Here is a 57,671-nt window from a genome sequence, read left to right as displayed (position 1 = left end):
CCGTTTCATGATCTCGTTGGAAGAGGGCGTTGAGCTGGTATGGCACGCCTTTGAAGACATGGTAGGCGGGGAAATTTACGTAAAGAAAATTCCTTCCATGAAAATGACCGACCTGGCCCGGGTAGTCGCTCCGGAAGCCAGACAAGAAGTGATCGGGATTCGTCCCGGTGAAAAATTGCACGAACAAATGATCGGTGCAGAAGACTCCTACTTTACTTACGAATACCCTGAGCACTTTAAAATACTCCCAAACATCAATGACTGGGGGAAATGCCCCAGCCGTATTAAAGACGGTAAAAAGGTGGAGGAGGGCTTCGTGTACGCCAGCGACAACAACGCTGAGTGGATGGTAGACACAGAGTTACAAAGCTGGATTGAGCGCAACTACAGCGACATTGGAAAGATTTAATCATGATTCCCTACGGCAAACAGGACATCAGCCAGGCGGATATTGATGCCGTCGTTAGTGTGCTCCAGTCCAATTATTTGACCCAGGGGCCGATGGTTCCCAAGTTTGAAAAGACGGTGGCCACCCATGTGGGTGCAAAGCATGCCCTGGCGGTGAACAGCGCCACCTCGGCGCTGCACATTGCTTGCCTGGCCTTGGGGTTGGGTGAGGGCGACTTGCTGTGGACCACACCGGTTACTTTCGTAGCCTCTGCAAACTGCGGACTGTACTGCGGGGCCAAAGTGGATTTTGTGGACATTGATCCACATACCTACAACCTGTGTCCAAAGGCTTTAGCGGCCAAGCTGGAGCGAGCCCAACAGAAAGGCACGTTGCCAAAGGTGCTGGTAGCTGTTCATCTGTGTGGCCAGCCCTGTGACATGGAAGCTATCCATGAGCTTGGCCGGAGCTATGGTTTTCGCATCATCGAGGACGCCGCCCACGCCATAGGGGGTAAGTACAAGGGTGAGTTTATCGGTAACGGACGTTACAGCGATATTACGGTGTTCAGCTTCCACCCGGTCAAAATCGTAACCACGGCAGAGGGTGGCATGGCGCTGACCAACGATGCCGACTTGGCTGCCCGCATGGATCTGCTGCGCAGTCACGGGGTCACTCGCGACCAGAGTCTGATGACCCATGAGCCGGATGGTCCCTGGTATTACCAGCAGGTGGATTTAGGGTACAACTACCGAATGACTGAGCTACAAGCCGCTCTTGGCGTGAGCCAGATGGAACGGTTGGATGCCTTTGTCGCTCGCCGCCATGAACTAGCTCAGCGTTATGATCAGTTGCTGGCGAATCTGCCGGTTATAACGCCCTTGCAGAACTCTGACAGCTACTCCGGCTTGCATCTGTATGTGATTCGCCTACAACTCGATAAAATTAGCAAGTCACACCGCCAAGTGTTCGAGTCCCTTCGTGAGCAGGGTATTGGTGTCAATCTGCACTACATCCCCGTGCATACTCAGCCGTATTATCAGGCGATGGGTTTTGTGGCGGACGATTTTCCGGAAGCCATGGCCTATTATCGTGAGGCGTTCAGTTTGCCGATGTTTCAGGGGTTGACGAATGAACAGCAGGTTGAGGTGGTACGGGCACTGGAGACAGCTCTGGCATGAAGGCCGCTGTATTACTCCAAGCAAGAACCAACTCCTCCCGACTTCCAGGTAAAGTGTTGTTGCCTATAGCGGGCGTCCCCATGGTGGTTCTGGCCGCACTTCGCGCAGGAAATACCGGCCACCAGGTTGTCGTAGTGACCTCTCGCGAGTCTTCAGATGATCTGTTGTGCAATGAGTTGGAGCGTTGGAGGGTAGGTTGTTATCGCGGAGACCTGGAGAACACACTTAAGCGTTGTGTGGATGCTCTAGAGGGAGAAGCTGACCAACAGGTTGTTGTGCGATTAACAGGGGATAACGTTTTTCCCGATGGTGGTTTCATTGATTCGATGATAAAGGACTTTGAAACTCGCAATGTGGCATACCTTTGCTGCGGCGGAGAGACTTCTGGCCTGCCATACGGTGTCAGCGCTGAAGTTACTCGAGTGGGTTACCTTCGAGAGGCTCATCGTGAGACGAAATCATTTTTTGATCGCGAGCATGTAACGCCTTGGATTATAGCCAAATACGGACGTAATTATTTCGAAAAGTACCGGAACATAGGTATGGCGCACTATCGCTGTACTGTCGATACACTGGATGATTATTTATTGGTCGCCGGGTTATTTGTTGGCTCGAAGAGCCCGAAAGATCTTCCGCTCATGTCGCTTATAGCGCAACTGGAAGAAATATCAAAAGGGAATGTGGTGACGAATGTGCCAGCAACGCGGCTGGTGCTGGGTACAGCTCAGCTCGGGCTGCCCTATGGGATTGCCAATACAGCGGGGCGCCCTGAACAGGCACTGGCTAATCATCTGGTTCGCATGGCCATTACAAACGGTGTCCAGTATCTCGACACAGCGCGAGCGTACGGTGATAGTGAGCAGGTTCTGGGCAAAGCACTGGCCGGAGGGTGGTCTTCCAGAGCTACCGTGATCACAAAACTTTCGCCGTTGGATGACTGTCCCGCTGATGCTAGCCCGGACGTAGCAAGAGTGTTTGCAGAACGCAGTGTTTTTCAGTCCTGCCATGCCCTGAATGTATCCAAGCTGGATGTGTTAATGCTTCATCGCGCTGATCATCTGACAGCGTGGAGAGGAGTTGTTTGGGATTCGCTAGGTAAACTCAAACAGCGTGGCGTGATTTGCAAACTTGGTGTTTCTGTGCAGTCGCCAGAGGAGGTGTTAGAGGCTCTTGATTTCGAGGGTGTGTCGTTCATCCAATTGCCCTTCAATATTCTTGATTATCGCTGGGATGCCGTAATCGATAAAGTTGCTTTGGTGCGTAAGGAGCGGCCTGTAGTCATTCATGCCCGTAGTGCATTATTGCAGGGGTTATTAACCACCGATCAGGAAGGATTGTGGCGGAGGGCAAAGTGTTCAAACGCGCTCCAAGTGATCGGCTGGCTTAGAGAGCTTGCTAGACAGTATACGAATGGTGACTTGGCCGCTTTGTGTCTGCAGTTTGCACTTTCGCAGCAATGGATAGACGGGGTTGTGATTGGAGTGGATACAGTGGAGCAACTGAATGCCAATCTCCTGAATGTTGTTGCCGATTGTTGGACTGAAAGTCAGTTAAATAGTGTGATTGAAGACCGGCCTCGAGTTTCGGAAGAGACACTTAACCCCGCAACGTGGAGTCAGGCCGATGACTAAGCTGCCGCAGCAATTTTCGCTTGTGAACAAACATGTACTGGTCACAGGTGCGACGGGGTATTTAGGGCGTACCATGGTTCTTGGCCTGGCGCAGCTAGGTGCCACCGTTCTGGTTAATGGCCGGAATGCTGAGAGAGTGGAACAACTAGTAGAAGAGTTAAAAAGTGCAGGGCTTGCTGCTATGCCTGCCGTTTTTGACCTCAACGATAGTGCGGCCGTCCGTAAGTGGTTTGCGGGATATGGTGAATCACCTTTACACGGCTTGGTTAACAATGCCTACGCAGGCGGGGCTGGCTCTATTGAGACAGCGACCGAAAACGATTATCGGGACAGCTACGAAATCTCGTTGGTGTCTGCCCATCGGTTACTTCAAGAATCGCTCTCAGGCTTGCGGGCAGCGGTTCAATCGTGCGGCCATGCATCAGTGGTAAATGTTGGGTCTATGTATGGCATCGTGAGTCCAGATCAGAGAGTTTACGCGAATAAAAGCGTATCTAACCCTCCGTTCTATGGTGCCGCTAAGGCGGCGTTATTGCAGTGGACGCGCTATGCCGCCTGTGAGTTTGGTTGCGAAGGTATCCGGGTCAACGCCATTTCTCCCGGCCCGTTTCCCTCGAAGGATGTACAGGCGTCAAGTCCGGAGTTTGTGCGGACTCTGGCTGCCAAGGTGCCCATGAGTAGAGTTGGGCAGGCTGAAGAGCTTCAAGGCCCTTTGTCTTTTTTGATTTCGGATGCATCTAGCTTCATGAACGGAGCAAATCTCGTCGTGGATGGAGGCTGGACGTGCTGGTAGCCTTCCGCGCCGATGCCTCCGTCCAGATTGGCACCGGCCACCTTATGCGATGCCTGACACTGGCGGATGAACTGACTAGGCAAGGGCACGAATGCCAGTTTATTTGCCGTGAGCATCGAGGTCACTTAGGTGAGTTGATTGCAAGCAAAGGGTACGAGCTCACCCTGCTGCCAGTTGCTAGCAGCGCTGTGCGGGAATTATCAGTAAAGGATACCAATACCTACGCCGACTGGCTGGGCGCACCTTGGCAGGAGGATGCGGCACAGACCGTTGAAGCTCTAGCGCCCTTGAAAGCCGACTGGTTGGTGGTCGATCACTACGCTCTGAATGCCCGCTGGGAGCAGCAGCTGGCCAAGGTGGTTGGCCAAATTATGGTGATTGATGATCTAGCGGATCGGAACCATGAATGTGCAGTGCTGTTGGATCAGAACCTGGGGCGCAAACCATCGGATTACGACGGGCGGGTGCCTGAAGACTGTCAACGATTGATTGGGTCGGAATACGCTCTGTTACGCCCAGAATTCGCCGCACAACGGGAGTGCAGCCTGAAGCGCCGGGCGCAGCCTGAACTGAAACGCATCCTGATCTCCTTGGGAGGCGTGGATCGAACGAACGTGACCGGACAAGTTCTGGAGGCTCTAGCGGCCACGGAACTGCCAAAGGATACTCACTTGGATATCGTCATGGGTGCAGCTGCCCCCTATCTGGAAGAAGTTAGACAACAGGCTGCTCGGCTACCTTTCAAGACAACGGTGAGCGTGAACGTAAGTGATATGGCAGAGCGAATGTCTCTAGCAGATCTGTCCATTGGAGCAGCTGGAGGCACTTCCTGGGAGCGTTGTTGTCTGGGGCTCCCTGCAGTGCTGGTGGTTCAGGCGGAAAACCAGTTCGCAGGGGCCAGGGCTCTGGAAGCATCCGGTGCTGCGTTAACGATCACCGACCCCAAAACGGTTCAGGCGGCTTTGCCTTCGGAGTTGGCCAAGGCTGGTGAATTGGACTGCCTACAGCGCATGAGCAATGCCGCGGCAGGGATAACGGATGGGAAGGGGGCCGCGGGCGTTGTGCAATCCATGGTGTCATTCACCGGGAGAGCGCAATGACAGCCGACAGGCTTCGGCCCATGAACGAAGCGGATCTTGAGCGGGTTTTGCACTGGCGCAATCACCCGGAGGTTCGCCGCTATATGTACACCACTCACGAGATCAAGCTCGGTGAGCACCGTAAGTGGTTTGCAGGAGCCAGCACCAACCCAGCGATAGATCTTCTGATTTATGAGCGCGAGGACCAAGGGATGGGGTTTGTGAATATCACCCGCACGCGATGCCCGGAAGTGGCAGACTGGGGATTCTACCTGGCTCCAGATGCCCCGAAAGGTACGGGTCGATTACTGGGCAATCAGGCCTTGGCATATGCCTTTGGGAAACTAGGTCTACACAAGGTGTGCGGACAGGCACTTGGCTTCAACGAACGCTCGATAGCTTTTCATAAGGCGCTTGGGTTTTTGAAAGAAGGGCACCTGCGAGACCAGCACTTTGACGGAAACGAATTTCATGATGTTGTGTGTTTTGGTCTGCTGATACATGAGTGGCAAACAAAGGTTAAAGGATTGAGTAATGAATGAACCGAAAATTGTAATCGCCGGCCGGGAAATTTCCCGCAATCAGTCGCCTTATATCATTGCCGAACTCTCCGCGAACCATAACGGCCAACTGGAAACGGCATTGAAAATAATTGAAAAGGCCGCCAGGGCTGGGGCGGATGCAGTAAAACTTCAGACCTATCTTCCCGACACTATTACCCTAGATTCAGACAAAGAAGACTTCAAAATCAAGGGTGGTCTATGGGATGGCCGCACACTCTATGAGCTGTATGAAGAAGCTCACATGCCGTGGGAATGGCATAAGCCCCTATTCGATCACGCCAGAAAATTGGGGATCCCGATTTTTAGTTCCCCCTTTGATAGAACTGCAGTTGATCTATTGGAAAACCTAAATGCACCAGCCTATAAGATAGCCTCTTTCGAGGCAGTTGATTTACCCCTAATAAAATATGTCGCCAGTACCGGCAAACCTATGATTATTTCAACAGGCATGGCTGATGCAGAGGAGATTCAAGACGCTATAGAAGCTGCAAGAGATGGTGGCTGTAATGAACTTGCTATTCTGCATTGTGTAAGTGGTTATCCAGCACCAGCCGAGGACTATAATCTGCGAACTATCCCAGACATGATAAATCGATATGGGCTGGTGACAGGTTTGTCTGATCACACCTTGGATAATACGACAGCTATTGCCAGCGTGGTTCTTGGTGCATCGATCATTGAAAAGCACTTTACCTTAGATCGTAATGGTGGTGGTCCGGATGATAGTTTTTCGCTCGAGCCCGCAGAGTTAACGGCTTTATGTCGTGACAGCAAAACAGCTTGGTCAGCGGTGGGTGAAATTAATTATGGTCGAAAGTCGAGTGAGCAAGGAAATGTCAAGTTTCGGCGTTCATTATATTTTGTAGAGAATTTATGTGCTGGCGATGTTGTTACGCCTAGTTCAATTCGCAGCGTTCGACCAGGCTTTGGGTTAGCTCCAAAATTTTTTGACGAGGTGGTAAACCGAGTCGTGAAAAAAAACGTGAGTTTTGGGACAGCCGTAACGTGGGACCTACTGGAATGATTATCCGCACTACTCCTCAAGGAGGTTGATAGATGAATGTCTCAGCATCGCAGCGCATGAAGCGGGTTTTTTCTAGTTTGTCGTCTAAGCCTAGCTATACGCTAATGAGATTTTTCGCACGCTTTACCTTGTTGAGGTACTTGGTTCCAAAAGTGCGGAATTTCGTGCTCAGGTACGGGGTAGGAAGTAAAGTAAACATCGAGGGTGCTGACTACGAGCCAACACTTTTTCCTGATATCGACGCCGCTAGTATGGTTGCTGATCTAAAACAGCACGGAGTGGCATTCGGGTTAAAACTCCCGAATGAGATTGTAGCCTCATTAAGATCTTTCGCAGATAACAATATGTGTTTTGCAGATAGAGATCCTGCTTCAGGGTTTAGTTTGAACGACAGAGAGCGAGCAGAGAAACTCTTAGGTAAGAAAATTCTTGTTGCACAGTATTTCAATACGGTATCTGAGTGTTCTGAGGTTGTTCGTTTAATTCGTGATCCGGTATTAAACCAAGTAGCCCGAGGCTATCTTGGCTCAACCCCCAAATTTGTAGGAGCAAACCTTTGGTGGACCTTCCCGGTTGATGCGACGCAAGAGGATAGGAACAGACATGCTCATCTGTTCCATAGAGACGTAGACGATTTTAGGTTTTTTAAATTTTTCTTCTATTTAACAGATGTAGAGGCAGGCGATGGTGCACACGTTTGTGTCTTGGGGTCGCAAGGTAAACCGCCAACGAAGCACCTACTCGATCGCTGGAATATCCGTCGCTATTCTGATGATGAGGTTAATCAACAATATGACTCTGGGAAAGTTACAGATATATGTGGTAAAGCCGGTGATGGGTTTGCAGAAGATACATGGTGCATTCACAAGGGGAAGACTCCTGTAAACAGGCCTCGGCTCCTACTTCAGCTGCAATTTGCGCTGTTCGATTATGGAGCGATGCATGACCAGCGTGACGAAAAATCACTTAAAGAACTGATGTGATACACCGCTTGAAGGGACCGTATCGGTTGTCGATATCCAAAAAATGGCGTGCTGATGCATGGTATATTCCAATTTTAGCGCTTGCCATGGGTCTTATGATGCTCAGGCCGCTAATGATGGCTCGCATATTCGACACCGCCGGCTTTGCGATATACGGCGCAGGCTTATTGGTTTCCAGTACTTTCTGCATGTTCGGCTGCTTAGGGTTGCAGCCAATGTTGCAGCGAAAGATGCCTGCAGACTTTTTCAATGGCAAGGAAATCGCGAGCTTAGTTCTTTTACTTCAAGGCATCATCGTTGCGGTTTTTTGTGCTTTTGTGGTTAGCAGTGTTGGGCTTATGGATTTCCAAATTGCGGGTTTGACTCCAAAAAGCTTCTTAATTAGTTTGCTGCATGGCCTGTCTCAGCAAGTTTTTATATTGGCAACGGTAGAAAGCCGAAGTCGGGGCGAGCCGCTGCGCTTCAGTTTCCAAAACTTGATAAGAGCCGTTGTAGTGGTCTTCTTCGCAGGTGTCGTAGGCCTTTATACCCGCTCACCTGCAGCTGCATTGTTCGTCGAGGCGAGTTTATCGCTACTGGTCAGTTGGCGGATTTTGGCAATAGTGCTTTCTGGGCGCCAGGTGATCCCCACAAAACTATTTCAGTTGGCGTTTCGGAGGTTGCCAAGAATCCGCTGGCGAGATGCTCTTGCGTTGATGGCGGTTATGTTGATCGGGTTTGGATTAACGAGTATCGACCGGTGGTTTGCTGCGAGTTGGCTGACCGTAGACGAGTTCGCGCAATACGTATTTGCGTGGATTCTATTGACTGCTTCTCAGTCGTTCCAGTCAATTGTCAACTCTTCTGTATACCCATCATTGGCGAGGCGCCTCGCAAGTGATAGTCGGCGATCGAGCTTCCGTTTGGCCGCAAAGGTAAGTTTTTTATTTTTGAGTATTGGTTTTATATTGATGTGGCCTGCCTGCTATATTTTTAGTTACATTATTTCAGTGTGGTTCGCAGAGTATAGCTCCGCATTGTTGTTAATACCGATATTTCTTGTTATTGCAGTTGTGCGACTATCTGACTTTTGGACTAGTTACTTGATTATTGTCGGAAAAGAGCGTTTGTTGTTAGTAGTGAATGTTGCTGCCGGAGTAATTGTTTTTATTGTTTGGCTCAACGCTTTCTGGCTAGATCTAGGAGGTAATGGTTCTGCGTTAAAGCTAGCATGGCTGGCGCTAGCTCTGACTATTTCAAATTATATTTGCGTTAGTTGTACGGCAATTCGATTCAGGAACTAGAGATGATCAAAGTCTACCATTTGCGCGCTTTATTACTGTGGCGCTGGTCAACGGTTCTACGGTTTATGCTCAAGGGAGTTAGAGTGCATCCCTCGTCAATAATGAACGGACACTTTAAGCAGTTTCAATTTAGCCGAAGCGTCAAAATTGGCGGTAGGGTTCGCATGTTTGTTTCTGGGCAAGGACGCATTGTGTTGGGAGAGAGAGTCTGGTTGTCTCATGACATAGAAATGGAGACGTCAAAACTGGTTTCTATTGGTCCGGGCTCAACTGTTCAGCGGCGAACTACAATCAACGGCAGTGTGACCATAGGTGAAGGGTGCATTATTGCTCCGAATGTTTTTATCTCTTCGGGTACACATCCCTTCAGAGTGTATCCCGATAAACCGATACGGGAACAAGAGCGAATCATTATTGAAACGAAAGGCAGCTTGTCCTCCCTGGATCGCCCTATTACCATTGGTGATGACTGCTGGCTCGGTGTGAATGTTGTTGTTTGCCCTGGAGTGAGTATTGGCGAGGGAAGCGTTATCGGTGCGAACTCCGTTGTAGTTAAAGATGTTGCTGCCAATAGCATAGTTGCTGGTGTGCCCGCTAAAGTGGTAGGTGATCGCATTCGATAGTGTATAGTTGATTGTTGTGTTGACCGTTCGGCGGGACTAATGCAGTCTGCAGTGATTCGGTTAGGTTATTTTCGTTTGGTAAAGATTTTTATAGAGCAATAAGCTGTTATTTGTATCGGTGTGATGTTATAAGATTATATTCAGCTGTTTGGGTGTTGCATCGAATTAATATGGTCCTTTCGTTTAATTTAATGCTTAGTTTTCATGTTTAGGTTGCGCGCTCTGTCGCATGGGTCGCCGATAGTTTTTTATTAAGTAAGTGCTAATAATTATTCGGGGTTTTTGTGCGCATTTTATAAGATAGATCTGTCCTTAGTAGAGTTGTGTTGATTAAATCACAGTTTTCTGTTGCTCAGGCTCTAAAGGCACGCGCTCAATAACAAAGTGCAACACCCTCGAATCGAGTACCGTATTGCCATGGAAAAGCATTATCATCACCTTAGTACCGCCGACCGCGTTACGCTCATGTTCCTGAAGCGCCAGGGCCTAAGTCTTGGTGCCATTGCCGGTGAGCTGAACCGTTCACCCAGTACCCTGAGCCGGGAATTACAGCCGCGTACGGTTGAAGGCTGATCCTATGATGACGAAGCAGCTGGGCTCGCAGCGCCTTCAGCACGTTTGCTATGCCGGCCCCGGCGCAAGTTGGTTGAAGACACAGACGTCCATGAGGTGGCCGTCGACATGCTTCGAAACAAGTGGTCTCCTCAGCAAATCAGCGGCACACTGAAGTCCGTGTTTCCTCATCATCCTGAGTTTCAAGTCTCACATGAGAGCGTGTACAAAGCCATTTATGCCCAGCCTCACGGTGAGCTGCGCAAGGAGCTTATTACCTGCCTGCGTCAGGGTCACACCAAGCGCCGTCCGCCGTCTGGCGGGGTTGATCGTTGCCAACAAATCCCGGTTCTGGTCAGCATCCATCTGCGACCGCCGGAAGTCGAAGAGCGACTTCTGCCTGGGCATTGGGAAGGCGACTTGATCAAGAGAGCATTCAATCGCTCAGCCGTTGACACCCTAGTGGAGCAAGTCAGTGGTCTGGTGTTCCTGGCCAAGATGGATGGTGCCACCGCCACAGCGGCCGTTCAGGGCTTTAGTTCTGCTCTGAATCGAGTGCCGCTTGAGATGCGCCAGGCCTTCACTTACGACCAGGGCCGCGGGCTGGTGCGCCATGCTGAAATCACCCAAAAGACCGGCACGGCGATCTACTTCGCTGACCCGCACAGCCCCTGGCAACGAGCCATTAACAAGAACACAAATGGCTTGTTGCGACAGTAAATGCCGAAGGGAACAGACCTGTCAGTGTTCAGCCAGGATGAATTGGACGCTTTTGCCTTCCAGCTCAACACTCGACCTAGAAAACGGTTAGGCTTCAAACCACCCTTGGAAGTGTTTATGGATCTGATCAACCGTATCCAGGAGGTGCAATCAGGCGTTCATTAAACCGAGTGTCGCACTTGGAGTTGGAGGCCGCCAAGTGTTGTCGCTTATATTTGTCGGCTAGTTATACTTCCTTGTTTCCTGGTGAAGGGTTATAGATTTTGGAGTTGGCAGCATATATATTAGTTCTTTTGGTGTCTTTTGTCTTTTCGTTAAAGAGAAGGTTGGTTGATGATAGTTTAGTATTTTTTTTAATTTTTATGATTGTCTATCTTTCTTTGTCAGTTGTCGTGAGGCTTTCTGGTTATGATTCAGATATTCAAACCTATATGGGTGCGATGGATTTTGATAGCTATTCTTTTTATTATTTAAAAGAGCCTGTTGTCTGGATAGGGCAGCGTTTTCTGTATGACATGCTTGGTTCCAAGTTTGTTGTTTTTTTAGTATTTGATGCGGTAGGTGGTTTTTTTGTTTTTGCGGCGTTGACAAGGATAAACGTACCACAGTATTTGTATTTTTCTATTTTGTTATTTTTTCCTTTTGTGATGGGGTTTCAAAATGTGTATAGGCAGTGGTTGTCTATGTGTATTTTTCTTTTCGCATTTGGGACGGTTTACCAAAAACATTATAGGTTGGCGCCAGTTATTTTTATATACTTTCCTATTGCTGTTGCTTCACACAATGTCTCAGCAGTATTTTTTTCGCTAATTGTTTTGTTAAAGCGAAGTCAAATGTTTAAGGTTTTGTCACTTGTTATTTTGCTTGCGCTACCGGTAGCATTAGTTTTTTTTGAGGGTACTAAGTCCTCAGCTAATACTGGATTGGATCTGTCCTTGCTTTATGTTTTTAGTATTCTTGTTTTTTCTATTTTTATGTTTCTTATAAATAGAAGGTGCGTCAATGCGTCTAAAGGAATTAACTTCGTCGTATGTGTTTATATACTTGTTGTTGCTCTTTTCTCTTGGTTTTTTCTGAGTTCCACTTCTTCAGAGCGTGTTTCAATGTTTGGCTTGATGGTTGTATATGTTCTATTGGCAAAAGATATAGATTTAAGAGTTAAGCAGAAATTTATTTCTAGGGTTTGCGTTTCATCTTGCGGTTTTTTTCCTTTGTTTGTTTTTGGTACAAGAAGTTTTATAATTTAAATATTTATCTTTTTAGTTGGAGAGTTTTGTGCGCATAGGGTTTGTTAATGTTTTTTCTTTTCGGCCTCACGTTGAACATTTGTACTACCTATCGAAGGTCTTATCAGAATCAGGGCATGCAGTGTTTTTCTTGACCTGTGATGCTTCGGTCTCTAACTGCTACGCACGAGCGATTAAAGGCACAGGTAAAGTTAAGGAGTGCAGTAAATGTATTCTTGGGGGAGTGCGCTCTTATACCAGTCAGAATGTCACACCTATTACTAACCAAAAAAGTGGTTTAACCGAAAGCGAGTTGGAACGCCTTACCTTATCTAGCTCATGTACGTTGTTACGCACGGAGTCGGATAAGGAATGGGATGATCCCGAGGTTGTCAGCACCAGGAAAAGCTTGCATGCGCCTGTCGGTTCAGTTTATGAGAGCACCAAGCAGTGGATAAAGGACAATAAGCTGGATGCGGTAATCTGCTTTAACGGTCGCATGGATTTAACAAGGGCAGTTACACATGCTTGCGAATCGTTGGGCTTACCCTTTATTTGTCATGAGCGCACATGGTTTGGCGATGGTATTCGCTTGGTACCGAATGGAAATTGTTTGGGGCTCAAAGCGTTGGGGGAGTTGGTTTCGGAATTTGATGATAGGCCTTTAACTGAAGCCCAGGCACGGTTTGCGGGTAAACTCGTCGGTGAAAGGTTCTTGCAGCGTAATTCACTCGAATGGCGCCTTTACAATAGAAACCCAGAACCCGCTCCCTGGCCGACCTCCTCGTTGCGTAAGCGTGTGCTCATAGTTCCCAGTAGCAAAAACGAATTTGCAGGTCATGAGGATTGGGAAACGGGTTGGGAAGATAATACTCAAGCTCTGGATGATTTTCTTGAAATAAACGGCATTCTCCCGGAGCAGGTAGTCGTAAGATGTCATCCGAATTGGTCTGAAAATATAGGTAGGGTCACGGGGGAGAGATCCCTTAATCTATACCGGAACTGGGCGGAACAGCGCGGTATTTATCTGGTAAGTAGCGAGGAAAAAGCCAGCACTTACGATTTGATCCAGCAATCGGATATCGTTGTTCTGAATGGAGGTAGTTCTGCAGTTGAAGCAGGAGCCTGCGGTAAACAGGTAGTTTGCCTTGGTCCAGCTCCTTATGAAAACGCTGGATTCGTTCAGGTTTTCCGTTCGCGGGCAGAGATGGAGAAGCGAGTGCTTGTTGATATTGATACAGCGACTATTCAGCGGAAAACTTTACGCTTCCTCTATGTGAGTTCTCATCGGTTCCCGCAATTTGTCGATTATGTAAAGGCGGTTGAGACCACTAAATACGAATATTTCATTGGTGGGTCGGCAGATAGAATTATTGATATTTTGAAAACGGGGAGAATTCAACCAGACGATCCAAGCTATGGTGCAGATGAGCAGTTTGAAAACGATGTGCTCGTAGCACTTAACGATGCGAATTGGGCGGGGTTGGCGGATTATGAGATTTTTGAACCGAGAGGGGTACCATACGATGTTTCTCGAAGGAGAGGGCTTAGATGGATCGATAGCGCCAGGTCCAAGTTCAAAAGGGGGGACAGATGATGACTGACACCCGCAGCCCTAAAGTTTCAGTGATCACTCCTGCTTATAACGCGGAAGCGCTTATAAGCAGAACTATCGAGTCGGTGATAGATCAAACCTTCTCAGACTGGGAAATGATTATCGTAGACGACTGCTCCAGTGATGGCACGCGCTTGATCCTGGAGGCTTGGGCTAAAAAAGATGAACGAATAAAGGTGACAGTACTTGGCAAAAACTTCGGTGGACCTGCAGGCCCGCGTAATGTGGGTGTGGGAATTGCCAGTGGTGATTACATTGCCTTTTTGGATGCGGACGATATTTGGCACCCCCAGAAACTCGAATTACAGCTGAAAATCCTTGAGAATGGCTCAGCCAATTTTGTTTGTTCTCAAATGAGAGATTTTATTTCTGCAGATCATATCGATTTTAAACGTTTTGGGGATTATCAAAAAGAGCTTGTCTCCTTTCGACAGCAAAGTATACGCGCCCGTATTCCAACATCGAGTGTGGTTGTTCGTCGAGAACTACTCATAAACAACCCTTTTGAAGAAGACATTGCCTACAAGGCCGTTGAGGACTACCACTGTTGGTTGCGAGTGCTCGAGACAACACCAAACTGCGTTAAAGTTCTCTTGCCGCTGGTTTACTATCGGATAATAGAAGGTCAGATTTCAGGATCCAAGCTCTACATGATGCGAAAAGTTTTTATGGTACACCGAAAGTACCCGAATCGTTCTTTTGTAGACGCGATTTTTCTCACGCTATGTCATGTGTCAGGTGGATTTTATTCTAGGTTTTTAAAAAAGGAAATGTGATATGAGAGTATTGGTAACAGGTGGCGCGGGATTCTTGGGTTCTCATCTATGTGAGCGGCTGTTAAGTGAAGGCCACGACGTGCTCTGTGTTGACAATTTCTTCACGGGTAGGAAGAGAAACATTGCGCACCTCATGAATAATCCTTATTTTGAGGTTCTAAGGCACGATGTAACCTTTCCACTGTATGTCGAAGTAGACCAGATTTATAACCTAGCCTGTCCAGCCTCGCCTGTTCACTATCAGCATGATCCTGTTCAAACAACCAAGACTAGCGTACACGGTGCGATCAATATGCTGGGTCTTGCGAAACGTCTGAACGCGAGAATTTTCCAGGCATCAACCAGCGAAGTTTATGGTGATCCTGAGGTTCATCCTCAGCCTGAAAGCTATTGGGGGAAGGTGAATCCTATTGGTATTCGCTCTTGTTACGACGAAGGTAAAAGGTGCGCTGAGACCTTGTTTTTTGATTACCATCGGCAGCACAACCTGTCTATCAAAGTTGCGCGTATCTTCAATACTTACGGGCCGAGGATGCACCCCAATGATGGTCGAGTTGTAAGCAACTTCGTAGTTCAGGCTTTGAAAGGGGAAAACATAACTATTTATGGTGAAGGGCAGCAGACCCGTAGCTTTTGTTATGTTGATGACCTTATTGAAGGCTTCGTACGTTTGATGAATTCTCCAGAGGAAGTTACCGGTCCGATAAACCTCGGTAATCCGGGCGAGTTCACGATCAAGGAGCTTGCGGAACGTGTAATCGACCTGACCGGGTCGCCTTCTAAGCTGATTTATCAGCCCCTTCCTCAGGATGATCCGAAACAGCGCCAGCCGGACATTAAACTGGCAAAAGCGGAACTTGGCTGGGAGCCAACCATAAAACTCGATGATGGCTTGAAGAAAACCATTACCTATTTTGATGAACTGCTCGCAACGAAAGATCAGGGCTGATTGATCAAATGGGCAACAAGGTACTGGTGACCGGTGCGACGGGATTCGTTGGTCGTAAGTTATGTGCAGAACTCGTTTCACGGGGTAAGGGTGTGATCGGAGTGGGGCGGCGTTCAGGCGGGAACATAGTCCCATCGGGAGTGACCTACCATCGCCTGGATCTGGAAGCCGCTGAGCTGAATGAATTCGATACTTCGGATGTCGGCTGCATTATACATCTGGCAGGCCAAGCTCATGGTAAAGGAGGGAGGGATGGGCAAGGGTTAGACAGCTTTCGGCGGATGAACGTGGACGTCTCGTTAAAGCTGGCGAGCTTAGCTATTGAAGCGGGTGTTCGTCGATTTGTATTTGTGAGTTCTATAGGAGTTCACGGTACAGTCACCAACGGAAAAGCAATCACCGAGAATGCACCTTTTGAACCGAGTTCCCCCTACACCCTTTCGAAGATGGAAGCGGAACTTGAACTAATCAAGCTGTTTAAGTCAGCACCGGATTCGGAGCTTACAATTGTACGTCCGCCGCTCGTTTATGGTGTGGATGCGCCCGGTAACTTTGGAAGCCTGATTAAGTTGGCGGACTCCTCTTTTCCGTTGCCTTTTGGTGTGTGTGATAATCGCCGGAGTTTGGTCTCCATAACGCGATTGGTTGATTTTCTGATTGCTTGTGCATGTCATCCGGCTGCAGGTGGCCAATGTTTTGTTGTTGCCGATTCCTCGGTTGTTTCGACCAGAGAAATCGTGGCGTCGTTACGGGCCGGAATGGGGCGAGCAGGACGGCTAGTAGCTGTTCCGCGAGTATTGATGGCGAGTGTGTTGGGAGGGTTGGGTAAGCGCGATATGTTCACTCAGCTATTTTGTGACTTAGAGATCGATAACCGGAAAGCCCGTACGGTACTTGACTGGGTGCCTTGCGAAGACACTGCAGGCGAGCTCGAGATAATCGGTAAGCTCTATGCTGATTCACACATTTGAGTTAGTTCTTTGTGAGTTTGGCGCTCAAGGCTGCCGGGTAGCGGGACTGATAATCGTATTAAATCAGGGTTGTAAGTGATTATGAAAATAGCTGTTGTGGGCACAGGGTATGTGGGATTATCAAACGCTGTTCTACTTTCTCAGCGCAATAAAGTTTGTGCACTAGATGTAGACGAAAGTCGGGTGAACTTGGTGAATGCTCGTCGCTCACCGATTGAAGATATAGAAATAGAGGGCTTTTTAGCAACCAGACAACTAGGTCTTGAGGCTACTACTAATAAATATAAGGCTTACAAGGACGCAGAGTTTGTCATTATCGCGACGCCAACGGATTATGATCCGGAAACCAATTATTTCAATACGACAACTGTTGAGTCTGTAATTGCGGATGTAGCTACTATTAACCCGAGTGCAGTGATGGTAATTAAGTCGACAATTCCTGTGGGATTCACACGCCTGGCCAGGCAAAAATTCGGAACGGAAAATATTATATTTTCGCCAGAATTCTTGCGTGAGGGACGGGCGCTACATGACAATCTTTACCCATCCCGGATCGTAGTTGGCGAGCAGTCCGAGCGGGCCAGAGTATTCGCGAAGCTGCTGGGTGATGGCGCTTTAAAGAAAGACATTGAGACTTTGTTTACAGGCTCAACAGAAGCAGAAGCGATCAAGCTGTTCGCAAATACGTATCTAGCGATGCGTGTAGCATTCTTTAACGAGCTGGATACTTACGCAGCCACACATGAACTGGACACTCGCCAGATTATTGATGGCGTAGGTTTGGACCCGCGTATAGGTCGACAATATAACAACCCGTCGTTTGGCTATGGGGGGTATTGTCTCCCTAAAGATACAAAGCAGTTGCTGGCCAATTACGATAACGTTCCAAATAATTTGATCAAGGCAATTGTAGATGCCAACCGAACTAGGAAGGATTTTATTGCGGATGATATTCTCAAGAGAAGCCCGCAGGTTGTCGGTATCTATCGGTTGGTGATGAAGACTGGGTCAGATAATTTCCGCGCCTCCGCAATTCAGGGAATAATGAAAAGGATAAAGGCCAAAGGTATTGAGGTTGTTGTTTTCGAACCCGAACTCCATGAGAGTGAGTTTTTTCACTCAAGGGTTATTCGCGACCTCGAGGAGTTCAAGTCAATGTCCGATGTTGTACTTGCAAACCGGCGCAGTGATGATCTGCTGGATGTTGAGTGTAAGGTGTATACCCGAGACCTGTTTGGCAACGACTGAGTATGGACTTCAAATCGAATCACTATAGGCGTGTAGCGGTGTTCCCCAAGCGATCAGGAATAGAGTTGTGATTCGTACATTGGATTTTTTGTTCTCATTGTTTGGTTTGTTGTTTGGCTTCCCGGTTCTGCTTGTGCTCTACGTAATTGGTTTGTTCGACACAGGCTCTCCGGTGTTCAAGCAACAACGAGTTGGGCGGAATAAAAAGCCATTCACGCTGGTTAAGTTCCGTACCATGTCCGTAGACACTGCTTCTGTAGCCAGTCACCTGGCTAGCAGTTCGTCCATTACTAAATTTGGTCATTTTCTACGCAAAACCAAGTTGGATGAACTGCCCCAGCTATGGAATGTGCTAAAAGGTGAAATGAGCTTAGTAGGCCCGCGCCCCTGTCTGTTTAGTCAGGAAGAGTTAATTTCAGAGCGTGAAGAGCGCGGAGTGCTGAACGCTCGCCCGGGTATTACCGGTTTGGCGCAGGTAAACGATATTGATATGTCTACGCCAAAACTGTTGGCAGAAACGGATGCCAAAATGCTGGCTAATTTGAATTTGGCTGCCTACTTTAAATACATCCTCATGACCGTTTCAGGCAAAGGATCAGGCGACCGGGTGCCAGGCAAGGATTGAGCCGCCAATCATGTACAAAATCTTCAACACCACCCAAGAAGCATCCCACTACACTGCCCAGCGCCTCCTAACCCGGATTCAAGCCAACCCCCATGCCAACTTGGGCTTGGCAACCGGCAGCACCATGGAGCCCGTTTATCACCGGTTGTTAGAGTGTTTGCAGCGCGAGCCTGTAGATTTGTCCCAGCTCACCACCTTTAATCTGGACGAGTATATTGGTCTGGATGCGGAGCATGCTCAGAGCTACCGCTATTACATGCATCAGCATTTATTTAACAAGCTAAGCATCCCGGAAGATAAAATAAATCTTCCAGACGGCATGGCGATGGATGTTGAGGGGGCTTGCCAAGCCTATTCTGAGGCAATCCGGGGAGCAGGCGGATTGGATTTGCAACTGTTGGGCATTGGCTCCAATGGCCATATTGGTTTCAATGAACCCCATACCTGTTTCTCCAGCCGAACCCATGTAATAGAGTTGTCCGAGCAAACTCGACTGGACAACGGCCGGTTTTTTGTCAATAAGAAGGAAGTGCCTACCCGCGCAATCACTATGGGTATTCAGGATATTCTGGAGGCCAAGGAGATTGTTTTGTTAGCGACGGGCATGAAAAAAGCAGCCATTATGGCGGATTTGTTCCACAGTACTGTGGACGAGGCTTTGCCGGCATCGGCGTTGAAGCAACACTCTAATGTGACGATAGTATTGGATTGCGAAGCTGCCTCTTTACTTCCTCAGCAGGTGTTTAATGAGGCTGTAGGGATTATGGAAGGAGTTCGATAGATGAGGGATTACACCTAATATGTTTACGCAGTTCCTGGGATTGCCCCGTTTACAAAAGCGTCTTGTTTCCCTTTCGGTAGATACCTTGGCGCTCTCGTTTGCCCTTTGGGCATCCTTTGCATTGCGGCTGGAAGAGACGCTTTGGTTGCCCACCAAGGGGCAGCTTCTGATCACTGCGCTTACGGTGGTCTTTACCTTGGGCGTATTCGTTCGCCTCGGCCTGTACCGCGCCGTTGTCCGTTATATGAGTGATCGAGCTTTCCTCACCATCATTACCGGTGTCGGGATTTCGGCGCTTTTGTTGATTATCCTTGGTTACAGCCTGCAAGTTCCGATCCCTCGCTCCGTTCCCGTGATTTACGCGGCCCTGGCCTTTATCTTTGTAGGTGGCAGCCGCATGAGTGTGCGCATGCTGGTGCATCACACCACCAACCGTGGCAAGGAGTGTGTAGCCATTGTGGGCGCAGGGGAAACCGGCGCTCAGCTTGCTAAAGCACTCCAACAGGGCACCGAGTATCACCCGGTGGCGTTCATAGGCTTGATACCAGCCAATCACAAGGCTCTGATTGCAGGATTACCCGTGTTTGCTCTAAGCCATCTGGAACAGGCGGTGCGAGGGCATGGCGTAAAACGTCTGCTACTGGCACTGGATGCGGATGAGAAAATTGACCGCCGCAAGCTCCTTAATCAGCTGGAGACGTTGAAGCTTCCGGTTCAAACCGTGCCCTCCATGAGTGAGCTGGTAGCCGGCCAGGCTCGAATTAACGATATCCGCGATCTTGAACTCGAAGACCTGCTAGGCCGAGACCCCGTGCGCCCGGACAATGCCCAGGTGGCAGCAAGTTTGTATGGTAAAGCGGTGATGGTAACCGGGGCTGGCGGTTCCATTGGTTCCGAGCTGTGCCGTCAGATTATTCATCATCGGCCCCGGGTTCTGGTGTTGTTCGAGCAATCCGAGTTCTCCTTATACGCCATTGAGCGGGAACTGCAGGCCATCAACCGGATTGATGGGTTGAATGTGGAGATTCATCCTCTGTTGGGCAGTGTCGTCCACCGCCGCCGTTGTGAAACGGTGATGCGCAGTTTTGGTATTCAAACCGTTTACCACGCAGCCGCCTACAAGCATGTGCCCTTGGTTGAGCATAATGTGATTGAAGGTGTGCAGAACAACGTGTTCGGCACATTGCACGCTGCAGAAGCCGCCATTACTGCAGGGGTTGAGCGGTTTGTTCTGATTTCCACCGACAAGGCCGTTCGCCCGACGAATGTAATGGGCGCAAGCAAGCGCATGGCGGAGTTGGTGTTGCAAGGTTTGGCGCAGCGCCAGAGCAAAACGATTTTCTCCATGGTTCGGTTTGGCAATGTGTTGGGGTCATCTGGCTCTGTGGTGCCCCTGTTCCGCGACCAGATTCGCGACGGCGGGCCGATTACGGTTACCCACAAGGATATTATCCGCTATTTCATGACCATCCCGGAGGCCAGCCAGTTGGTGCTACAGGCGGGCAGTATGGGCCGTGGCGGTGAGGTGTTTGTTCTGGATATGGGCGAGCCGGTGAAGATTGCCGACTTGGCTCGCAAGATGATTAACCTGATGGGGCTGGTGGAGAAAACGCCGGAGCAGCCTGAGGGTGATATTGAGGTTGTGTTTACGGGGCTGCGGCCTGGTGAAAAGCTGTTCGAGGAACTCCTTATTGGCGACGACCCTCAGGGCACCTCCCACCCGCGCATTATGATGGCCCGTGAGGTGTCTATGCTCTGGGAGGAGCTGGATGGGGTACTCAAACAGTTGGCCCGTGCCAGCCAGGATTTCGATTGCTGCTTGATAGTTGAGACGCTCAAGAATGCGCCCACGGGTTATACGCCTAATGGGGATGTAGCGGACCTGGTTTGGTGTAATGGCAGCGAGCATGCAAAGTTTGATGAGGATACCGAAAGAAAGATTCACCGCCTCCCGGTTTAATTAGGGAGGGGAGATACAACAAGGACTGTTGACCATGATTAAAATATCCCACCACGGCGCCACCTCTGGCGTCACTGGCTCCTGCCACGAACTTACACTGCACTCTGAACAACCCCCTCCCGCCGGTATTTTGATCGACTGCGGCCTGTTTCAGGGTGCTGAGAAGGGCGACGGCGCTTCAGCCTCCAATCTCTCCGTTGATTTCCCCATTGATCACATCCGCGCGTTGGTTGTCACCCATGTGCACATAGACCACGTAGGCCGCATTCCGTATTTACTGGTGGCGGGGTTTGAGGGGCCGATTATTTGTTCCGAGCCGTCGGCCATCATGCTTCCGGAAATTCTGGAAGATGCGTTAAAGATTGGTTTCACCCGAGACAAGCAGCTAATTGAGCGAGTGCTCAGTTTGATTCGTTCCCGGTTGGTGCCTGTGCCCTATGGGCAATGGCATGAAGTGTTTGCAGAACCGGGGAGGTCGTTATCGATAAGGTTGCAACGTGCGGGGCATATTCTGGGCTCGGCTTATGTTGAATGCGATGCAGTGTCTGGTGACAAGCATGAGCGGATAGTGTTCAGTGGCGACTTGGGTGCGCCCCATGCGCCTTTGCTGCAGGAGCCTGCCTCGCCGGAACGCGCTGATCGTTTGGTGATTGAAAGCACCTACGGTGATAAGGATCACGAGAGTCGCGAATCCCGACGATATCGCTTGAAAGCTATTCTGGAGCGGGCGCTGGCAGATGGCGGCACGGTATTGATTCCGGCGTTCAGTATTGGCCGCACCCAAGAATTGCTGTACGAGATTGAAGGCCTGATTCACGAATTTGGAAACGACTGTGTAACCGATGGCTTGGCCTGGGATGATTTGGAGATTGTGGTGGATTCGCCATTGGCGGCAGAGTTCACAAGTATCTACCGCCAGTTAAAGCCCTTCTGGAATGGGGAGGCGGCTGATTTGGTTCGGCAGGGGCGGCATCCGCTCTCTTTTGAGCAATTAACGGTGATTAACTCCCATGAGAATCATCTGAACGCGGTGGATTACCTGGCCCGTTCCCATCGCCCCTGTGTGGTGCTGGCCGGTTCCGGCATGTGTGCCGGGGGCAGGGTGGTTAATTATCTCAAAGCCATGCTTGGGGAAGCCAGAAACGATGTGTTGTTTGTGGGCTATCAGGCAGCGGGTACGCCGGGGCGGGATATTCTTGCTTATGGGCTCCGTGGTGGGTGGGTAGAGTTCGATGGGGAGCGATTTGATATACGGGCAAGTGTGCATCAAGTGGGCGGCTACTCTGCACACGCTGGCCAATCGGATTTAATTCGCTTTATTAACGGCATTCCCGAAAAGCCGGCCGAGATTCGAATTGTGCACGGAGATGCTTCTGCTAAGCAGGCATTCAAACAGCACCTTGAGAGCTTGGGTTATTCAGGTATTTTGATACCGGATTAATTGCGAATTAAACCTGTATTATGAATAATTAAAAGCTTTTAAATGATTAGTCTTTGCCATATATAACCTTATGAATTATTATTCTTGTGTCTTTTGGCAAGCCGCTCGCATTGTGTTTGCTTTAGCGAGGTGTGATTTCGAGAGTCCACAGAAACTATAAGGTTTTATTTCCATGGCAAAGATTAACGATTATTACCAGAAAAAGCAGCTAATGGAACAGCTCGCAAACGAGATTAACCAGCTGGAACAGGATCAGTCCCTGAAGCGCGAACTGGCCTTTGAAAGCAGCATTCGGGAATTGATGGAAGAGTATGACAAGTCGCCGAAGCACGTGCTTCGTATATTGGCCGCCATCGATCCTTCTATCGCGACAGAAAAAGCACAAGGCACCACTGGCACTCGCGCCAAGCGCCCCATGAAAACCTATACCAACCCGCACACGGGTGAAGTGGTAAAGACTCGCGGTGGCAATCACAAAACGCTGAACGAGTGGCGCAAAGCCCACGGCAAAGAAACGGTACAGAGCTGGCAGCAAGACTGATTAGCCAGAGATGTGCAAAAAGGGCCGGATGATCTATTCATCCGGCCCTTTTTTTGTACCAATGTTTGTTTTACGGTTTGTTCTAATCGGGCAAGTCAGGGCTTTGGTGAACAATAACGCGGTTCCTGCCCGCCTTCTTTGCTGCATATAGAGCTTCATCGGCCTGCTGCATCCAGGACATATGGTTTTCAGGCTTGCCACTTAATTGTGAAATCCCCACGCTTACTGTGTATCGAATGGGGGCTACACTGGTTTGCACAATGCTTTTTTCGATGCTATCCCGTATTCGCTCACATATAACACGGGCCCCTTCGGCATCGGTTTCCGGTAATATAATTCCGAATTCTTCGCCACCATAGCGGCCAATGCTGTCGGATGATCGCAAGCTGTCTTTAGCCGTTGTTGCGGTGTGTTTGATTACTTCATCTCCGGCCAAGTGGCCATGGGCATCGTTTACTTTTTTAAAGAAGTCGATATCAAACATCACAAGGCTGGTTGTGTGGCCATAGCGGCGGAAGCGTTCAAACTCTGCATCTACCAGGTTCTCCCAGGTTCCCCGGTTCAACAGGCCGGTCAGGCGGTCGGTCATGCTGAGTTTTGCGAGCAGTTCATTGGCTTGTTCCAGAGCCCGTTTGGCGGTGGCTATATCGGTTACGTCGTACACCATAATGCATATTTTCTCCACCTGCCCGGTACTGCCTGAGAGCGGGCTGATGGTGAGGTTCTGGAACATATAGTCATCCGTTCCAGTAATGGGGCGCGTATTGCGGAACTGGAACAGGTAGGGCCGTTGCTCCCAAGACGTGAACGCTCGCGTATTAAGCAATGTGACGGCATCCACTTTGCGCCTCAGCCAGGCTTCCGGAATGTTGGGGAACAGCTCAAAAATCACCTGGTTACGGGTTTTACTGGCGGTAATACCACTGTGGTTTTCCATGAAACCGTTCCAGGCTTGCACCCGGAAGTCCAAATCCAGCACCACCAGGCCAACCTCAACGGATTCGAGCATATCCACCAGCCAGTGGAAGGATTGGGCTTCAAGTTCGTTTATGGCCATGGTTTAGTCCGTCAGGTATTGGAGGCGTTGCTCAAGGAAGGGCACTGAGTCTTCCGTGAGCAGCACCAGCATGTCGCACTGAATATTTCTGTCTTCCAGGGTGTAGCTGATCTCGATGCACAGGAGCTGCTCCTCCCGGGAGTTCTGGTGTTCAAGCAAATCTGTGATTTGCCGGTGTTGGCCGAGCACGCTGGGGTGGCTAAGGCCGAGTTCGAGATCCAGTTGGTCGCCCATGCCTTTGAGAAAAGCGCCGAACAGAATGCTCGACATATCCATCAGCACTTCCACGTTTACGGATGCACCCTCAAAGTTTTCGTAGTGAAGCAGTTCAGCCATTTCCCGAAAGCTGGCATCCGCAAATAGCAGCAAAGCCTCGCCCGCAATCCCCGCCCCGGTGAAACCTTGGCATACCGCGGAATAGGTGTCGCTGTCGTGGGCCGCAGAAATGGCCATGTGGAGTTCGGAGTTGGCAATAAAGGCCACTTTGGGAATGGGTTGTTTCACAAACACTCGCAACAGCCGGGCGAGTAAGTCCGACGAGCGCCCCATGGCGACGTTGGCGATTTCCTGCAGGTAATCGCTGAGCGAGACTGAAATTTCCGGGGTGTGGGAAGCATCGTCGGGGCTGAGTGCGCCATCGCTCAGTGCAGTGCTTTCAAGCTCCCCAGGGCGGTAAAAGCCGTATTCGGCAAGCAGGCTAAGGACAACCCCCATATCTGTGGGCTTCTTTATGAAATCGATCGCACCAAGCTTGCGTACCCGCTCCCGCGCTTCGGGCTGGATGTCGCCAGACACTACGATGGTCATGATGGGGAGGTCTTCGGCCAGAGCATGCTCCAGAACCTGGTAGCCATCCATCTCCGGCATGTTCAGATCGAGAAACATAAGGTCGGCTTCCCCAGCGCGTAGTTTATCTAGCGCTTCCAGGCCGTTATTGGCAAAAAGGATGGTGTCGGCTAGCCCGGCTGGGAGGGCGCGGGCCATCTGTTTTCTGGCGAGTGCAGAATCATCGCAGATAAGAATGCGGGTAGTCATGATTGTGCCCGGGGGCTATTGAATGGCTGTTCGCTGATCATAGCATTACGCCAGGGTATGTACACGAAAACGACACCTTCTGCCTGCTGCAAATTGATGAAATGTAATGAATTGTTATTCAGGTTTGTGACTGAGCACACCTCATTGGCCTTGGGGCCTCCGATATAGTGGCATTTCGGCAACTTAATAAAGATGCAGAGTGCAAGTATAGGCTGTCTGCTTGCAACTGAAAAATCAAGACTGACAGCGAACAACCAGATTAAGAGAGGCATTTTTATGGATTATCACGCGTATGGATGCGCCGCCCTCCTTAGTTTAAGCCTAGGTATTGTGCCTGTTGCCCAAGCTGAACTGGACCCCATTTCTGAATCCGCGATGGGCGATATAACAGGGCAGGCGTTTATGAAGGTTGAGAATATAACTGGCACAAGCCATGAATATACCCGCATGAGCCTGAATATGGATGTGGAAACGCGGGTGAATATTGATGACGTGCAGATTGGGGAGATTAACGGCGGTACGGATTTTTCTGCACAGCATGTAGCTTTGGGCCATATCGCCCGTGCCGATGGCGAGCAATTTAACGGCGTTACCTACAACGAAGGTGATGCTATTCCCTTCGAGGCCCAAAAACCTTATATAGAATTAGCCGAAGATGGCGCTGGCCTGGCTGGCTTTCGCATGGGTTTTGAACAAGCTCGCGGATCGGTTTCATCCCATACCACCAGCTTTAGTGGTGATATAGGTATGAAAATTAGCGATTCCGGCCAAGTGTACGATGCAATGTTGTTTGGCGGCGTAGGTGGTGCGGCAACGAACAATCGCGCCACCCATATAGGCCTTGCACCCAACAGCCCGGGCCAGGTAGCGGGCTGTAATGTTGATGGCGCCTTGGCCAACTGCGCGCCGTTAACCAATCTGCGATCCATAATTGTTGGTGAAGATACAGGTGCGACTGACGGCACAGTTGGGTTTACCGATGGCTTTTTCATCGGTTTTCAGCGGGATGACAACATGGAATGGCAAAGCCTTGATGGTGCGAACACGATTAGTGTTGGCAAAGGTGTGTTCATCAACCTGCCTACCAATATGACCATCGATTTGCAAAAGCTTACCGGGCCGGGCGTTGACCGCTTGCGCACTCATCAGGTAGACATGGGGACTAACCTGTTTTGATTTTGTTAGACTCCTGACCTTAATGATTCACAAGGCAGGAGTCTTCCCTTGATCCGCTCTTTTTACTGGCACGATTACGAAACCTTTGGTGTAGACCCGGTGCACGACCGGCCCTCTCAGTTTGCCGGTGTGCGAACCGATGCGGATCTTAATATTATTGAAGACCCGTTGGTTATTTACTGCAAACCCACCGACGACTACCTGCCATCACCCCAAGCCTGCCTGATTACAGGCATTACGCCTCAAAAGGCGATGGAAGAAGGCTTCCCGGAAACGGAGTTTATCAGCCAGATAAATGAAGCCTTCAGCCAGCCAGGCACCTGCGTAGTGGGCTATAACAGCCTGCGGTTTGATGATGAAGTCACCCGCCACACCCTGTACCGCAACCTGCAAGACCCCTATGCCCGTGAATGGCAGAACGGCAATTCCCGTTGGGACATTATCGATATGGTGCGGCTAACCTACGCACTCCGCCCGGACGGCATCAACTGGCCCCGCAAGGAAGACGGCAGCCCCAGCTTCAAACTGGAAGAGCTCACCGTCGCCAACGGCATAGCCCACGAAGCCGCCCACGATGCCATGTCGGATGTGGAAGCAACCTTGGCTGTAGCCAGATTGATTCGGGAAAAGCAGCCGAAGCTGTTTGATTATGTTCTGAACAACAAAGACAAACACTCCGCCCGCGCCATGCTGGATACGGCAACCATGAAGCCTGTGCTCCACATCTCCGCCAAATACCCGGCCACCCGGGGTTGCTGTGCCATGGTAGCGCCGGTTGCGGATCACCCCAGTAATAAAAACCTGGTGATTGTGTACGATCTGCGGGAAGACCCAAACGAGTTAATCAACGCCACGCCTGAGCAGATACGTGAGCGGGTGTTTACTTCCCAAGCAGAATTGGGGGAGCAAAAACGCTTCCCTTTAAAGGGTGTGCAACTGAACAAATGCCCGGTTTTGGCGCCTGCGAATATGCTTACCACGCTTTCCCAGGAACGCCTGCAAGAACTCGAACTGGACGGAGACACCCTTCGAGCGAATCTTGCCTTGCTGAGAAAAGCCCCAGGGTTGGCGCAGCGGGTTGCGGAAGCCTTCGACCAGCCACATCAAAGCGACCTGACAGACCCGGATGAACAACTCTACGCAGGCGGCTTTATATCCCCGGCCGACCGCAGTGAGTTGAACCGGGTACTGCAAACCCCGCCGGCGTTGTTGGTGGAGGAAAGCTTCAACTTTAAAGATGAACGGTTGCAGGAATTGCTCTTCCGCTACCGCGCTCGGAACTATCCGGATTCACTCACCAGTGAAGAGGCTGAGCGATGGGAGCAATTTCGAACCCAGCGTTTGATGGCACCGAAGAAAGGTTGGCTGTCGCTTGAGGCATTTGGGCTTGAATTACAACGGCTGGCCAGCGACCCGGAACTGACGCCGCAGAAACAGCAGGTGTTGGAGGATTTGCATTTGTATGGGGAATCTTTGATTCCTTATATTTAAAGGATGTTGGCCCTGCGGGCCGCCGCAGTAATGCACCCGCTCCCCCGGCCCCTCTCCCTTGAAGGGAGAGGGGAGCTACACACCGGAAGCCTAAGGTATATAGCCGATGCCCGGGGATTGCATCAACGCTAGCAGGCAGTGCAGTAAAAGCCCCTCTCCCCCTGCGGGAGAGGGGTTGGGGAGAGGGGGTATTCTTCACCACCCAAGCCAAGGACGGCCCAATGAACCAAGCTCAATTCGCCAAACACCTCCGCCAAAACATGACCGACGCGGAAAAGCTCCTCTGGTTTCATCTGCGAGCTTATCGCCTCAATGGCAAGCGCTTCCGGCGTCAGCAACCGCTCGGGACTTACATCGTCGATTTTGTGCATTTTGGCTCAAGGGTGATTGTTGAGGCCGACGGTGGGCAGCATAATGATTCCGAGAGTGACAAGGAAAGGGATGCTTGGCTGCGCTCTCAGGGGTTCAAGGTGCTGAGATTTTGGAATCATGAGATTTTGACGCAGGTTGATGTGGTGCTTTCTGTGATTTATGACGAATTGGAGAAACAGGACGGTATTGCGGTTGCAGGAGAGTGAAAAGGGAAGTTGGCCCGGAGGACCGCCGCTACAATGCACCCTCTCCCCCGGCCCCTCTCCCGTGAAGGGAGAGGGGAGCTACACACCGGAAGCCTGAGGCATATAGCCGATGCCCGGGGATTGCATCAACGCTAGCGGGCAGTGCAGTAAAAGCCCCTCACCCCTTGTGGGAGAGGGGTTGGGGAGAGGGGCGGTCCGACGCTTCGGGAGGGGATAGCGCCCCCTACCTTCTCCTCTGAAAATACACACTTAAATTCTGCCCCATCACACTCTGCACCTCACTCCCCAGAGCCTCTGCCTGAATCTGTGTTTGAACAGGCTTGGTTGCCAAACTATGACCATCCTCATCACGGGCTTTGATTAGCTTCCATTCCACCTCGTTACTCACCATCGCCATCAGGTCTTTCAGCTGAGCTTCATTCTGTGGTTGGAACCAGCGGTCGCGGCAGCCGCCCAGGCTGTAGAAGTCTTCTTCCTGAGTCAGCTCTTGCCAAGTGGCATCTTGCCGGTTGGTGAGAACCATTCGGCGAAGCTGGCGCAGGGTGGAGCGGGTTCGCTGTAACCTGTGCTCGGCAATCAGTTTCCGCATCTGCTTGTCGCCGATGGTTTGTTCGGCGATGGACGTGTGCAAGTGCACAACGGCACCAGAACCGGCTGCGCTGTTTACCAGAGCGGCCAGGGAGAGTTCCGTCATAGCCGGGGAGGGCAGGCGGCCCACCTCAATCCAGTGCACTTGATGACCATCGGCCACAAACCGCTGGGCGATGGACCAGGGCCAGAATACGATATTGCTGATCTCGGATTCGGCAGCCATGCGCGTGGCTTTGGCGATGTTGGCCAGAGACTCATCTACCGCGATCACTTCTACATCTGCAAGATATCTGGCCAGTTCCATAGCACGCTGACCAGATTGAGCGCCACAGACCATTATGCGCAAGGTGTCTGGCAGCTTGTCTGTAGCCAAGCCCAGCTCTGTGGCCATCAGTGACTTCAAGCTGCTTTCCGCGCGATAAGCCAGTTTCGACCAGGCGGGCCAAGCTTGTGGCACGTCGGTTTTATCCAGGCACAGCTCTTCTGATTTCTCATCAAAACACTGCTTTATGCCTTCTTCTTCCGCGCGGTGGTAGTAGCTGGCGGCTAGAACCGGCTGAAGTGCCAACGGCCAATCCACCAGATTCCACTGCCCAAGCTGAACGGCAAAATCCTGATGAAACAAAGCACCGTACATGGCGCTGATCATCAGCGAGCCAATCAACGCTTCCTGCGATTCACCCATTACGATTTGGGCTTTAAGGCTGTCATTAACCGCAGCCATTAACCGCTCTTCATCATCCTCCGCGGCTAGCGCGTAGCCTGTGCGGTCTGCGTATTGCGCTATGGCAAGGGCGAGCTGTTGGAGCTCATCGCGCAGCTCCACGGTTTGGGCAACTTCCGCCAGAATCGCGCGGCGCAGCATCACAACCAGTTCTTCCACGGCTGGGTCTGGCATGAGCGTTTTTTGCAGGGCCAGAATCAGCAGTTCGTCTGTGCTGGCGGCATCCAGGAAAATCTCGGCCTGCGGGTTATCCAGATCGTATTGCTGGCGAATGATCGCCCCCACAAAACGCCCGATCTCCTGATGAGGTAAACCATCTTGGCTAAGCAGAGCAATCGCATCCAACGCCAGGTTGCTATCCGCCTTGTTTACCGCAAGGTGCTGCGCGCAAGAGAGCATGCCACTGTACACCGAATCCCATTCAGCGCCGGTTTCCAGCAGCTTACGGTAATGCAGGTACGCCACATCAAACTGCCCCTGCAAGCGCTTGGCATGGGCCACACCGCAGAAAGCGGCGGCGGATTGCCGGTCGCAGTCCAAAGCTTGCAGGAAGTGCTGCTCTGCCAGAGCAGGGCGCTCGGTTTTCAAGGCCCAATAGCCAAGGTTGGCGTATTGCTGTGCCTGGCCGGGTTGAACTTGCAGGCTGGCATTGAAGAGGTCGTGGGCGTTTTCAAGTTGCCCGTCGTCCATCTCGACACGCCCCAGTAGACCTAAAGCGATGGCGCTATTTGGCTCAAGGGCAATCACTTCTTCGAGGTACACACGGCATTCCTGCCGAGCCTGCAGGCGCTGGATGTGGCTTAACCCGCCGCTGTTGGATTCGCCATACGCAAGGTTGGCCTGCAAAAGCAGCCGAGCCGCCTGTGCCTGCTGGGAATGGGATTCCTGAATGTGATGTTTGGCTTGCATGGGATACCTCATTTACCTGCCGCTAGGTTCAAAAATTGCGGCAACGGCCTGCAGTTTTTGGTTGTTTGCTGTGCTTTAGGGGAGGTGTTGCGAAAGGTGTGCCAGTTTTGTCGTCGGTGCCACGCTTCTTGCTGCTCGATTTCCTCGGACCGTGGATCAATATTGGAGGGTGAATCAGACCAGAATCAGTAAATTGCTGAGGCCAGGCAGAACGCAAAAAGCCCGACTCGGAAATCCGAATCGGGCTTTTTCGTGCTGGGTTATTAACCCTGCAGCAACTGCAACACCTGCTGTGGCCGGGCATTGGCCTGGGCCAGTACCGAAAGGCCAGCCTGCTGGAGCACCTGGGTGCGGGCCAGTTCGGCTGATTCTGCGGCGAAGTCGGCATCGCGAATGCGGCTGTTTGAGGCTGAGAGGTTTTCAGCAGTTGTGGCCAGGTTTTGTATGGTGGATTCGAAACGGTTTTGTACCGCACCCAATTCCGCGCGGAAACCGTTGATCTGGTCGATGGCGTAATCGATTGCGATCATCGCACGATCGGCTCCGTCGGGTGTGGATATATTGGTGTTGTTCAGCGAAACCGTATCGTTTGCGGCACTAAAGGCTTCATTTATGTTGATGTCGGGGTTGCCGTCGTTGTTCAGGTCTGAGGTGATCTCAACGTCAATGTCTGTTCCGAACTTTGACGAAAAAACAATTTCATTGTTGGTTCGGTCGAGGTTGGCTTCAACGCCTGTTTCGTTGGATTGGGCATTGATGGTGCCCACTAAATCATTCAGCGAGCTGACGTCTGGCGAGTTGAATGACACACCGTTCACAACAAAATCAACAGAGGCTTCCCGGTTGGATTTGAAGTAATCCGCCGTAGAGCCGCCGTCTGCGTTCAGGGATTGGGTGAATGTGGCGGCAGTTGGGGTCGCAGCATCGGTCAGGTCAAAGCTAACGGCTACGGTTTCACCGGACTCGTTGCTGAAGGTAAGGGTGTCGGTGGCTGTATCGCCTTCAACCGTAATGTTTGGGTAATCGCCGCTGATGGCTGTGGTGATGCTGGCCGCCAGATCAACAATGGTATCCCCCCCCGTTGTTGCGGCAATGGGGTAATCCGTACCCCCAATGTTTACAGAGCCGGAAATAGCGGTGGCGAAATCCAGGCCGGTGGCGTCTGTTTCCTGCGGGAACGGAACGATTTTCTCAGCAAAGTTTGTGGTGGCACCGAGGGTGGCCCCCAGCCGGCTGCCCCTTGAATCCAGGCCGCTGATGCCAATGGTTTCACCAGCGTTGGCCCCCACCTGAAAGGTTTGGGTGCCGAAGGTGCCATCCAGCACTTTAAGGCCGTTGAAGGACGTTTGGCTGGCAATGCGGTTTATTTCTTCAATCCGCTGCTGCACTTCTTCGTTTAGAGCTTGCCTATCAGAAATGCTATTTGTGGCGTTAGCCGACTGAACCGACAGTTCACGAATGCGCTGCAGGTTGTTGGTGATTTCGTCCATGGCGCCTTCAGCCGTTTGCGCCAAAGATATGCCGTCGTTAGCATTCCTCTGAGCCTGGTTAAGACCAGAAATTTGAGACTGAAACCGCTCGGAAATCGCCAGCCCGGCGGCATCGTCTTTGGCCGAGTTGATGCGCAGACCAGAAGACAGTCTTTCCAGAGCCGTATTGGCCTGGCCCTGCGAGGCGTTTAAGTTCCGCTGAGCGTTCAGCGAGGCAATGTTGGTATTAATGACCTGTGGCATATCTAATCTCCCTACTCAGAGGTGCCGGGTCACGCTGCTTATATGGTGGTTGAGGCAGCATACCGGCAATAAATTCGTTAAATGGCCGTTTGTAGGGAAGCTAAGCGAAGTGCGTGCCAGTTCTTCTGAATCTGCTTCAACTTACTGATTAATAAAAAGAGTTAATCTGTCTGTGGGTGGGGCTGATGAGTAAGTGGCAAATTTCCAGCGGAGAGAGTGGGAATTAGATTGCCGCTTTTACATTCCTTTACAAAGTTCTTCGTGTTTTTCCTAAAGCAACCGAATCAGGTGCCGTTAAGTGAAGTAACAGGGCGGCGCTCCAAACCCAAAAAGAGAACGCCAGACCTTATCCATGAAATAACGACAAACTGTCGAAGGGGAAGCATTATGGCTCTCGGAATTAACACTAACGTCGCTTCATTGAACGCTCAGAACCAGTTGGGCAAGTCTCAGAGCATGAACGACCAGGCGCTTCAGCGTTTGTCTTCAGGTTTGCGTATAAACTCGGCTAAAGACGATGCCGCGGGTTTGGCCATTTCGACCCGTTTCCAATCTCAGATTTCCGGTTTGAATGTGGCGCAGCGAAATGCGAACGATGGCATCTCGCTCGCTCAGACGGCGGAAGGTGCTTTGAACGAAATCACTAACAACCTTCAACGCATTCGTGAGCTGTCGGTTCAGTCTGCTAACGCTACTAATAGCGCGTCTGATCGCGAGGCTCTTAATGACGAAGTAACGCAGCGGATTGCTGAGATCGACCGAATTTCATCGCAAACAGCTTTTAACGGATTGAAAGTTTTGGATGGGTCATTTGGGCAGCAGAATTTCCAAGTGGGCGCTAATGCTGGAGAGACTATTGGAATTAACCTAACTCAGGGTACTCGCCAGAATCAAATTGGTTCGATTGCGGAAGGAACCAGAGATGTAACTGCCGCGATTACTGCTGGTGGTCTTTCTATCGCAGTTGGCGGGGCTGATGCTGTCAGTGTCGCAGCTTCTGCAGATTTTGCAGATGCGAACGTATCGGGTCAAGATGATGATAGCGCCTTTGCAGTGGCCGCCGCCATTAATAGTGCTGGTATCGCAGGCTTGTCAGTTGAAGCTAAAACTGAAGAAACCTTGGCATTTACAGGCTTTTCCAGTGCTGCGGGTGACACCTATGATATGACCATTAACGGTGTTGATATCTTTGGTGGCGCAGGTGCGAGCAACGATTTGAATGCCTCTACTCCAAATATTTCGGATTTTGTTGCCGCGATAAATGCGCAATCCTCCGAGACTGGAGTGGTCGCCAAGGTTGATAGCACAAACGTGGTTTTGACTGCTGAGGATGGAAGGAACATTGTCGTTGCTGAAACTTTGGGCGGCGGTCCAGCAACTGGAGGGATCGGAGCGCAGGACTTGCAAGGCGAATTGACTTTCTACGCCTCAGAGAATATCAAATTTACAGGGGGTGACCTTGCCAGTATCAGCTCTGGCACTGCCGATGCTATTGGTGTTCAGGTCAACGAGACTTTGCAGGATGTAGACATCAGCGACGTTGACGGGGCGAATGATGCAATTCGTCGTGTAGATGCTGCATTGACGAGCGTAAACAGCCTCCGTGGTGAACTCGGTGCTATCCAAAACCGCTTTGAATCCACCATCGCCAACCTGGGCACTTCTGTAGAGAACCTCAGCGCCTCCAACAGCCGTATCCTGGACGCTGACTTCGCAGCAGAAACTGCCAACCTGGCCAAGTCTCAGGTACTGCAGCAGGCAGGCATCTCAGTACTGGCACAGGCAAACGCCCGTCCGCAGCAGGTACTGTCCCTCCTGCAGTAAGGGATTAACGGTAATAGCCGGAACCTTCGGGTTCCGGTTTTACGCCGTTTGAGTATAGCGAGGTAAAGCTATGAATGACGTTAACCTGAACGGTCCGGATCTCAAGCTGGTGCGCCCTGGCGCCCAGGCTCCGGCCAAGGCACTGTCGTCATCTCAGGCCGAGGGCAGAAAAGCCCCTGACCTTGTTACTTCATCTACTGGTGCTCGTCAGGTTCAGAATACCCAGGTTGCTAACGAAGCCTCCAAAGCTGAAAAGCTGAAAGAGCGCAGTGAAGCGCAGCGGGAAGAACTGGGCCAGGCGGTGAGCCAGCTGAACGATTTTGTTCAGAATGTGCAGCGGGATCTTCAGTTTGAGGTAGATAACGAATCGGGCCAGACCATTGTGAAGGTGGTCGATCAGTCTACCCAGGAAGTGATTCGCCAGATGCCGGATGAAGTGGCTTTGAGGTTGGCAGAGAAATTGCAGCAGGATGAACCGCTGACGTTGTTTAACATCAAGGTTTGAATTGTCGCTTTTGAATTGATGTTAGCAATGGTTGTACAGCACCGCCGCTCCCGCAAGGGGCTGGCGGTGTTTTTGGTTTTAGAAACCCCTCTCCCGCTGGGGGAGAGGGGGATAAAAACAGTGTTGCGCGGTGTTACAAAATAATGGTGGAAAGAGGCAAAGTTTTGCCGCTTGCGGCCGTTAAACAGAATATAGGTTAAACTGAGCACAAAGTGATCAGCCCCTTTAAGGAGGCATTGGTATGGCAGGTATTTCATCACTGGGAATCGGGTCTGGCGTTCTGACGTCTGATCTGGTGGATCAGTTGGTTGCGGCAGAACGTGCACCGACTGAAAACCGGTTAACCCAGAAAACCCAGCAATCAGAAGCAATGCTCTCTGCCTATGGCAAGTTGCGCAGCGCCATTACTGAGTTGCGCCTGCCTATGCGCCAGCTAAGCTCTGCAGATAATCTGAAAGCTTTCTCCGCTACGTCTTCTAATGAAAATATCGGTGTTTCTGTAGACAGCACCAAAGCCAGCCGCGGCAGCTATAGTCTGAATGTGACCGGTCTGGCTCAGGCTCAGGCTCTGGCATCGCAGGCCGTATTTGCAGACAGAGATGCAGCCAGTGTGGGGCAGGGAACTTTGCAGTTATCGGTGGGTGACAAGGTTACCAATATCACCATCGATGGCAGCAACAATACGCTTCAGGGTATGGCCAATGCCATTAACGAAGCAAATGCTGGTGTGTCTGCAGGTATTATTGATACCGGCAGCGGTTATCAGTTGGTGATGTCAGCGGATGAAACCGGCGTGGCCAATTCGGTAAGCATTTCCGCCACAGAAGAGGTGGGTGCAGAAGGCTTGGCGCGCTTTGCATTCGATGTTGCAGACCCCACAGCCAACCCGGATATGAAACAAACCATTGCCGCCACTGATGCGGTAATGGAGATCAACGGTATTGAAGTTACCCGCTCCTCCAACAGCTTTGAGAATGTGATTGATGGCCTTTCTTTCGACATCAAAGAAACAGGCACCTCTACCGTAACCGTTAGCCAGGATGTGGGTGCGGTAACGGATCGTGTTCAGGGTTTTGTAGACAAGTTCAACGCTTTACAGTCGACCATAGGTAGCCTGGCCGGTTTTAATAGTGATGCGGGCGTGGGTAGTTTGTTGACAGGCGATAGCACCGTTCGAGCCCTTCAGGGCGAACTGCGCCAAGTGCTTACAGGTGTTGTGCCGGGGCTTGAAAATGCCAGTGTGCGTAGCTTGGCTGATGTGGGCGTTTCAACTGACCCGAATACCGGTGCTTTAAACTTTGACCGAGAAAAATTTGAAACCCAGTTAAAGAACAATCCGGACGACGTAACGGCACTCTTTGCGGAGCAGGGTAGAGCAACCGACAGTCAGGTTGAATTTGTTCGAAGTGGTACAAATACACAGGCGGGTAAGTACGATATTAATGTCACCCAGGCTGCGACCAGGGGAAGTTTGAATTACGCGGCTGCCGATACAGGAACCGTAACGGTTATGGCGGGCAACCGGTTTACCTTTGAGGTAGACGGTGAAACTCAGGTGAGCGTATTTTTGGAAAATGCGCCTGATGGTTCCCCTCTTTCCGGCACGGGGGATGATTTTACTGGGGCAGAGTTTGCCGCAGCTATACAGCAAGCTTTGGATAACAGCAACGAGCTAAAAGCTGCAAACCGCTCTGTGCAGGTTGCGTGGGATGCGACGGATGGCCTTACGTTTACCTCCGGGAACTATGGTGCGGAGTCTAACGTGAGATTGACCGGCGCGCTGAATGCGCCGAGCTTGAACTCTAAAGATGGGGTGGCGGGCACAGACGTAGCTGGAACAATTAATGGTCAGGTTGCTAAGGGTGATGGCCAAGTGTTGTATCTGGGTAGTGATGCAGGCGCCGCATCCGGCATTCAAGTGCGTATCCTCGGCGACCAAACCGGTTCTCGCGGTTCAATCAACTTTGTGCAGGGCATTGGCAAGAGCACGGTTGATCTGGTCAACGGTTTTGTGGGTGCGGATGGCAAGATTGAAAACCGTACCAGCAGTTTGAATCGCGAACTGGAAAAGATTCAGGAAAGTCAGGTAAAGCTGGATATTCGTATTGAATCTTACCGGGAGCGCTTGGTGAAACAATTTAGTGCGGCGGATTCGCTGATTTCCCAACTGAACAGCACCCGAGATTACGTGACCCAGCAGCTCGACGCTCTGGCTCCGCAGAACTTCAACAAGAAGTGATACCGGCGTAGCCGGTGAGAAACGAGGTTTACGATGAAAGGCTTAAAAGCGTACCAGCAGGTAAATACCCAGACCAGCATCACTGATGCCGATCCGCACAAGCTGATCCAATTGTTGTATAACGGCGCGCTGGAGCGGATCAATATGGCCAAGGCTCGCATGCAGGCCAAAGATTTCGAAGGCAAGGGAAAACTGATTGGCAAGGCCATTGAAATCATCGGTGGGCTGAGGGGCTTTTTGGACTTCGAAAAAGGTGGTGAGCTAGCTGCGCGCCTTGAAGGTTTGTACGACTATATGGAGCGTACGCTTCTTGAAGCCAGTGCCAAGAACGATATGGCCAAGCTGGATGAAGTCGCAGATCTGCTGCGCTCGATCAAAGATGGTTGGGATGGGATTCGTGAAGAGGCGGTATCTAAGTCGGCTCAGGTTGGTTGATTTTACCTTCCGGCCCCCTCTCCCCGGCCCTCTCCCGCAAGGGGAGAGGGAGTAGATAGCGTAAGCCTCTCGCATCATGCCGGTGCCGGAGAGGGGTGTTGTTAGTGCTGCCCCCTAATAGCCAACTCCCCCGCACTCCCGTACAATACGCCCCTTCTTTTCAATACATCCATTCTGTTCAGTCTGGAGCAAAAATATGTCTGATATTAAAAAGGTGGTTCTGGCCTATTCTGGCGGCCTGGATACCTCCGTTATTGTTCGGTGGTTGCAGGATACCTATAACTGTGAGGTGGTGACTTTCACCGCCGACATCGGCCAGGGTGAGGAAGTTGAGCCGGCGCGTGCGAAGGCAGAAGCCTTGGGCGTGAAGGAAATATACATCGAGGACCTGCGCGAAGAGTTTGTGCGCGATTACGTGTTCCCGATGTTCCGTGCTAACACTGTTTATGAAGGTGAGTACCTGCTGGGTACGTCTATCGCTCGCCCTTTGATTGCCAAGCGTTTGATTGATATTGCCAATAAAACTGGCGCAGATGCGATTTCCCACGGCGCGACGGGTAAGGGTAATGACCAGGTTCGTTTCGAGCTGGGTGCTTATGCGCTTAAGCCAGGTGTTAAGGTTATCGCGCCTTGGCGTGAGTGGGATCTGAACTCCCGTGAGAAGCTGCTGGCTTACTGCGCTGAGCGCAATATCCAGGTAGACATGAAGAAAGGCAAATCGCCTTACTCCATGGATGCCAACCTGCTGCACATTTCTTACGAAGGCATGAATCTGGAAGATCCTTGGTCAGAAGCTGAGGATGATATGTGGCGCTGGAGTGTGTCTCCGGAAGCTGCACCGGATAAGCCCACGTACATCGAGCTGACCTACCGCAAGGGCGACATTGTTGCCGTTGACGGTGTGGAGATGAAGGCCCACGAAGTGTTGGAAAACCTGAACAAGGTGGCTGGCGCTAACGGTATTGGCCGTTTGGATATTGTTGAGAACCGCTATGTGGGCATGAAGTCCCGTGGCTGTTACGAAACACCGGGCGGCACGATTATGCTGCGCGCGCACCGTGCTATCGAGTCCATCACTCTGGACCGCGAAGTGGCGCACCTTAAAGATAGCTTGATGCCGCGTTACGCTGAGGTTATCTATAACGGTTACTGGTGGTCGCCAGAGCGTGAAGCTCTGCAGGCATTGATCGACCAGACTCAGGAATACGTGAACGGCGTTGTTCGCCTGAAGCTGTATAAGGGCAACGTTGATGTTGTGGGCCGTAAGTCTGACGACTCTCTGTTCGATGAAACCATCGCGACCTTCGAAGAAGATCACGGTGCTTACGATCAGAAGGATGCAGAAGGGTTCATCAAGCTGAACGCTTTGCGCCTGCGGATTGCTGCGGGTAAAGGCCGTAAGCTTTAAGGTAAGGCCCAAGTCGTAAAATTAAGTAGTAGGCGCCCGGAACTCTCCGGGCGTCTTCCCCGCCACCGCTTTGAATTTGCGGTGAAACGACGTGGTTTCGCTGTACCCTAGCCGCAGTGCAATGTCTGGAATGCTTAAATCGCTGTTCAGCAGGTAATCTTCCGCCATTTTCTGGCGCACTTCATCCAGCAACTTCTGATAAGAAACCCCTTCATGGCTTAGCTTTCGTTGCAGGGTTCTGCTCGTAATCCCTAAATCTTCCGCCACCATGTCTTGCCGGGTTATGCCGTGCATCAGCTGTTTCTGGATGCTGTGCTTCACCTGTGATGTCAGGTCTGTGTCTGTATCCAATGAAGCAAGCTGGGTGAGGGCGTGGGCTTCAAGGGTTTTGCGCAGCATGGGGTCGGGTTGTCGCAGGCGGGTTTCCAGCAGTTCTTTTTTGAGGGTGATGGAATCTTCGTCAGCACCAAACTGCACAGGGCATTTCCAGCGCTCCAGATAGGCTTGTTCGAGTTCACTGCCGGGGGATTGCCGCATCAGGCGCACGCCGGTGGGGGAGGCAGTTGTATCGTCCGCCAACCAGCGAGCGTAGTTCACCCAGGAAGCGAACACGTTGTCGATCACCTGCGGTCGTACAGCCGGGTCGTTGTAGTTGCAGTTCCAGATTAGCTTGATGCAACCCTGTTCCATGGCGAGTGCGGTGGTGCCCATATCGCCTACCAGCTTTTCAAACGGCGCAATGCGGGCAACGGCTTCCCCGAGGGTGACACAGCTCATGGTGATGTAGCCCAGCACACTGTAGGAGCCCGGCTGTACAAAATCGCCGGTTTCAAGCCCGAGTATGGGGTTGTTGGTGAGTTCGCAGAGTAGAAGAATGAACTGCTGAAACTGATCGCCGTTTATTCGGCCTTCGTCAGAATCCAGAAGGGCGGGGTCTAGCCCGGCTTTTGTAAAAAGCGCAGAGGTATCGGCGCCAATGGATTCGGCGGCGCGCACATACTGGCGCAGGGCAGCAACGGAGGCGGTTCCAAGATTTGTCATGATGGGTTTGTCACGATTACAGCACGGTTGTTTTTAGGTGTTATCAGGGGAGTATAACGAAACTTGTGCTGAACAACTTAAACGAATGGTTTGCCCGGGGCAAAAAACAAAAAGGCCAGCTAAAGAGCTGGCCTAAAGAGAGAGAACAAACGAAAGTGCCTGAAAAATTCGTTAATTCGGTGGATTCCCATTTAACGGCGGAGGTACAACACGGCTCCTCCGCCATGGGGGATACTGCTTAAATCCACAATCTCAGAATAGGGCGTTCGCTGGTCTGTGTCTGTGCGTGATGTGTGTCACAGTGTTACAGATTGTTCCAGGCTCAGGCGCTTGCACCCAGCGTCGGTACCGTCTCGGTAAAACGCCTGGTTTCGTAAGCATCTACAAGCCCGTGTACAGCCGCTTGCTCCATATCCCGGATGGAGGGCGTTCCGTTTTGAGCATCGGCTTTGCACAGCACCATGCCGGCCTCTACTGAAATGTACCCGGCTGTTGTTTTCAGGGCTTTGTGGTTAATGCCATCAAATACCCGGCGAAACGCCGTGGTAGTGCAGTGGTCACTATTCGGGAAGTACGCAATGATGGCGAACTGGTTGTCGCCCACACGGCAAAGCACGTCGATGGGGCGAATCAGGGTGCTGAGCCTGCGCGCAATACCAACCGCCAGCTCAGACATTACCGTGGGCGGGTGCTTGCGCTTCAAATCCTGCCAGTTGCGAATGCCGCACAGCACATAGGCCGATGCACCGCCCCGGGATTCTGCGTGCCGAAGCATTTTGGTGAGCCGGTCGCGGCCGTACCGGTTGTTGCACAGCCCGGTTTCCAGATCAATGATATTGCTGGATTCGAGTTCGCGGTTGTTCTCGATGAGCAAGGCATTGGCGCGCAGCAGCGTGTTCTGGCGATCTGCCATGCGGTCTGCAGCAAAAATCCTGGGAATCAGCTGCTTGGTCATGTCGGATTTGTAAATGAAGTCGTCTACGCCCCGGTCGAACGCTAATGCCAAGGCTTCTACGCTTTCCCGGGCTGTCAGGAGGAATACGTAGGTGTAGTGGTTCGTTTGTTCATCCAGTTGGCGTACCTTGTCAGTGAGTTGCAACCCGTCCATTTCAGGCATCAACCAATCTGCAATTAGCACACTTACCGCACGCTGTTCCATCAGCTTAAGGGCCGCAGGGGCATTGTTGGCGATGCGTACGTCGCGATACCCGGCATTTCGCAGAGTTCGGCCAACCACCATACTGCTGAATTTAGCGTCGTCTACTACGAGGATAGGGAGATCCAGATTCGGCATTGTTACCTACTTTTACCAGTCCATTGTCAGATGCGGGGATTTCCGGAGCTTGGTATGCTTGGCCCCTTAAATTCAAGCAACGAGTATACTCGCTACAGCTCCTGGAGAATAACGATCATGCCCTCTTTTGACATTGTTTCAGAAATTGATATGCACGAAGTGACCAATGCGGTGGACAAAGCCAAGAAAGATCTGGGTAATCGCTGGGATTTTAAAAATGTCGATGCGGATATCGAAATGGATGATAAGGGTGTAACGGTCAGCGCGGAGCAGGAATTTCAGCTTGAGCAGTTGATCGACATTCTGCGCATGGCGTTTGCGAGCCGGGATATTGATGGTCGTGCACTTTCAGAGAGTGGCGAAAGCAAGTCCGGAAAGCTGATAAAGCAGCACTTTGTCCTTAAGCAGGGCCTTGAAACCGATATGGCAAAAAAAATCGTGAAGCTGATCAAAGAGGCCAAGTTGAAAGTGCAATCCAGCATTCAGGGTGACAAGGTGCGCGTAACCGGCAAAAAGCGGGACGATCTGCAAACTGCGATTGCCTTGCTGCGTGAGACCGAGCTAGACGTACCCCTGCAGTTCAATAATTTCCGCGACTGATTCGGAGGCTCCACCATTTCAACCGGCACCCGTCTGGATTTAATCCGGGACACGCTTCACACCTACACGCGCTGGCAGGTGATTGCTCTGCTGTTTCTCGGCTTTTCTGCCGGGTTGCCGTTTTTGCTGGTGTTCTCCACGTTGAACGCTCGGCTTGCGGATGTGGGCGTGGAAACCGCCACCATCGGTTTTTTCAGCTGGCTGGGGATTACCTATTCCATCAAGGTGTTTTGGGCGCCAGTTGTGGATCGGCTGAAACTGCCGGTGCTGGACAGGCTTTTGGGCAAACGCCGCAGCTGGATTTTGTTCGCGCAGGTGGGTATCGCCACCGGGTTGTATCTCATGGCCCATGTGGATGCCATTGCGGTTCCGGAAACCATGGCATTGTGCGGCTTGTTGGTGGCGTTTTCCTCTGCTACTCAGGACGTGGCCATTGATGCTTATCGCATTGAGATCGCTGAAGAGCGGCTGCAGGCGGCACTGGCAGCTACCTATATTTTTGGGTATCGGCTGGCGCTCCTGGTTGCAGGCGCGGGCGCTTTGTATCTTGCCGAGTTCTGGTCCTGGCAGGTGTCCTATGAGGTTATGGCGGCACTGGTGGGCGTGGGCGTATTAACCGTGCTGGTGGTGCGAGAGCCTGCGGTGAACCATTTTTCGGCTGCTCAGGATATTGCACAGAAAATCGAGCAGGAAGCTGCGAAACGCACCCACCTGGGGCCTCGGGTAGCCCGATTTGCAGGTTGGTTTTACGCTGCAGTTGCGGGGCCGTTCCTGGATTTCTTTCGCCGTTATAAAGAGCTATCCATCGCGATTCTGTTGATGGTGGCGGTGTACCGTATTTCCGACATTGCCATGGGGGTAATGGCCAATCCCTTCTATCTGAATTTTATGGGTTTCAGCAAAACCCAGGTGGCAGACGTTACCAAGATTTTCGGGTTTTTCATGACCATTGCCGGCTCCCTCGCAGGTGGTGTTCTGGTTGTACGATACGGCACCCGAAAGATTCTGCTGGCGGGGGCCATCCTGACGGCCAGTACGAATCTTTTGTTCGTGTTTTTGGCGCAGTATCCGCCCAACCTGGCCACTCTGGCGGTAGTCGTGAGCGCCGATAATCTCAGCGGTGGTATTGCCAATGTGGCGCTGATTGCCTGGCTGTCCAGCATGACCAGTGCGTCTTTTACTGCTACTCAATATGCGTTGTTCAGTTCCTTGATGACGCTGCCGGGTAAGTTCCTGGGCGGTTTCTCGGGGATGGTTGTGGCAGGCTATGGTTATGCGGAGTTCTTCCTCGTGGCCGGTTTGATGGGGATCCCCGCCATTCTTCTGGCTATGTTCCTGATTCGGCAGGGTGAGAGGCTGGATGCGCTGGCGCCCGATCACTCGGGAGGCGGTGAGCCGAATACCCCTCAATCAACGGGTATATAGGCGCTATGGAGCATCTAGAGGAGCCAAACAAAGATCAAAAAATCTGGCAGGTGGTTATGGCAATCCCGGCTGGGAAGGTTGCAAGCTATGGACAAGTAGCTCAAATGGCCGGTCTTGGCCGCCAAGCCCGTTATATTGGCCGCGCTCTTGGCAAACTACCCGAGGGCCATGCCGTGCCTTGGTACCGTGTTATCCGAAGCAATGGGCAGATTGCTTTTCCCGAAGGCTCAGAGATATACCGGGAGCAGGTTAGCCGGCTGGAAGCCGAAGGCGTGGAAGTGGTCAACAGCCGGGTGGCTATGCGCCGGTTTCGGTGGCAATAAGGGTTTGCGCCCGATCTCACACCAAAACCGGTTTTGACTAATATACTCTAAAGCCTCAGAGCACCATCCACTTCAATCATCCGACCAGACAAATAGTCGTTTTCAAAGATAAACGCTGCTGTTGAAGCAATCTCTTCAGGCGTGCCCATGCGCTTCAATGGAATACCTGCGGTCATCTTCTCCAGTGCTTCCGGCTTCATGGAGGCGGTCATTTCAGTTTCGATGAAGCCCGGTGCAATACCCATGCAGCGGATGCCGTGGCGGGCGAGTTCTTTTGCCCATACTGGCACCAGAGCAGACACGCCGGCTTTGGCTGCAGAGTAGTTGCTTTGCCCCATGTTGCCGGCGCGGGAAATGGAGGCGATGTTGATGATGGCGCCTTTGCTGCCAGTCTGGATCATCTGGGTGGCGGCTTCACGGCCACACAGGAAAACGCCGGTGAGGTTAACATCGATAACCGACTGCCACTGAGACAGCTCCATGCGCTTGGTGATCTCGCCATCTTTGGTTTTCAACAGCAGACCATCTCGCAATATGCCGGCGTTGTTAACCAGGCCGTTAAGCTGGCCGAAGTCTTTTGCAATGGCTGCAAAGGTTGCTTCTACTTCGTCTTCTTTTGCCACATTGCACAGGTAAATTTTTGCTTCAGAGCCCGCTGCTTTGCAGGCTGCTGCAGCTTCCTCCAGCCTGTCCTGGGCAAGGTCAATCAGCGCCAGTTTGGCGCCTTTGGCCGCCAGGTATTCTGCCATGGCGCGGCCGAGGCCCTGGCCGCCGCCGGTAATTGCAATCACGGAATCTTGAAGTTTCATGTTTTGCCCTTAAATAGAAATCAGATGTAATCGAAAGGGCTGCGAGTATACCAGACCTTGGAATGCCCAAACCCGAAACACGAGAGCCTGATGTCCATATTCTTGTTTGTTTTTATTGTTATGCCGATTGCCGAAATGGCGGTTCTGATTCAGGTCGGCAGCGTCATTGGTGTGTTCAATACCATCGGTTTCGTGTTGCTGACGGCGGTGGCGGGGGCTTGGCTGCTTCGCCAACAAGGGCTGGCAACTCTGTTGAAAGCCAACCAGCGCCTGAGCAGCGGTGAGCTCCCGGCCAAGGAGGTGGCTGAGGGGTTAATTCTTGCAGTTGGCGGCGTGCTTTTGCTTACCCCGGGCTTTATTACTGATGCCGTCGGGTTTTTGTGCCTTTTGCCATTCAGCAGGCACTGGCTGGCGGCTCAGGCACTGAAGCGTATGGTTGCGACCAACACAAGCGGTGGGTTTTATTTTCGAGCGGGTGGCGGGCAAAGCCCCTTTGGAGATTCCGGTAACCCCTTCGGGCAACAGCGCCCGTTCGACCGCGACGGCAGCGGCGACATTATCGAAGGGGAATACCGTGATGAAACTGAAACCAACCATGATCGCCTCGATAAAAAGTGAAAAATTTATCAGGGCAGGTGTTGAAAACCCCTGTACCAGCCCCACATAGGAATCACAAGTTCGCCGCAGGCTGATACTTGCTGGAAAACAGCAGGTTAGAAGCCGGGCAATTTTGTCGGATTGCACCTGTAGTCCGGCCATTAACAGTAAATGTCATTGCCACATTAATCTGACTAATTGGAGAAAACCGAGCAATGAAGATTCGTCCGTTACACGATCGTGTCGTTGTACGCCGTAAGGAAGAAGAAGAGAAAACTGCAGGCGGCATCGTGCTGCCGGGTAATGCCAAAGAGAAGCCGTCCCAGGGTGAAGTCATTGCCGTGGGTAATGGTCGCATTCTGGAAAATGGCGAGACTCGTGCGCTGGCAGTCAAAGCGGGTGATACCGTGGTTTTTGGCCAATACGCCGGCAACACTGTAAAAATCGACGGTGAAGAGCTGCTCATCATGAGCGAAAGCGATATTTACGGCGTGCTTGAGTGATCGCTGAAGCAATTCGCACGAACAGTCATTAACTCGATTGATTCAACGAATTCGATTTAACGAACAGGAATAGAACACATGTCAGCAAAAGAAGTTAAATTCGGTGATAACGCCCGTAAGCGCATGGTTGCAGGCGTCAACGTTCTTGCAGACGCAGTTCGCGTAACTCTGGGCCCTAAGGGCCGTAACGTGGTTCTGGAGAAGTCTTTCGGCGCTCCGATAATCACTAAAGACGGTGTGTCGGTTGCCAAAGAAATCGAACTGAAAGACAAGTTCGAGAACATGGGCGCCCAAATGGTGAAGGAAGTTGCTTCCCAGGCGAATGAAACGGCGGGTGACGGTACCACTACCGCAACCGTTCTGGCGCAGGCCATCGTAAATGAAGGCGTTAAGTCCGTTACCGCCGGCATGAACCCAATGGATCTGAAGCGCGGCATCGACAAGGCCACTACGGAAGCCGTTAAAGCTATCCGTGAAATGGCCCGTCCTTGCGACGATACCCGTAGCATTGCGCAGGTAGGCACCATTTCTGCCAACGGCGACGAGACTATCGGCAAGCTGATTGCTGATGCTATGGAGAAAGTTGGTAAAGAAGGCGTTATTACGGTTGAAGAAGGCCGTGGCCTGGATGATGAACTGGACGTAGTAGAAGGCATGCAGTTCGATCGTGGCTTCCTGTCTCCGTACTTCATCAACAACCAGGACAACATGTCGGTTGAACTTGACGACCCGTACATGCTGTTGGTCGACAAGAAAATCTCCAACATCCGCGAGTTGCTGCCGGTGCTGGAAGCTGTTGCCAAAGCAGGCAAGCCGCTGATGATCATTGCTGAAGACATCGAAGGCGAAGCGCTGGCTACTCTGGTTGTGAACAACATGCGTGGCATCGTGAAAGTCGCTGCTGTTAAAGCGCCTGGTTTTGGTGATCGCCGCAAGGAAATGCTGCAGGACATCGCCATTCTGACCGGCGGTACTGTGATTTCCGAAGAAGTTGGCCTGAGCCTGGAGAACACCACTCTAGATGATCTCGGCACAGCCAAGCGTGTAAACCTGACCAAAGAAAACACCACCATCATTGACGGTGCTGGTGCACAGGCTGATATCGAAGCCCGTGTTGAGCAGGTGCGTAAGCAGATTGAAGACAGCTCCTCAGATTACGACAAAGAAAAGCTTCAGGAGCGTGTGGCCAAGCTGGCTGGCGGTGTTGCCGTTATCAAGGTAGGCGCTGGTTCTGAAGTAGAAATGAAAGAGAAGAAGGCACGCGTTGAAGACGCGCTGCACTCTACTCGCGCTGCCGTTGAAGAAGGCATTGTGCCTGGTGGTGGTGTAACCCTGATCCGCGCTATTGCTGCGCTGGACAAGGTAGATGCCATCAACGAAGAGCAGAAAGCCGGTGTTAACATCCTGCGTCGTGCGATGGAAGCGCCTCTGCGCCAGATCGTATCCAACGCAGGGGGCGAGCCTTCTGTAGTGGTTGCCAAGGTTCGCGAAGGCGAAGGCTCCTTTGGTTACAACGCTGCTATCGAAGAGTACGGCGATATGCTGGAAATGGGTATTCTGGACCCAGCCAAGGTAACCCGTTCTGCGCTGCAGGCTGCTGCGTCTATCGCATCTTTGATCATCACCACTGAGGCGATGGTTGCAGACGAGCCAGCAGAAGAAGGCGCTGGCGGCGGAATGCCAGATATGGGCGGAATGGGTGGAATGGGAGGCATGGGTGGCATGATGTGATGCCGTTCATAGCTTGCTGATTCCGACTGCGTCGCAAAAATAGCGACGTGGCCTGATCTGCACTCAAAAACCCCGCGTCGGTTCACACTGATGCGGGGTTTTTGTTTTTTTGTCATGAACTTGACCTGAGCGTTTGCTAGACTCGGCAACCGGTCAACTGTCTGTGTGCTACCGAATGAGCGACGCTGAATCCAAACCTTTTCTTCGCCCCGGCAAACTGTTTTTGCTTGTGTTGCTGGGGCTGTTTGTTTACTTGGGCGCCCTTATTGTTTTCGTTCCGGCCGGCTGGGTCTGGCATAAAGCCTCTCCCTATGTTTCTTTGCCACCTCAGGTACAGGTGCAGCAGATAGCGGGCCGTGTTTGGGATGGTACCGCCAGCGTGGTGGTTGCCGGTTTCCCGTTGCGTGTTGAGTGGCAGCTGGGTTGGCCATCTATTACCCAGTTGGAACAGCCGGTACGGATTTCTGTGGCTTCGCTGCAATCCGAGGTTTCGGGCGATATAGCTATAGGGTGGCCAGAAAATGCCCGGCTGAATGCCCATGGCACCATTGCTGTCGCTGAGTTTGAAGAATTGATTCGGCGCAGCGGTGGCGCAATGATTGAGGGCGATGTGAGCATTGATCGCCTGGTTCTGGAGTGGGCGGATGGCCGCGTTATTCGTGCGGATGGTCTCGGAAGATGGGCTGGCGGTAGCGTAAGCTGGCCTATGGGCGAGCAAACCGGGCAAGCTAAGTTCCCGCCTATGCAGGCCACCATGGATACCACCAGCGGTGGCGTGGCCTTGGTAGTTGCCGAGCAGGCAGGCAGTGGCCCAGCGGCGGATGCCAGTATTCTCTGGAACGGGATGATGGAGTTACGGGTATATAAACGCATGATAGATCTTGCGGGCCAACCCTGGCCGGATTCAGCCAGCCCCGATGATATTGTGTTTCGTGTAAGGCAACCGCTGTTACCGGGGGCACGTTGATGGTGGCAATGCCGGCTCCTGATACCCAACACCGGATTGCCAAAACGGTGGCCAACCTGTTGCTGGTATGGCTGGTTGTGTATTTGAGTGTTGCGATTGCAAACGCCACATGGCTATTTGCCTGGCAGGATCAACCGATTGTGGTTGCGCCTGCAGGTGGCCCATCTGCGGTCCAGGCTTTTGGGCGGTCTGGTAGCTACCCACTGGCCAGTTATGAGTTTTTTGGCCGAGCGGAAGCGCCTGGGGAGGTAGCAGAAGCGGCTAAGCGTGCGGCTCCGGAAACCGGTTTGCGGCTAAGGCTTGAAGGTGTTCTTGTAGGACAGCGCCCGGAAGACTCGGGTGCTATAGTGGCCGGGAGTAATGGTGAAACCGCGTGGTATCGTGTTGGTGATATGCTGCCAGGCAATGCCGAATTGGCTGAGGTGGAAGCGGGCCGAATCCTGATTCGCCGTGGTGGGCGCTATGAGTCTCTGACATTTGAGGAAGACAATGCTTCCACAATGGTTGCAGAGGTGGCACAGGTACCTGCAGAATCATCACCGGAAGCATTCCTTGAGAATGCAAGGCAGCAGCTCGATAGCGCAGGCGCGGCGGCATTGACCCCATACGGGCTTGCGCCAGTGGATGAGTCCGGCGGCTCGGGCTACGTGTATGATGGCTCCAATGCCATGCTGAACGCAGTGAATCTCAAAGCGGGTGATGTGATTACCGCCATCAACGGGCAGCGCCTGGGTGATGTGCAGCAAGATCGATCGCTGCTCGAAAGCTGGCGCGGCCAAGCCAGCCTGGATATAGAAATCGAACGTGACGGGTCTATTCTCAACATCAGTTATGCCATACCTGAGCAGTGGCGCTGACCGGGTTTATCGATACAGGACGAGATCGCCAGATGTATAACTACAAGACCAATTTTTTGCGGGCTGTGGCTCTGCTTATTTTACTGCCCCTGATGTCGGCGGCGTACGGCCAGGATGAAACATGGCGGTTGAACCTTAAAGACGCAGATATACGCGCTTTTGTTACTCAGGTGGCCGATATAACCGGCTATAGTTTTGTGGTGGATCCTCGGGTCAAGGGCAAGGTGACGGTTCTCTCCAGCGCCCCCATGAACAAGGATCAGATCTACGATTTGTTCCTTGCCGTGCTTAACGTGCACGGATTTACGGCCATTCCCGGTGAGGAAGTCATCAAGGTTGTACAGCAGGTGGATGCCAAACAGTCTGCTGAGGTTCTCGGCCGTTTCTCAAATATTCCATCAGAACAGCTTATAACCCGTGTTATCCAGATTGATAATGCCAGCGCACTGGAGCTAGTGCCTATTCTCCGGCCGCTGGTGGCAAAGTATGGTCATCTGGCCGGTGTCGCGGCAGCCAATGCTCTGATTATCAGTGACCACGCGTCCAACATTCAGCGCATGGAGCAGATTGTTCGGGAACTGGACAGCCCCTCCAAGTACGAGGTGGAGGTGATCAAGCTCAAGGAAGCCTGGGTTGGGGATATGGTGACTCTGTTGCAGGAGTTGGCCCCAGACGAGTTGGGCCGGGCCGGTAATGACAGCGCCGCAAGAAAATACAGTGTTACCGCTGATGAGCGCAGTAACCGATTGATCCTCAGAGGCGATGAATCGTTCCGTAGCAAAATGCGTGGGTTGATCACGCAGCTGGATCAGCCCTCTGCCAGTGGCGGAGCAACCAAGGTTATTCGCCTTAAGCACGCAGACGCGAAAAACCTCACGGAATTGCTTAAAGGTGTGATGGGCGAACTCACGAAAGAGGGCTCAGGAGGCGCGTCTGGCGGTGGTGCCAGCAGCAAGCCGACAGGCAATTTTGCAGTGTTTGCAGATGAGGGGCTAAACGCACTGGTGGTCCGAGGCGAGCCTTCATTGATGCAAGAGGCTGAAGAGATTGTCGCCGCACTGGATGTGCGCCGTGCTCAGGTGATGATTGAAGCTGCCATTGTCGAGATCAGCGATGAACTGGGTCAGGATCTTGGCGTTCAGTTAGCCGTGGGCGACGAGTCGGGTTCTTCTTCGCCAGTTATGGGATCAAACTTTGGAAACGTTGGTCGCAGTTTGGGCGAAGTGCTGAGTGCAATACTGACAGGCTCGGCGCTTACACCGGCCACGGGTGGCGGCACGATCGGGGCAGGCCAGAGAAACAAGGACGGGGTAAGTTGGGGCATCTTGTTACAAGCGCTTTCTACGTCTGCAGCCGCGAACCTGCTTTCCACGCCCAGTATTATCACACTGGATAACCAGGAATCGGAAATTATTGTGGGGCAAAACGTTCCTTTCCGTACCGGCCAGTCTACGGTAACGGGGGATGGTACCACCAACCCGTTTACGACCATCGAGCGTAGGGATATTGGCTTGACCCTCAAGGTAACACCCACCATCAGTGCAGATGGCCTTGTCAGGCTGGTGGTTGAGCAGACGACTGAAAGTGTTGCCGACAGCATTGAAGACGCGTCAGACATTGTCACCAACAAGCGTGAAATAAAGACAACCGTGCTGGCGGATGATGGCGAAACCATCGTGCTGGGCGGTCTTACCCGCGATGACTATCAGGTTAACCGGAGCAAAGTGCCTTTCCTTGGGGATATTCCTTACCTTGGCAGGCTGTTTTCATCCGAGTCTGAGCGCCGGGTAAAGCGCAATTTGCTGGTGTTCTTGCGGCCTAAAATTATGCTTGGCAAGACTGAGGCTGTTGAGGCGACATCGGAGAAGTTCAACAAACTCTGGAAGGTAAACCTGGATATCCGTGACAAGCTTGGCCTGCCAGAAATGGACGCTAACCCGCGCGTGGACATTCTGTTCAATCTGGATGAGCCGGTTCGATAAACCGGCTTCTCTTCACACCACCATTGGCGGCATCGGGCAATCCATCTGATCCGCCACGAGCCTCATCAGTTCGTACTCTCTCGGGTCAATCACCCCGTCATGGGTGATGCAGTGGCCACAGGCATCGATTACCGCAGGCTTTAGGAGCGCTGAAAGGCCGTTGAGCTCTTTCAGTGCTTCTTGCAGTTCGCGCATGCTTACCTTCGGTAGTATCGGGTGGTCAGAGTTGCCACTGCTGGCAAAACCGGCCATTGCCTCACGGTACAAGGTATTAACTTCTTCCTGTGTGCTGTCTGATCCTGCGCGAGCCATGAGGCTCAGAAGCCTTTGCAATGCGGGCATAACCGCTTTGTAGCTGCGGTAGCGCACTGGAATCACTCGTGCGGAATCCGCCCCGAGATGACGGGAAAGGAAGCTGGTGAGAGTCAGTTCGAACAGGGTCACCCGATTGTCCGCATTCACCAGAGCTCTCACACACCGAATTAATTCAGCGCGTTCCTCCGGGTCCAGTTTTCTGAGCGCAGGCATGGCAAGTTCCAGGGCAGGAAAGCGCACGGCTTCACCGATTTTCTGGAGCGTTGGAATCAGTTTTTCCAGCAACTCGGGTTGCGGTCCGAATAACGAGTGCTCCGGCAGTAATGCGAGCTGCTCTGCCTGTTCTTTCTGGCTGAGGTCGCTGAGAAGCAGCGCATAACAGAGTTGGATGGCGCCCGCTCGGGTATAAAGTAAACCGCGAAAGGTTGATGGCAAGCGCTGTAGCAGTTTGACCGCAAAATCTTCGCCTTCCTGGCTGATGGTGCCAACTCGCTCAGACATTTTTTGCATGCTGGCGGGGGGAGTGGGCGCGTGTGTGGCAATAGCGGAGCCTGACAGTGATGTACGCCTGCCGGAGACGGTGCCGTAGATGTCGGTAGCCGCACTCGCAAAACCGGAGACTCCGGATGGCTGGGCTCCGGTGGTTGCGGAACGCAAATCATCGCCTGTTTCTGTATCGCGGAGGCGGCTCTTGAGCCGGGCCATCAGCCCTGGCTGGATCGCGTTTATGCGTTGCTCGATAGGCGGGTGGGATGCAAGAAGAGACGCGAGCTTCATATGTGTGGCTTCACCAAAACACATGTGATTCATGTTGCTGGCATGGCCGGTGGTGTCCAGGTAACTGCCTTTGAGTCCAATCTTGAAAAGGGCACCGCCAATCCCGTCCGGGTTGCGTGTGAACTGCACAGACGATGCATCTGCAAGAGTTTCCCGCTGGCGGGATACAGCGGCCTGAATGAGGCGCCCAAAGAATACGCCCACATAACCGATGATAAAAAGTGCGAAGCCAACAATGCCAAAGGCAGCTTGAGCCCGTCCATCCTTATTGCGGCCAGAGGTACGCCCGCCGCTGTAAAACGCTGTGCGAAGAAGGAAGCTGCCAATCTGCCCGATCATCAAGATACCGGCAAGCAAAGCGATGAGGCGCACGTTCAGGCGCATGTCGCCATTGAAGATGTGGCTGAATTCGTGCCCCACGACGCCCTGAAGCTCATCCCTGGTGAGTTGGGTGATTGCACCATGGGTAACGACCATAACGGCAGAACCGGGAGTGTAGCCGGCCACAAAGGCGTTGATGCCTGTTTCGTTGTCCATGATGTAGAGTTCCGGCACAGGCACACCGCTCGCTATAGCCATTTCCTCCACAATGTTGCGCAGAACCCGTTCGTCGCTGTCGCGGGTATCAGGGTCAATGGGGCGTGCGCCCACCATTTTTGCAACACGGCTACCGCCGCCGGCAAGATCCGCCCAGCGAATCATGGAGCCTATGAAAATGAGAAGGATAACGGCAGAGGCCGTGGTCAACCCGTGGCTGGAGGCTAGCCAGTGGTGGAAAGGTTGGCCTGTGGTTTCACTGCGAGTTACAAAATAACCAACCAGGCATACAGCGAGTGTAATCAGCACCACCGCTGTGAGAAACAGGAATACCAGCAGGCTGGTATTGCGCCGGGCACTGGCCTGGCGCTGGAAAAAACCGGGATGAGCCATGGTTCAGAGCCTCAGAAGGCTACTTTCGGAACCTGGCGGGCCTCTGGAGACTCAAGCTCCAGCTGGGAGGTTTCCTTGAAGGCAAACATGCCGGCAATCACATTGTTGGGGAATTGCTCGCGGAAGATGTTGTAGTTCATTACGCCATCGTTGTATGCCTGCCGGGCAAAGGACACCCGGTTTTCTGTGCTGGAAAGCTCTTCCATCAATTGCTGTATGGTTTCGTTGGCTTTCAGGTCCGGATAGTTTTCGGCTACGGCGTAAAAGTTTGCCAGGGCTTTGGTGAGTAGATTCTCGGCGCCGCCAAGACGCTGAATTTTAGTGCCATCTCCCGGATCTTTGGCCGCATCTTTCTGGGCGCTGACAGCATTGTTTCTTGCCTCCATCACCTGGGTAAGCGTTGATTTCTCATGCACCAGGTAGGCCTTTGCAGCTTCAACCAGATTGGGAATCAAATCGTGTCTGCGCTGGAGTTGCACGTCAATCTGGGCGAACGCATTTTTGAATTGGTTGCGCAATGAAACCAGGCGGTTGTAGATAAAAACCAGATAGATTGCAGCAACGGCAATAACAATCAGGCCAATAATGGTAGTTCCCATGGCAACTCCTCATAAGTAAAAAAATCAGGCGTTATTTTCTACGGCTTTCTGATGAAATTCCTGAACAAACGCCTCAAAATCCGCAGGGCGCAATGGCCTGCTGAAGAAGTACCCCTGTGCCAGCTTGCATCCGCGCTGGGTGAGGTAGTATTCCTGTTCTGCTGTTTCAACACCCTCTGCAACGACCGTCAGGTTGAGGCTTCTTCCCAGGTCAATGATGGTGTTGGTTATGCGGGTATCTTCCTCGTTAACCAGCAGGTCACGAATGAACTGCTTATCAATCTTCAGGTGCTGTACCGGCATCTTCTTGAGGTAGGTAAGGGAAGAATAACCGGTTCCGAAGTCGTCTACGGCAATGCTGATGCCAGCGCGGTTAAGCGTATGCAGTTTGGCTACCGCATCTGCAAGGTTGGTCATAAAGCTGGTTTCTGTGACTTCCAGCTCGAGGCGGCCGGCGGGAATATCATGGCGCTTCAGTGTATCCAGAATGTCTTCGACAATACGATCCTGCCGCAGTTGCACCGCAGACAGATTCACAGCGATGCGTAGAGGAAGTTCTTTGTCAGCCCACTGCTTTGCTTGCAGGCAGGCCTGCTCCAGAACCCATTGGCCAATCTCTACAATAGAGCCGTTGTTCTCTGCCACCGGTATGAAGTAATCCGGAGGCACTAGCCCACGTATCGGGTGATCCCAGCGGATGAGGGCTTCAGCGCCAATAATCCGTTTGGTTTCAAGATTCACCTGGGGTTGATACACAAGGTGAAGCTGGTTGAGTGATAAGGCTTCGGATAGATCTTTCTCCAGTTGTTTGCGATCGCGAATTTCCTGGTCGATGCTTGCCACATAGAACTGGAAGTGATCCCGACCCTTCTGTTTGGCCAGCATCATGGTTTGCTCTGCGCTCTGCAACAGCCGGTCTGGCTGGATGGCATCGGAGGGGTAAAGTGCAATGCCAAGGGTGGCTGTCATGGAAACACTTTGGCCGTCCAGACCAATGGTTTCGTTGACCCCGGCGAGAATAGCTTCTGCTGTATCTGCTGCCTGAAAGCCGTCCTTTAACCCCTTCTCGACAATGACGAACTGATCGCCACCGAGGCGCGCTATTGTGAACCGTGATCCGCCGAGAATGCTTATTAATCTGTCTGCGACGGTTTGCAGGGTAACATCCCCTGTGCGAAAGCCACATTGATCGTTGATGGATTTGAAGTCGTCGATACCGCAGACAATGACGGACAGCAGTGTGTTATTGCGTTTCGATTCTTCGAGGTCGGCCTTCAGCAGCTCCATAAAGCTGTCCCGGCTCAGGAGCCCGGTGAGCTGGTCGTATCGAGCGAGTCGGTTTACCTTGTCTTCGGCTTCCCGATGCCGCTTCTGGCTGTCACCAATGGCAATAAGCAAGGTGTTGGTGGCGCTGACCCAAAGCCCGAGTTCGTCTTTCTCATGGCCGGTTGGTGTCGTAACCAGGCGGTCGTCGGGATGTTCCGGGTTTACCTGCATGACTGAATGCACGATGCGCAGCAATGGGCGAGTCAAAAGCACATAAAAAACGAAGTACAACACCATGCCAAGAATGACGGCGGTAGCGACTACGGACGTGAAGGTTATGCTGGCCCGGCTCAGCCACATGTGGGCAGCGGGAACCGTATCGTAGTGAACAACAAAGTGGCCGTACACCGTGCCTGAGTTGTCGTTGCGAGTCAGCTCTGTGTTGAATTGGCGTCTGGCATCAAAGATGGTGTTAATTAATGAGTTGAAGGCACTCTCGGCCTTTGGTCGTTCGCGGCTGCTTAGAGGGTCGCCATTGGTGTGAAGAATCTGGGCTAGAAGTATTTCTTCTCTGGCAAATAGGCCATCGACGACCTGGTTTGCCAAGTCTTCGTCAATACTGAACACCGCTTGAGTTGCCGAATCTTTTACCATGGCGATGGTTTGCCGGGCCTGGTTGTTCAGGTTAGCAGACACGTGTTGTGCGTCCAGCACCACCTGTATGGCACTGACGATGACACCGCTGATCAGCGCGACGGCAAGTATCCATCTAAGGATGCGATAGCCAAGGCGGTTTTCAACCTCAAAGGATTTCTGCATTAAGACCCGTCTTTAGCCTGTGCGTCAGGCGCCCGTAAACTAAAAGCCCATAAATGTCGGTGGTTTGGGATATACCTCTGCCGGCAATACGGATTGTGGCTCAGGTTAAACCATACAACACAGAGTATGGGCGATTATTTCAAATACTTCAGAATCCTGACGTTTTAATTTGTAAGTGTGGTTGATTCTCCCACAAAAAACGCCCGCTGCAAGCGGGCGTTTTTGGATCAGCCGTGGCTGACGGTAATCGGAAAACCAGCCAGATGAATCAAGCCAGATTTTCGTTCACGAAATCCCAGTTAACCAGGTTCCAGAATGCGGCCAGGTAGTTTGGGCGGGAGTTGCGGTAATCGATGTAGTACGCGTGCTCCCAAACATCCACGGTTAGCACTGGCTTGTCTGCGCCAGTCAGTGGTGTTTCTGCATTGCTGGTGTTGGCAATGGCAACGCTGCCGTCAGCTTTCTTGACCAGCCACGTCCAGCCAGAACCGAAGTTTTTGGCTGCGTTTTCGTTAAATTCTTTCTTGAAGTTATCGAAAGAACCAAACGCTTTTTCGATAGCGTCTTTTGCTGCACCTGTGGGCTCGCCGCCGCCGTTCGGGCTCAGGCAGTTCCAGTAGAAGGTGTGGTTCCATACCTGGGCTGCGTTGTTGAACAGGCCGCCACTGGCAGTTTTGATAATGTCTTCGAGTGACTTGTTGGCGTTGTCAGTACCTTCAACCAGACCGTTCAGGTTGGTTACGTAGGTATTGTGGTGCTTGCCGTAATGGTATTCGAGGGTTTCAGCAGAGATGTGTGGTTCAAGTGCGTTCTTTTCGTAAGGTAGTGCGGGAAGTTCAAAAGCCATGAGGTCGTTCTCCCTAGTCTCTCTGTTATGGTGAATGTCACTGACCTAATATAGGGTCGATTTGAGCGATATCAACCCCCAAGGCGAATCATCCTTTACGGTTGCTGCTAAGCGAGCTACTGAATTCGGGGCTGCCTGGAAGAAACTGTACGCAGTTTCTAACCCGCCAAACCAGTTCTGCGTAACTGTCTGCAAGAACATTGATGTGGCCTAGTTTGCGCCCGGGCCGCTCGCCTTTGTTGTAAAGGTGTACATGAGCGTAAGGCAGTTCCAGCAGGCGTTCAACATCCCCGTGCTCTCCGATGATGTTAATCATGCAGCTCAAACCGCGGGGCTCCACGCTGCCTAAAGGGTGCCCGCTGACGGCCCGAATGTGGTTCTCGAACTGGCTGGTCATCGCGCCTTCAATGGTCCAGTGCCCGGAGTTATGAACTCGTGGGGCCATCTCATTGGCCACCAGCCCGTTGGCCGTTTCAAACAGTTCTAGCGTAAGTACACCTACGTATCCCAGCTCGTTCAGCAGCGCCTTTATATACCGCTCGGCATCTTCCTGAACGTGTTTTTCCAGTTTTGGTGCGGGGGCGATGGCGTAGCGTAAAATCCCTTCGTGGTGTACGTTTTCTGAGATCGGATAAAAGGCCAGTTGGCCATCCTCACCACGTACAGCGATGATAGATACTTCGCGGCTGAACTCGACAAATTTCTCGACCATCAGCCGCGGATGCCCAATGCTTTCCCAGGCGGCTTCTGCGTCTTCAGGCGTTTTCAGTACCGCCTGGCCTTTGCCGTCGTAGCCTTCTGTATTGGATTTTGCGACCACCGGGCAGCCCAGGCTTTCCGCAGCGGCCTTCAACGATTCGGCGCTGTCGGCAATTTTCCACTGGGGTGTCGGGATGCCAAGTTCGCCGAACAGTGTCTTTTCGGCCTCGCGGTTCTGGCACACCTGCAGGGCGCGGGGGCAGGGGTGGACTGGCTTTTCTTTTGCCAGTTTTTCTGCAACCTCTACCGGGAGATGTTCAAATTCGTAGGTGACGCGGTCAACCCGGGAGAGGAAGTCATCCAGGTATTTACCTTCGCGATCAATGATGACCTCACCCAAGCCAGCGCTGGGGCTGCCGGACATGTCATAGAAAACAAAGGTTTTGGCCAGCGGGTATCCGGCGAGGGCGAGCATTCTTCCCAGTTGACCGGCGCCTAGTACACCAATTCTCATTTGTATTCTCCTGCCGCTGTTGGGGCACTGTACTCTGGGTGGTTAGCACGGGTGGGGCGAGGCTTCCCAAAACACGCTGTGAATACGTCCGTGTACGCTTGGCTCCGCCATCCATGGC

50 protein-coding genes and 1 pseudogene (1 of these 51 running past the window's edge) are annotated in these 57,671 nt (G+C 51.9%); 39 read left to right on the top strand and 12 right to left on the bottom strand.

Annotation, left to right across the window (positions count from 1 at the left end; all coding sequences use genetic code 11):
- From pseB to RG807_RS13610, 22 genes and pseudogenes are all read left to right on the top strand, one after another.
- Positions 1 to 409: the final stretch of a UDP-N-acetylglucosamine 4,6-dehydratase (inverting) gene (gene pseB / locus RG807_RS13715; RefSeq protein WP_309045389.1), read on the top strand. The gene continues 590 nt to the left of window position 1, outside the view; the window shows 409 of its 999 coding nt (coding positions 591-999); its start codon lies beyond the left edge, outside the window; it ends in the stop codon at positions 407 to 409.
- A 2-nt stretch (positions 410 to 411) separates the two neighbouring features.
- The gene (gene pseC / locus RG807_RS13710) at positions 412 to 1,569 is read left to right on the top strand and encodes a UDP-4-amino-4,6-dideoxy-N-acetyl-beta-L-altrosamine transaminase (protein WP_309045388.1); all 1,158 of its coding nucleotides are present in this window, start codon (positions 412 to 414) and stop codon (positions 1,567 to 1,569) included.
- Positions 1,566 to 3,200, top strand: coding sequence for an aldo/keto reductase (locus tag RG807_RS13705; RefSeq protein ID WP_309045387.1), 1,635 nt, complete (start codon positions 1,566 to 1,568; stop codon positions 3,198 to 3,200). The genes pseC and RG807_RS13705 overlap by 4 nt, the downstream gene beginning before the upstream one ends.
- The gene (locus RG807_RS13700; RefSeq protein ID WP_309045386.1) at positions 3,193 to 3,993 is read left to right on the top strand and encodes an SDR family NAD(P)-dependent oxidoreductase; all 801 of its coding nucleotides are present in this window, start codon (positions 3,193 to 3,195) and stop codon (positions 3,991 to 3,993) included. The genes RG807_RS13705 and RG807_RS13700 overlap by 8 nt, the downstream gene beginning before the upstream one ends.
- Positions 3,984 to 5,093, top strand: a complete 1,110-nt coding sequence (pseG, locus tag RG807_RS13695) for a UDP-2,4-diacetamido-2,4,6-trideoxy-beta-L-altropyranose hydrolase (RefSeq protein WP_309045385.1) — start codon at positions 3,984 to 3,986, stop codon at positions 5,091 to 5,093. Before RG807_RS13700 ends, pseG begins: the two co-directional genes overlap by 10 nt.
- Positions 5,090 to 5,614: a UDP-4-amino-4,6-dideoxy-N-acetyl-beta-L-altrosamine N-acetyltransferase gene (gene pseH / locus RG807_RS13690; RefSeq protein WP_309045384.1), complete on the top strand. Its 525-nt coding sequence runs from the start codon at positions 5,090 to 5,092 to the stop codon at positions 5,612 to 5,614. The genes pseG and pseH overlap by 4 nt, the downstream gene beginning before the upstream one ends.
- Complete coding sequence (gene pseI, locus RG807_RS13685) at positions 5,607 to 6,659, top strand: pseudaminic acid synthase (protein ID WP_309045383.1); 1,053 nt, start codon at positions 5,607 to 5,609, stop codon at positions 6,657 to 6,659. Before pseH ends, pseI begins: the two co-directional genes overlap by 8 nt.
- Before the next feature lie 32 nt (positions 6,660 to 6,691).
- Complete coding sequence (locus RG807_RS13680; protein WP_309045382.1) at positions 6,692 to 7,642, top strand: phytanoyl-CoA dioxygenase family protein; 951 nt, start codon at positions 6,692 to 6,694, stop codon at positions 7,640 to 7,642.
- 26 nt (positions 7,643 to 7,668) lie between these two features.
- A complete protein-coding gene (locus tag RG807_RS13675; RefSeq protein ID WP_309045381.1) occupies positions 7,669 to 8,925 on the top strand; it encodes a lipopolysaccharide biosynthesis protein in 1,257 nt (418 codons plus the stop codon).
- A gap of 2 nt (positions 8,926 to 8,927) precedes the next feature.
- Positions 8,928 to 9,548: an acyltransferase gene (locus tag RG807_RS13670; protein ID WP_309045380.1), complete on the top strand. Its 621-nt coding sequence runs from the start codon at positions 8,928 to 8,930 to the stop codon at positions 9,546 to 9,548.
- A 417-nt stretch (positions 9,549 to 9,965) separates the two neighbouring features.
- A pseudogene (locus tag RG807_RS13665) lies at positions 9,966 to 10,985 on the top strand (IS30 family transposase).
- Between the two features lie 98 nt (positions 10,986 to 11,083).
- The gene (locus tag RG807_RS13660; RefSeq protein ID WP_309045379.1) at positions 11,084 to 12,067 is read left to right on the top strand and encodes an EpsG family protein; all 984 of its coding nucleotides are present in this window, start codon (positions 11,084 to 11,086) and stop codon (positions 12,065 to 12,067) included.
- 28 nt (positions 12,068 to 12,095) lie between these two features.
- A complete protein-coding gene (locus tag RG807_RS13655; protein WP_309045378.1) occupies positions 12,096 to 13,643 on the top strand; it encodes a capsule biosynthesis protein in 1,548 nt (515 codons plus the stop codon).
- Positions 13,640 to 14,437, top strand: a complete 798-nt coding sequence (locus RG807_RS13650) for a glycosyltransferase family 2 protein (protein ID WP_309045377.1) — start codon at positions 13,640 to 13,642, stop codon at positions 14,435 to 14,437. The genes RG807_RS13655 and RG807_RS13650 overlap by 4 nt, the downstream gene beginning before the upstream one ends.
- Before the next feature lies 1 nt (position 14,438).
- Positions 14,439 to 15,386, top strand: a complete 948-nt coding sequence (locus RG807_RS13645) for a UDP-glucuronic acid decarboxylase family protein (protein ID WP_309045376.1) — start codon at positions 14,439 to 14,441, stop codon at positions 15,384 to 15,386.
- A gap of 8 nt (positions 15,387 to 15,394) precedes the next feature.
- Positions 15,395 to 16,357: an NAD-dependent epimerase/dehydratase family protein gene (locus tag RG807_RS13640; RefSeq protein WP_309045375.1), complete on the top strand. Its 963-nt coding sequence runs from the start codon at positions 15,395 to 15,397 to the stop codon at positions 16,355 to 16,357.
- A gap of 81 nt (positions 16,358 to 16,438) precedes the next feature.
- Entirely contained in the window at positions 16,439 to 17,605 is a 1,167-nt protein-coding gene (locus tag RG807_RS13635) for a nucleotide sugar dehydrogenase (protein ID WP_309045374.1), read from the top strand.
- A gap of 67 nt (positions 17,606 to 17,672) precedes the next feature.
- Positions 17,673 to 18,230, top strand: coding sequence for a sugar transferase (locus tag RG807_RS13630; protein WP_309045373.1), 558 nt, complete (start codon positions 17,673 to 17,675; stop codon positions 18,228 to 18,230).
- Between the two features lie 10 nt (positions 18,231 to 18,240).
- Positions 18,241 to 19,011 carry a glucosamine-6-phosphate deaminase gene (gene nagB, locus RG807_RS13625; protein ID WP_309045372.1) on the top strand — a complete coding sequence of 257 codons (771 nt, stop codon included), beginning with the start codon at positions 18,241 to 18,243 and terminating at the stop codon, positions 19,009 to 19,011.
- A 19-nt stretch (positions 19,012 to 19,030) separates the two neighbouring features.
- Positions 19,031 to 20,971, top strand: a complete 1,941-nt coding sequence (locus tag RG807_RS13620; protein ID WP_309045371.1) for a polysaccharide biosynthesis protein — start codon at positions 19,031 to 19,033, stop codon at positions 20,969 to 20,971.
- A gap of 34 nt (positions 20,972 to 21,005) precedes the next feature.
- Complete coding sequence (locus RG807_RS13615) at positions 21,006 to 22,412, top strand: MBL fold metallo-hydrolase (RefSeq protein WP_309045370.1); 1,407 nt, start codon at positions 21,006 to 21,008, stop codon at positions 22,410 to 22,412.
- Positions 22,413 to 22,584: 172 nt separating this feature from the next.
- Complete coding sequence (locus RG807_RS13610) at positions 22,585 to 22,953, top strand: histone-like nucleoid-structuring protein, MvaT/MvaU family (protein WP_309045369.1); 369 nt, start codon at positions 22,585 to 22,587, stop codon at positions 22,951 to 22,953.
- An 82-nt stretch (positions 22,954 to 23,035) separates the two neighbouring features.
- On the opposite strand, the gene RG807_RS13605 is transcribed toward RG807_RS13610, so the two are convergent.
- Positions 23,036 to 24,010, bottom strand: a complete 975-nt coding sequence (locus RG807_RS13605) for a GGDEF domain-containing protein (RefSeq protein ID WP_309045368.1) — start codon at positions 24,008 to 24,010, stop codon at positions 23,036 to 23,038.
- A gap of 3 nt (positions 24,011 to 24,013) precedes the next feature.
- Positions 24,014 to 25,045 (bottom strand): response regulator, encoded by a 1,032-nt coding sequence (locus tag RG807_RS13600; protein ID WP_309045367.1) that lies wholly within the window; start codon positions 25,043 to 25,045, stop codon positions 24,014 to 24,016.
- Positions 25,046 to 25,321: 276 nt separating this feature from the next.
- Between RG807_RS13600 and RG807_RS13595 the strand changes: the two genes are divergently transcribed.
- The 3 genes from RG807_RS13595 to RG807_RS13585 all read left to right on the top strand — a co-directional run bounded on the left by RG807_RS13595 (position 25,322) and on the right by RG807_RS13585 (position 28,290).
- Positions 25,322 to 26,221, top strand: coding sequence for a hypothetical protein (locus tag RG807_RS13595; protein ID WP_309045366.1), 900 nt, complete (start codon positions 25,322 to 25,324; stop codon positions 26,219 to 26,221).
- Between the two features lie 48 nt (positions 26,222 to 26,269).
- Entirely contained in the window at positions 26,270 to 27,712 is a 1,443-nt protein-coding gene (gene sbcB / locus RG807_RS13590; RefSeq protein ID WP_309045365.1) for an exodeoxyribonuclease I, read from the top strand.
- Between the two features lie 221 nt (positions 27,713 to 27,933).
- Positions 27,934 to 28,290 carry an endonuclease domain-containing protein gene (locus tag RG807_RS13585; protein ID WP_309045364.1) on the top strand — a complete coding sequence of 119 codons (357 nt, stop codon included), beginning with the start codon at positions 27,934 to 27,936 and terminating at the stop codon, positions 28,288 to 28,290.
- Positions 28,291 to 28,513: 223 nt separating this feature from the next.
- Here RG807_RS13585 and RG807_RS13580 read toward each other — a convergent pair whose 3' ends face one another.
- Positions 28,514 to 30,514 (bottom strand): hypothetical protein, encoded by a 2,001-nt coding sequence (locus tag RG807_RS13580; protein WP_309045363.1) that lies wholly within the window; start codon positions 30,512 to 30,514, stop codon positions 28,514 to 28,516.
- Positions 30,515 to 30,777: 263 nt separating this feature from the next.
- Complete coding sequence (locus RG807_RS13575; protein WP_309045362.1) at positions 30,778 to 32,247, bottom strand: flagellin; 1,470 nt, start codon at positions 32,245 to 32,247, stop codon at positions 30,778 to 30,780.
- A gap of 387 nt (positions 32,248 to 32,634) precedes the next feature.
- On the opposite strand from RG807_RS13575, the gene RG807_RS13570 reads away from it, so the two are divergent.
- From RG807_RS13570 to RG807_RS13550, 5 genes are all read left to right on the top strand, one after another.
- A complete protein-coding gene (locus RG807_RS13570; RefSeq protein WP_309045445.1) occupies positions 32,635 to 34,071 on the top strand; it encodes a flagellin in 1,437 nt (478 codons plus the stop codon).
- Between the two features lie 70 nt (positions 34,072 to 34,141).
- Positions 34,142 to 34,576, top strand: coding sequence for a flagellar protein FlaG (locus RG807_RS13565; protein WP_309045361.1), 435 nt, complete (start codon positions 34,142 to 34,144; stop codon positions 34,574 to 34,576).
- Between the two features lie 241 nt (positions 34,577 to 34,817).
- Positions 34,818 to 36,815, top strand: a complete 1,998-nt coding sequence (gene fliD, locus RG807_RS13560; RefSeq protein ID WP_309045360.1) for a flagellar filament capping protein FliD — start codon at positions 34,818 to 34,820, stop codon at positions 36,813 to 36,815.
- A 33-nt stretch (positions 36,816 to 36,848) separates the two neighbouring features.
- Complete coding sequence (gene fliS / locus RG807_RS13555) at positions 36,849 to 37,250, top strand: flagellar export chaperone FliS (RefSeq protein ID WP_298448109.1); 402 nt, start codon at positions 36,849 to 36,851, stop codon at positions 37,248 to 37,250.
- Between the two features lie 196 nt (positions 37,251 to 37,446).
- Positions 37,447 to 38,658: an argininosuccinate synthase gene (locus tag RG807_RS13550; RefSeq protein ID WP_309045359.1), complete on the top strand. Its 1,212-nt coding sequence runs from the start codon at positions 37,447 to 37,449 to the stop codon at positions 38,656 to 38,658.
- A gap of 21 nt (positions 38,659 to 38,679) precedes the next feature.
- Here the strand turns inward: RG807_RS13550 and RG807_RS13545 are convergent, their stop codons facing one another.
- Both RG807_RS13545 and RG807_RS13540 read right to left on the bottom strand, forming a co-directional pair.
- Positions 38,680 to 39,699, bottom strand: coding sequence for an AraC family transcriptional regulator (locus RG807_RS13545; RefSeq protein ID WP_309045358.1), 1,020 nt, complete (start codon positions 39,697 to 39,699; stop codon positions 38,680 to 38,682).
- A gap of 322 nt (positions 39,700 to 40,021) precedes the next feature.
- The gene (locus tag RG807_RS13540; protein ID WP_298448105.1) at positions 40,022 to 40,993 is read right to left on the bottom strand and encodes a response regulator; all 972 of its coding nucleotides are present in this window, start codon (positions 40,991 to 40,993) and stop codon (positions 40,022 to 40,024) included.
- 117 nt (positions 40,994 to 41,110) lie between these two features.
- On the opposite strand from RG807_RS13540, the gene RG807_RS13535 reads away from it, so the two are divergent.
- From RG807_RS13535 to RG807_RS13525, 3 genes are all read left to right on the top strand, one after another.
- Positions 41,111 to 41,593 carry a YajQ family cyclic di-GMP-binding protein gene (locus tag RG807_RS13535; RefSeq protein WP_298448104.1) on the top strand — a complete coding sequence of 161 codons (483 nt, stop codon included), beginning with the start codon at positions 41,111 to 41,113 and terminating at the stop codon, positions 41,591 to 41,593.
- 78 nt (positions 41,594 to 41,671) lie between these two features.
- The gene (locus RG807_RS13530; RefSeq protein WP_309045357.1) at positions 41,672 to 43,018 is read left to right on the top strand and encodes an AmpG family muropeptide MFS transporter; all 1,347 of its coding nucleotides are present in this window, start codon (positions 41,672 to 41,674) and stop codon (positions 43,016 to 43,018) included.
- A gap of 5 nt (positions 43,019 to 43,023) precedes the next feature.
- Entirely contained in the window at positions 43,024 to 43,341 is a 318-nt protein-coding gene (locus tag RG807_RS13525) for an MGMT family protein (RefSeq protein ID WP_309045356.1), read from the top strand.
- A gap of 47 nt (positions 43,342 to 43,388) precedes the next feature.
- Here RG807_RS13525 and RG807_RS13520 read toward each other — a convergent pair whose 3' ends face one another.
- Positions 43,389 to 44,150 (bottom strand): SDR family oxidoreductase, encoded by a 762-nt coding sequence (locus tag RG807_RS13520; protein WP_309045355.1) that lies wholly within the window; start codon positions 44,148 to 44,150, stop codon positions 43,389 to 43,391.
- 90 nt (positions 44,151 to 44,240) lie between these two features.
- On the opposite strand from RG807_RS13520, the gene RG807_RS13515 reads away from it, so the two are divergent.
- From RG807_RS13515 to gspD, 6 genes are all read left to right on the top strand, one after another.
- Entirely contained in the window at positions 44,241 to 44,768 is a 528-nt protein-coding gene (locus tag RG807_RS13515) for an FxsA family protein (RefSeq protein WP_309045354.1), read from the top strand.
- A gap of 194 nt (positions 44,769 to 44,962) precedes the next feature.
- On the top strand, positions 44,963 to 45,250 hold the full coding sequence (groES, locus tag RG807_RS13510) for a co-chaperone GroES (RefSeq protein WP_100639400.1): 288 nt from the start codon (positions 44,963 to 44,965) through the stop codon (positions 45,248 to 45,250).
- Positions 45,251 to 45,328: 78 nt separating this feature from the next.
- Entirely contained in the window at positions 45,329 to 46,981 is a 1,653-nt protein-coding gene (groL, locus tag RG807_RS13505; RefSeq protein ID WP_309045353.1) for a chaperonin GroEL, read from the top strand.
- 175 nt (positions 46,982 to 47,156) lie between these two features.
- The gene (gene gspN / locus RG807_RS13500) at positions 47,157 to 47,948 is read left to right on the top strand and encodes a type II secretion system protein N (RefSeq protein WP_309045352.1); all 792 of its coding nucleotides are present in this window, start codon (positions 47,157 to 47,159) and stop codon (positions 47,946 to 47,948) included.
- 8 nt (positions 47,949 to 47,956) lie between these two features.
- Positions 47,957 to 48,805 carry a type II secretion system protein N gene (locus RG807_RS13495; protein ID WP_435404679.1) on the top strand — a complete coding sequence of 283 codons (849 nt, stop codon included), beginning with the start codon at positions 47,957 to 47,959 and terminating at the stop codon, positions 48,803 to 48,805.
- Positions 48,806 to 48,837: 32 nt separating this feature from the next.
- Positions 48,838 to 50,787 (top strand): type II secretion system secretin GspD, encoded by a 1,950-nt coding sequence (gene gspD / locus RG807_RS13490; RefSeq protein ID WP_309045350.1) that lies wholly within the window; start codon positions 48,838 to 48,840, stop codon positions 50,785 to 50,787.
- Between the two features lie 12 nt (positions 50,788 to 50,799).
- Here gspD and RG807_RS13485 read toward each other — a convergent pair whose 3' ends face one another.
- From RG807_RS13485 to RG807_RS13465, 5 genes are all read right to left on the bottom strand, one after another.
- Positions 50,800 to 52,809: a M48 family metallopeptidase gene (locus tag RG807_RS13485; protein ID WP_309045349.1), complete on the bottom strand. Its 2,010-nt coding sequence runs from the start codon at positions 52,807 to 52,809 to the stop codon at positions 50,800 to 50,802.
- 11 nt (positions 52,810 to 52,820) lie between these two features.
- Positions 52,821 to 53,408 (bottom strand): LemA family protein, encoded by a 588-nt coding sequence (locus RG807_RS13480; protein WP_309045348.1) that lies wholly within the window; start codon positions 53,406 to 53,408, stop codon positions 52,821 to 52,823.
- 24 nt (positions 53,409 to 53,432) lie between these two features.
- Complete coding sequence (locus RG807_RS13475) at positions 53,433 to 55,493, bottom strand: putative bifunctional diguanylate cyclase/phosphodiesterase (protein ID WP_309045347.1); 2,061 nt, start codon at positions 55,491 to 55,493, stop codon at positions 53,433 to 53,435.
- A gap of 268 nt (positions 55,494 to 55,761) precedes the next feature.
- A complete protein-coding gene (gene sodB, locus RG807_RS13470) occupies positions 55,762 to 56,340 on the bottom strand; it encodes a superoxide dismutase [Fe] (RefSeq protein WP_309045346.1) in 579 nt (192 codons plus the stop codon).
- An 88-nt stretch (positions 56,341 to 56,428) separates the two neighbouring features.
- Complete coding sequence (locus RG807_RS13465; RefSeq protein WP_309045345.1) at positions 56,429 to 57,553, bottom strand: 5-(carboxyamino)imidazole ribonucleotide synthase; 1,125 nt, start codon at positions 57,551 to 57,553, stop codon at positions 56,429 to 56,431.
- Positions 57,554 to 57,671 lie beyond the last annotated feature (118 nt).

It is taken from the genome of Marinobacter sediminicola, assembly GCF_031157525.1.
Lineage (GTDB): Bacteria > Pseudomonadota > Gammaproteobacteria > Pseudomonadales > Oleiphilaceae > Marinobacter > Marinobacter sediminicola.
Note: the sequence above shows the minus strand (reverse complement) of the source record. Positions and strands in the feature narration are given on the sequence as shown.

Excerpts from the sequence above, each read along its gene's own strand:
- pseC (WP_309045388.1), top strand. The coding sequence starts at position 412 with ATGATTCCCTACGGCAAACAGGACATCAGCCAGGCGGATATTGATGCC.
- RG807_RS13705 (WP_309045387.1), top strand. The coding sequence starts at position 1,566 with ATGAAGGCCGCTGTATTACTCCAAGCAAGAACCAACTCCTCCCGACTT.
- RG807_RS13700 (WP_309045386.1), top strand. The coding sequence starts at position 3,193 with ATGACTAAGCTGCCGCAGCAATTTTCGCTTGTGAACAAACATGTACTG.
- pseH (WP_309045384.1), top strand. The coding sequence starts at position 5,090 with ATGACAGCCGACAGGCTTCGGCCCATGAACGAAGCGGATCTTGAGCGG.
- pseI (WP_309045383.1), top strand. The coding sequence starts at position 5,607 with ATGAATGAACCGAAAATTGTAATCGCCGGCCGGGAAATTTCCCGCAAT.
- RG807_RS13680 (WP_309045382.1), top strand. The coding sequence starts at position 6,692 with ATGAATGTCTCAGCATCGCAGCGCATGAAGCGGGTTTTTTCTAGTTTG.
- RG807_RS13670 (WP_309045380.1), top strand. The coding sequence starts at position 8,928 with ATGATCAAAGTCTACCATTTGCGCGCTTTATTACTGTGGCGCTGGTCA.
- RG807_RS13650 (WP_309045377.1), top strand. The coding sequence starts at position 13,640 with ATGATGACTGACACCCGCAGCCCTAAAGTTTCAGTGATCACTCCTGCT.
- RG807_RS13645 (WP_309045376.1), top strand. The coding sequence starts at position 14,439 with ATGAGAGTATTGGTAACAGGTGGCGCGGGATTCTTGGGTTCTCATCTA.
- RG807_RS13640 (WP_309045375.1), top strand. The coding sequence starts at position 15,395 with ATGGGCAACAAGGTACTGGTGACCGGTGCGACGGGATTCGTTGGTCGT.
- RG807_RS13635 (WP_309045374.1), top strand. The coding sequence starts at position 16,439 with ATGAAAATAGCTGTTGTGGGCACAGGGTATGTGGGATTATCAAACGCT.
- nagB (WP_309045372.1), top strand. The coding sequence starts at position 18,241 with ATGTACAAAATCTTCAACACCACCCAAGAAGCATCCCACTACACTGCC.
- RG807_RS13620 (WP_309045371.1), top strand. The coding sequence starts at position 19,031 with ATGTTTACGCAGTTCCTGGGATTGCCCCGTTTACAAAAGCGTCTTGTT.
- RG807_RS13615 (WP_309045370.1), top strand. The coding sequence starts at position 21,006 with ATGATTAAAATATCCCACCACGGCGCCACCTCTGGCGTCACTGGCTCC.
- RG807_RS13610 (WP_309045369.1), top strand. The coding sequence starts at position 22,585 with ATGGCAAAGATTAACGATTATTACCAGAAAAAGCAGCTAATGGAACAG.
- RG807_RS13605 (WP_309045368.1), bottom strand. The coding sequence starts at position 24,010 with ATGGCCATAAACGAACTTGAAGCCCAATCCTTCCACTGGCTGGTGGAT.
- RG807_RS13600 (WP_309045367.1), bottom strand. The coding sequence starts at position 25,045 with ATGACTACCCGCATTCTTATCTGCGATGATTCTGCACTCGCCAGAAAA.
- RG807_RS13595 (WP_309045366.1), top strand. The coding sequence starts at position 25,322 with ATGGATTATCACGCGTATGGATGCGCCGCCCTCCTTAGTTTAAGCCTA.
- RG807_RS13585 (WP_309045364.1), top strand. The coding sequence starts at position 27,934 with ATGAACCAAGCTCAATTCGCCAAACACCTCCGCCAAAACATGACCGAC.
- RG807_RS13580 (WP_309045363.1), bottom strand. The coding sequence starts at position 30,514 with ATGCAAGCCAAACATCACATTCAGGAATCCCATTCCCAGCAGGCACAG.
- RG807_RS13575 (WP_309045362.1), bottom strand. The coding sequence starts at position 32,247 with ATGCCACAGGTCATTAATACCAACATTGCCTCGCTGAACGCTCAGCGG.
- RG807_RS13570 (WP_309045445.1), top strand. The coding sequence starts at position 32,635 with ATGGCTCTCGGAATTAACACTAACGTCGCTTCATTGAACGCTCAGAAC.
- RG807_RS13565 (WP_309045361.1), top strand. The coding sequence starts at position 34,142 with ATGAATGACGTTAACCTGAACGGTCCGGATCTCAAGCTGGTGCGCCCT.
- fliD (WP_309045360.1), top strand. The coding sequence starts at position 34,818 with ATGGCAGGTATTTCATCACTGGGAATCGGGTCTGGCGTTCTGACGTCT.
- fliS (WP_298448109.1), top strand. The coding sequence starts at position 36,849 with ATGAAAGGCTTAAAAGCGTACCAGCAGGTAAATACCCAGACCAGCATC.
- RG807_RS13550 (WP_309045359.1), top strand. The coding sequence starts at position 37,447 with ATGTCTGATATTAAAAAGGTGGTTCTGGCCTATTCTGGCGGCCTGGAT.
- RG807_RS13545 (WP_309045358.1), bottom strand. The coding sequence starts at position 39,699 with ATGACAAATCTTGGAACCGCCTCCGTTGCTGCCCTGCGCCAGTATGTG.
- RG807_RS13540 (WP_298448105.1), bottom strand. The coding sequence starts at position 40,993 with ATGCCGAATCTGGATCTCCCTATCCTCGTAGTAGACGACGCTAAATTC.
- RG807_RS13535 (WP_298448104.1), top strand. The coding sequence starts at position 41,111 with ATGCCCTCTTTTGACATTGTTTCAGAAATTGATATGCACGAAGTGACC.
- RG807_RS13525 (WP_309045356.1), top strand. The coding sequence starts at position 43,024 with ATGGAGCATCTAGAGGAGCCAAACAAAGATCAAAAAATCTGGCAGGTG.
- RG807_RS13520 (WP_309045355.1), bottom strand. The coding sequence starts at position 44,150 with ATGAAACTTCAAGATTCCGTGATTGCAATTACCGGCGGCGGCCAGGGC.
- RG807_RS13515 (WP_309045354.1), top strand. The coding sequence starts at position 44,241 with ATGTCCATATTCTTGTTTGTTTTTATTGTTATGCCGATTGCCGAAATG.
- groES (WP_100639400.1), top strand. The coding sequence starts at position 44,963 with ATGAAGATTCGTCCGTTACACGATCGTGTCGTTGTACGCCGTAAGGAA.
- groL (WP_309045353.1), top strand. The coding sequence starts at position 45,329 with ATGTCAGCAAAAGAAGTTAAATTCGGTGATAACGCCCGTAAGCGCATG.
- gspN (WP_309045352.1), top strand. The coding sequence starts at position 47,157 with ATGAGCGACGCTGAATCCAAACCTTTTCTTCGCCCCGGCAAACTGTTT.
- RG807_RS13495 (WP_435404679.1), top strand. The coding sequence starts at position 47,957 with ATGCCGGCTCCTGATACCCAACACCGGATTGCCAAAACGGTGGCCAAC.
- gspD (WP_309045350.1), top strand. The coding sequence starts at position 48,838 with ATGTATAACTACAAGACCAATTTTTTGCGGGCTGTGGCTCTGCTTATT.
- RG807_RS13485 (WP_309045349.1), bottom strand. The coding sequence starts at position 52,809 with ATGGCTCATCCCGGTTTTTTCCAGCGCCAGGCCAGTGCCCGGCGCAAT.
- RG807_RS13480 (WP_309045348.1), bottom strand. The coding sequence starts at position 53,408 with ATGGGAACTACCATTATTGGCCTGATTGTTATTGCCGTTGCTGCAATC.
- RG807_RS13475 (WP_309045347.1), bottom strand. The coding sequence starts at position 55,493 with ATGCAGAAATCCTTTGAGGTTGAAAACCGCCTTGGCTATCGCATCCTT.
- sodB (WP_309045346.1), bottom strand. The coding sequence starts at position 56,340 with ATGGCTTTTGAACTTCCCGCACTACCTTACGAAAAGAACGCACTTGAA.
- RG807_RS13465 (WP_309045345.1), bottom strand. The coding sequence starts at position 57,553 with ATGAGAATTGGTGTACTAGGCGCCGGTCAACTGGGAAGAATGCTCGCC.